The following is a 55,378-nucleotide window of genomic DNA, read 5'->3' as shown; positions in this document are numbered from 1 at the left end:
GGTTCTCTGGCAGGGCGGCGCAGTTAAGCGCCAGGAAAGGCGCAGTGCGGCGCACGCTGACGGTGTGGCAGGCGCGTGCCACCAGCTCCTTGCCGGTACCGGTTTCGCCGTGGATCAGCAGCGGCGCATCGAGCGACGCCACGCGCAGCGCGCGAGCCTTGAGGGCACGAATCGGTGCCGACTCGCCCAGCAGAGAATCGAAGCCCTCGGCATGATCATGATGCAGTGCAGCCAGGCGCTGACCCATGCGGCTCGGGGCATAGAGGGTGAGCAGGCCGCCGGTCAGGCGACCGTCTTCGGTGATCGGCTGGGCATCGAGCAGCAGCGGCTGACCGGCGAAATGCACCTCGCGCAGCGGCTGATGAAAACCTGCGGCGAGTAGCGATTGCTGCAACGCGTCATCGGCGAACAGCGCGGCGATGCTCAGGCCTTCGGGCGGGCGGTTGCACATGTCCACCAGTGCCGGGTTGGCCAGCAGCACGGTGGCGCGGTCATCCACCGCCAGTACCGGGTCGGGCATGGCCGCGAGCAGCGCATCGAGCTGCAGGCGGCGGCGCTGGCCGGGCAGAATGTCCACCACCTCGACACTCTGCACACCGCGCACCTGCAGCAGCGCGCCGCGCAGCTCCTCGAGCACGGCAGCGCTCAGGGTCGGTGCGTCGATATAGACGTTTGGCGGTACCATCTCCACCGCATCGAGGTTCAGATTACGCCCGCCAAGCAGCGCCAGGACTTCCTGGGTGATGCCGACGCGGTCGATGAAACTGACGTGGATGCGCATTGATGACGGTCGAAATGGGCGAACAGGCGGCGATTATGCCTGCTCTGCTCGATATGAGGAAAAGGGCTGCACCGTGAGCACAGAAAAACCGAGCCGCGCCGACTACCACCGCGAGCACCAGGCCCGCGCCGAAGCCGAGGCCCAGCGCCTGTTGGCGCGCAAGGCCGAACTGCAGGGGCGCTGGCTGCCCTGGGTGGCTCAGGAGCTGTACCAGCTCAGCCCTCCGGAATTCGCCAACATGGTGCGTCGCGAGTTGCAGCGCTTTTCGTAGGCCGGATGCAATCCGGGGACTGTTTGAAATATGCCAAAGCTGTCGCGGCTAAAGCCCCTCCCACAAGTCTCCCGCACCTGTGGGAGGGGCTTTAGCCGCGACCCGTAGGGTGCGCTGCGCGCACCAGCCTTACTGCCGTTGGTGCGCACGGCCTAGGCGGCCCCGCGACACCCTACGTGAAGCCGTCCTACGCCCGCTTGCGCGCACAGCGGCTCATATCCACCTTGCCCACATAGGGGTTGCCCCAGCCCATCACGCACGCCACCTGCTGGTTGCGCTGCTGCTCCCAGACCTTCGGCGGGTAGGCCTTGCTCCAGGCTTCGTAGAGCTGCCGGTCCTGTTTCGACAGGCGCAGCTTGTAGCGGTCGGACATGTAGAAATAGGTGCGCGCGATCATCCCGCGAATGGCCGGGCGCGGCATCACCTTGCGCGCCTTGAAGTCCACTACTGTCTCGCAACGGCCGTATTGATGCGGTTTCTGTGGCAGCCAGGCGAAGCTGTAGTTGCTGCGATCACCATTCACCTCGCCGATGCTCGGCACCAGGTTGTGCAGGTCGGCCTCGGCCCTGCGGAACTGCATATCGTTGGCCGCGCAGTTCTTGCGCCCGCCTTTCTGCCAGCACTGGCGCTGATGGCCGATCACCCAGGCCGGGACGATATGTTCCCACTCGATGCGCTGGGCGCGATTGGCGTTCTTGCGTGGCGTGTAACCACAGGAGCGCAGATCGACCCGATTGCCGCTGTACTTGCAGCCGCAATAGAACTCGGTGGATTGCTGCTCATACAGCGGCCAGGCCAGGCGCTTGGCCTCGGCGAAAGTGGCGGGTGCGGCGTGCAGGGAAAGGGCTGTGAAACAGCAGAGCAGGGGCAGTAGACGTCGAATCATGGGGCGGCAGGTTAGCCGTCACTGCCACGCTTGTGAAGAAGGAAAATTCAGGTTTTTCAAAGGCTTATATGGTGGCAAAGCGCCCTTCTCGAAAGAGAAGGGCGCCTTTGCTCAGGCGTTGGCCGAGGCGGTGATGGCTTGCACGCTTTCGCCGCGGTGACGGCTGAACTGCGGCAGCAGCGAGCCGATCAGCATGCCCGCCAGGCTGATCAACAGACCGGCCAGCTGCGGTGGCCAGAAGTCGCTTTCCTGGTAGGTCAGCTCCAGGGCAACCCAACTCGACAGGCCAAGGATGATGGCCAGCAGCGCACCTTGGGTGGTCGCACGTTTCCAGAACAGGCCGGCGAACAGCGGCACCACGGCGGCTACCAGGGTCACCTTGTAGGCGTTGCCGACCATCTCGTAGATGCTCGCCGTCGAGTTCAGGGCGAAGATCGACGTGGCGATTGTCATCGCCACCACGCTCACGCGCATGGCCAGGAGGAACTGGCGGTCACTCATCACGGGCACGAAGTTCTTCAGGATGTTCTCGGTGAAGGTCACCGACGGTGCCAGCAGGGTGCCAGAGGCAGTGGACATGATCGCCGACAGCAGCGCACCGAAGAACATCACCTGGGCGAACAGCGGAGTGCGCTCCATGATCAGGTGCGGCAGGATCATCTGCGCGTCCTCGGCCAGCCACTTCTGCACCATCGCCGGGTCGATCAGCGAGGCCGCGTAGGTGAGGAAGATCGGCAGCATGCAAAACGACAGGTAGAACACCGCGCCTGCCATCGAGGCGCGCGCGGCGATGTTCTCGGTCTTGGCCGACATCACGCGGGCGTACACGTCCTGCTGCGGAATGGAACCGAGCATCAGTGTCACCGCCGCCGCGATGAAGGCGACGATATCCCGTGGCTCGAAGGCATGCATGAAGGTGAACTTGCCCTCGGCCGCTGCGTGGCTGATCACCACGTCGGCGCCGCCGGCCATGTCACCAATCAACCAGGTCAGATAGCACAGGCCGGCGACGATGATGATCATCTGCATGAAGTCGGTCAGCGCCACCGACCACATGCCACCGAACAGGGTATACAGCAGCACGATGGCAGTGCCGATTAGCATGCCCTGGGTGGTGGTGATCGAGCCATCCGAGAGCACGTTGAACACCACGCCCAGTGCGGTCAGCTGCGCGGCAACCCAGCCCAGGTAGGACCCGATGATTACCAGGCTGGTGAGTATCTCCACCTGCGGGCCGTAGCGCTTGCGGAAGAAGTCGCCGATGGTCAGCAGGTTCATGCGGTACAGCGGGCGGGCGAAGATCAGGCCCACCAACATCAGACAACCGAAGGAGCCGAACGGGTCCTCGATGATGCCGGCGAAGCCTTCCTCAATGAAGGTGGCCGGGATACCCAGCACCGCTTCTGAGCCGAACCAGGTCGCGAACACCATGGCTGCGACCAGGGGGAAGGACATGCTCCTGCCGCCGGCGGCGAAATCCTTGGAGTTTTTGACGCGAGTGGATGCATAGACGCCGACACCGACAGTGAACAGCAGGTAGATCGCAACAAACCAGATCAGCATTGGATGAATACCAGTGGCTCGCCCGTCGTCCGGCGTGGGCAGTGCCCGCTAGGCCGCCCGGACAGACAGCATTATTGTTTTCATGGCGCGTCCCAGCTGGCGCGCGATCCCACTCAGGCGCTCGCCATGCCGGGTTCGCGGCCACCTGCCGCAACGGGCGAGCAGTCTGCCAAAGCCGTAAAATATGTCAAACAGATAAAGGCTTGTTCAGCGGAAAAAATGATAAACGATAGGCCTGTAAAGTGTTTAAGGCACTGAGATCAGGCGCTCCGAGGTTTTATGCTTATCGCTGTTGTGGATATTTTACGAATATGCTTCATCGCCAGCTCTAATATTCGCTGTAATGACGTCAGGCGCTAACGGCGTTGTGTAAGAGGCGGGAGAGGCTCTTTTGTTCGCCTCGCCCCCTTGGCGTAACGACGGTTGTGCTAGCTGAAGCGTGGCAGGCGGCCATCGCTGGTGCTTTCGTTAGCCTCGGCCGGTTGCGGCAGGCCATCGACCTTGAGTACCGGCATCCTCTCGCCCACCAGGCGCAGATCGCGGCGGGGCAGGGCGAAGCGCACGTCCAGCTCGCGCAGGGCATCGAGCAGTTGCAGGTTGATCTCCTGCTGAATGTCCATGTACTGGTTGTAGTCCGAGGTCAGCACGATATACACCACCTCGAAGGTCAGCTGACTTTCATCGAAGCCGAGAAAATGTGCGCGGTCGAAGCGGGCCTGGGGCGTGGCGCGGATGATATCGCCTACCTTTTCCGACACCTGGCGCACCTTGGCGCTGGGCGTGTCGTAATTGATGCCGAACTTGAAGACGATGCGGCGGGTGTTCATGCGCTTGTAGTTATGCACGATCTGGCGCAGCAGATCGGCGTTGGCGCACACCACCTGCTCACCGCTGAGGCTACGAATACGCGTGGTCTTCAGACCGATATGCTCGATGGAGCCGGCGACTTCGCCGAACACCACGAAATCACCGATCTCGAACGGCTTGTCGACGCCAATCGATAGTGACGCGAACACATCGCTGAGCACCGTCTGCACCGCCAGCGCCACGGCGATACCACCGACACCCAGGCTGGCCACCAGCGCGGTGATATCCACCCCCAGATTGGCCAGGATCGACAGCAGCATCACCGACCACACCACGATCAGAATCATGATGCTGATGATGGTGGTCATCACCGGGTTGTAGCTGCCGCCGCTCTTGCCTACCACCAGGCTGCGCGACCACAGGCGCACACCAGTATCGACCCACAACGCTACCTGCAGGGCTAGGGCGACGAACCAGGTATGGCTCAGCGCGCTTTGCCAGGCGAGCGGCAAGTCCGCCAGACGCAACGCCAACAGCAGGGAAAACGCCAACAACAGCACGCGGCTGGTGCGGCCGATGACCATGGCGATGAAGTGTGACCAACTGCTCTCCTGGTCAGCAGACCCGGCCTTCAGACGCTTGTGCAGGGTATTCACCAGGGTACGCAGCACGCTGTAGATCAGCGCCGTGGCGACCAGAACAATCGCCACGTTGAGCCAGACATCGCGTTCAAGCCAGATATTCCACTGTTCCATCGCCAGGGGCCTCCAGAAAAAAAGACATATACGGTTCTGGTGGCGTTGGGAGGCAGAAGTTCCGGGGAAATGGGTGAGTGGTCAGGATGACTTTAACCCGGAGGAGGAGAGGCCGTGGCAGTAAGTAAAAACTGGAGTAGTAAAACGAAAAAGCCCCGTCAATGATGACGGGGCTTTTTCTTTGCTGTCTGGAGCGGGTGATGGGAATCGAACCCTTTTCAGAGTCTGGCTGTGATCTGCAAAACCCGGCTTTACTGGCCTTGCAGCCTGCCCAAGACGGCATTTTTCCGCTATCTCTTGCAGTGTCTTCGACACTTTTTCGACACGGGCGCTAGACATGTTTAGCTGCTATGGCTAGCTTCTGGCCACCAGTCCTTGGTGTGTCGTTTTTTCGACATCGCTAGGCTGCCAGGTTCGAATATCAATATGAGAGGCGCCTCATGAAGTTCGGAACAATCGAGCCGGCTACCATTCTTAGTTATGGCGTAATTGGGCTGGGTTTCTTGCTGGCGTTACTTGCCTACTTTCTGCTGCTGCAGGAGCAGCATACGAAAGAGCCACGAGAATCTATTCTTGCAGCAATCAATAGGTTTATGATTTTTTCGCTTGTTCTGGCCGGGCTTGGTTTAACAAGTGAGGTGGTAAGGTCTTTCTTCAATCAAAAGCCTACTCCAGATCCCGGCGCTGTGGTGAACTTTGATGACTATTTGGCCGATTTGCGCAATTCCTATGCTCATGCTTCAAGGCCAGAGAGTTTCAAACGAGGAACACTTACCGTGCTAGGTCAAGGAATTCTGAGGTTCAATTTGCCGAGTGGTACTTGTAAGCGCTATTTGGCCGTGGCGCAGCCCCCGAGCGAAATAGACCTTTCGTGGATGAGTAGTGGGCCAGGGGCAAGTGCTGTTCGAGTTGAGTTGTCTGGGTCGGAAAACTTCAAAACCGGTACCATCTGCACTGACGAAAAGCCTGGCAGTGAAGCGGAAATGGGGTTGGTTATAAAAATTCTCAAGGGTTCCGGAGAATATGCCATTGAAACATACTTCCTCAGTCAGCGTATCTATGATGATTCGCTATCTCAGTAGTACATGATAAAGAGTGGATTTATTTCTTCCGGTAAAGGATTCTCTCCTCATATTATACTTATCTCCAGTGGGGTCTCATGAGTAAACCTATAAGTCATCATTACCTGCCTAGAGGTATTCTTAAATCATTTTGTTACGGGAAAAAAGAAAAGCTTTTCTTTTATAGTAAAGATAACGGTATGGGTGAGCATCCGTCAGGCTTAAGAGGGTTGGCTTGTATAAATAAATTTTACGATTATAAGGGGCAGAATAAATCTCTTGAGGTGGATTTGTTTAATAAGATTGATAGCGATGCTGCAATTATAGTTAGAAAGATTCTGCTGAGCGAGCGTTTGCCCATTCTCGATGCGGTTGAGATGGAAGGGATTGCAATTTATGTAGCCTCGCAGATATGTCGAGTTCCATATGTGTTGGATGCTTTGAAAAGACTTGCAGAGGGGTTTGTTGATGATGTGTCGAGCGATTTCAAGATATTCGATGGTGACGTGAAAAGTTTCTTTTTGGAACATGTCAAGCCTAGCTCGGAGCTTTATAAAGAAATTTTATTAAAGAAAAGAATGACAGTTTTTAGGTCGGACGATGATAGGTTTATTATTGGCGATAATCCTGTAGTTTTTTTTGACCATGGTAATGTAGTGGTTCGTGATAAGTATTCGTCTGCAATAAGTGCAAAGGTGTTTATGCTGCCTATTTCACCATCTAGTGTACTGGTTTTTTATGATGAAGATGCCTATGGTAACTTGCAAGTCTATTTGAGTCAGTGTAATAGGTGGCAATTTATTAATGCGGTGGATAAGGTTTTTAGTGGTTCTGAGGCACTGTTGTTGGCGGGGGAGAAGCAATATTATAAGGATGCTTACGAGTATGTTGTGGGTATTGATCCAGGGTATGTAAAGCATTATGGCATAGTTAAAGGGGATAGAATTCGTGTGGCTCTGCCTCGCATTGCTTTTAAGGGGGAAGCACGGAACGTTTTGCGTGATATGATTAGGTAGCTTCTTATGGTGGCTTTTTTTAGTGTGGTTACTTGAATGTGCCAATTTTTGAATGGGCGTGTACGGTTTCTTTCTTTCTCATCCAGAGAGTGACAAGTACCCAGTAATCACTAGCTCTTAGGTTGACTATTTCCATTCCCGCTTCGAGGTTTTTGATTATTAGCTTCTCCCCTGAGCGAATATTTCTATTGATGGGGCGAAAGCTGTTAACTGATTTGAAGTTCCAGCCACCATTGTCGGTGGCGTATACGTAGGCGACTTCAACACTTTCTATGTGTCTGGTTTTTGAGTGTTTTGGATTGTTTACGATCTGCAGCTCGTCGAGCCTTGTGTAGATAAGGCTCTTTCCCGCTAGCGCTCGACCTTTCCCTGTTACTTTGAAAGCCCATTCGTCATGGGCTTGTCCGACATAGAAGGCTACTTCTTCGGCTGCCTTGGCCTGCGTGACTGCGATCAGGCACAGGATGGTGCATATCAGTTTCTTCATGGTGTACCGAGCTCCTTTCGGGCATACCAGCGCCTAGCTGCTTCCTGGGTGATCGCTATCCCGCGTTGGGTTGGCTCAAGTTTCTGTTGGCTTCGTCATAGGCCGGGCTCGAAAAGGGGACAGATTTATTTTCAGGCTGATTGCGCTGCGCCATAAATAAATCTGTCCCCTTTTTTGACCTTTTTGGATCTGCATGGATATTGTGTGGGGATTCCTCAGAATCTGTCCCATTTTTTTGATTTTTTTGCAATCGCCCTGATCTGCTTAGGTGAAATTATGATTGAGGTCGAATTTTATTGTGATGAGGCTGGTCGTCTTGGATATGTCGATAGCCCGGAAAAATACCGTGGTGAATTTACTCTTGTTGCTGGACTTATTGTTTCTGGGTACGTCATGCATGAGGTTGTTAGATTCTGTGATTATCTAAGTGATCGTTACAGGCTTTTGGAGGAGGGAGGTAAGTTTCATGTGGCTGATATGGGCGTGGGTCGGGAATTAATTCGTGAGGATGTTTTAAGCTTTATTAAAATGCATGATATTCCATTGGTATATGGCGCTAACTATTTTCAGCCGCTTTACCTGAGATACCTTGAGCTTAAGGAGAGTATTGAGTCCGCTGTTGTTAATATGAAGAGGCAAGGTGTCGGACTCTCCTCAAATATATCTAGGTTTACGATGAATGCTCAGGTTGAAGCTTTCTTTAATTTTTACAGCAAGGCTATGGGTTTTTCTTTGCACGTCCTTAATCAGCCTTTGTTAGGCTTGGTAAAGACAGATAGAGTTGATGATATGCTTTTTGATCAATATTCAAGATCAATAGAAAGGTATCATAATATAAATTCTAGGGGTATTTTGAAGGGGCGTCATTATCATTTTGAGACGCGTGAGGTAAGGAATTTTGGTGTGGAGGTAAATGTTAATGTTGATGCTGGTGATTTCAGGTTTAAATTATTGCAGGATAGCTCGGGTCGCGTTGAGATAGTTGATTCAAGTTTGTCGATTTTGGCTGACGTTGTCACCAATAGTTTAAATCATCACCTGAAACGGTATGTTTTAGAATCGGACTGCGGCCCATTGAATGGGCATGACGCCATTAAAGGTTATTTTTTGGCAAGCCAAGTTTGTGTTGCGGGGGAGAAAAGTATGGATTTAATTTATCCCTACCCAAAAAATTAATCAGTTAAAATGATCACATAGCCTAGCTGTGCGACTTTTGATCCATTATTAATTTCCCCTTGATGCTCTTTTTGACATGCTGCGTGCGATTAATAATATTCTAATGACTTAGCACTCATTACCTTCTCGATGCCATGGTTGAAGATTGCTAATTTCAATGCGGCATATAGAAGCGAGAGGCTTGGTACTTCAAGTAGTGGTTTTCTTTTTATGACTTGAGTTCTGTAGGTTGCCACAATGTCTTTTTTCTTGACGTTGAAAGGGAACATGTATTGGCGATTGAAATTGTGCTTTATTAAGAGTTTGCTTCGCTTTTGTACGGCTCGGTGGATTGCTGATACTAGCCAGCCGTCAAGTGCCTTTAGTTGCTCGGTGTTGTTTATCAAAGGGTAGTAGCTCATCAAGCCTTTGAAGCTAATTCTTTTTGTCTTGCCATTAAGGTAGTCTTGGATTTGTGCGATTGTAAGATTTCCGTATAGATATCTTCTTACTTCGCATATGGCTGCTAGTAAGGATTCATCTTTGCTGTTTGATGGTATTTTTACACTTTTCAAGTTTGAAGTGTTTAGTGGTTGTATAAGGTGTTTGAATAGAATGTATGAGATGTTTGATTTGATTTTGCTTACCGCTGACTCTTTGATTGAGACATAGTCCGTCGATAGCGAGTATCCCAGAAAGTCGAAATGACTTTTGGATGCTAACTCAGTTGGCATGCCCTTTGGTGCAAGAAGACTGATGCCCGCAGATTTCGAAGCGTTTATACGGATTCCGGTCTCCCTAGAAAATTCTTCTATGAGCGTGAAGCTTTCGCAAGCTTTCGAGTAATCAGGTGTCCATATGACTGTATCGTCCGCATAGCGAGCGAATTTTACACCGAGTCTTTCTAGCTTTTTGTCTAACTCCCAGCAAACCATATTAGCGAGGAAGAGAGATATAGATGTTCCCTGTGGGATGCCTTTTTTTCCATAAGATGTCAGAAAGGCATCTATGACCTTCTGATCAGTTTCACTTACCAGAAAGCCATTTCTGCTGAACTGGTTTCTAAGATAATCATGGCTGATAGATCCGAAAAAATCTGAGAAGTCAAATTCAGCGATAAAGAGTCTAGTGTATTGTTTGATATCAACATCAATATCTTGAATTGCGAAATGAACATTTCGGTCGTTACGGTACGCGTAAGAGAAGGAGCTAAAGCGATGTCTGTTCTTACCGAGGAGGCCTTTATAAAATAGGCGGGATATAGCGGTATCTGGAATTTCGTATTCAGAAATTACTCTGAATCCACCGCCTTTCTTAGGAACTTTCCGTTGATAAGCTGGGTTGGGCTGATACGTTCCAGATATGATTTTTTTTGTAATTGATCTGGCTATGTTGCCTGCGCGCCTGCGTACATAAAAAGGATCGAAAAGCCGATTGCTATTCCAAGACTCCGGGGTTTTGATGGTTTTGCGGAGTTTTAATCCTAGCCTTTCCCCTTTTCGGGTTAAATCTAGGTGTAGGAAATTGTGATATTCGTGAAATTCTCTGATTTTTTCTTCGGCTTGCTCGATTATTACTTGCTGTACTTTTTCTTGGAAGTCCATTTTGTACTCTCCTTATAACAAAAGGCCCAAGCAGTGCTCGGGCCTTCCACGGTGCCAACCTTGATAAAAGTAATTATCCGCACTCTTCTGTAAGGTTTGGGATTCGCCTTACAGCCATTTATGAGCATTAACCCATTTTAGGGGCACCGTTCTGTCCCTAAGACAGTGGCTCAAAGATATCATCGGCACCATTGCTGTACAACAATCCCGTAAACAGTACGTCTCCTGCTGCCGCTTCAAAACCGGCTAGTCGTTTACCACCTGACTGTAGCGCGCCATCTTTCCCGGCTCAAACCCTTGCGGTCAAGCCCTTCAAACGCTAGAAACGAAAAAGCCCCGTCAGTGATGACGGGGCTTTTTATAGGCTGTCTGGAGCGGGTGATGGGAATCGAACCCACGGCTCTAGCTTGGGAAGCTAGGGTATTACCATTATACGACACCCGCAGCGGGTGCCTTTATACCGGAACTCGATCTGAGAATAAAGCGCGGAGCAGGGCGATAGACGCATCCGCTCCGCGCTCGGTGCCCGTCATACCGCCATGGCCTGGAGGTCGCGCAGGTCGCCTTTGACTGGCAGTTGCAGGCGTTTGCTGGGGGCGTTGAAGAAGTCCAGCAGTACGCGTTGGCTCTGCAGCCAGGCGGCCTTGTGTTCCATGTCGAGGAAGTGGCCGGCATCGTCGATCACGGCGAACTGGGCGTGGTCGATGTGCTGGGCGAATAGGCAGGCGTCTTCCACCGAGGTGTATTCGTCACGGTCGCCGTTGACGAATATCAGCGGGATGTCGATGGCCTGCAGGCATTCCATGCTGCAGTGCGCCTCCATGCTCAGCACCTGTTTGATGTGCGCGTACATCTGCCGGTATTCGTGTTCATCCAGGGTGCTGACGTGCTTGTGGTTGAAGCGCTTGAACAGCGACGGCAGGTGCTTGCCGATGGTGCTGTTGACCAGCAGGGCGACGTTGTCGCGATCCACTGCGTTCAAGAAGCGCAGGCCCTTGTGCAGGTAGTCGAGCATCGGCACGTTGAGGATAGGCGAGAAGGAGCAGATGGCGGCCTTCTCCAGCGTCGCCGGGCGTTGGGCCAGGGCGAGCATGGAGGCGACACCGCCCCAGGAGAAGGACATCAGGTAGTTGGCACCGTAGAGGTCGATCAGGTGCAGCAGGATCGCCGCTTCGTCTTCCTTGCTGATGGGCGTGAAGTCGCTGTTGTAGGGCTTCGACTGGCCGGCATAGGGCAGGTCGAAAGCCACCACGTTGAACTGCGGCTGCAGGTATTTGATCGTTTGCGCGAACGAGGCGGTGGTCGCCAGAGAGCCGTTGACCAGGATGATGGTCTTGCTTGCTGCCGGATTGCCGTAGAACTCCGTGTGTACGTTGTGCTTCCTGTTGATCTCGACGACTGCGGTTTCTGGCCTCATGTCGTTTCCTCCTGGCGCAAGTGAGCAAGGCGAGCGGGCGACCGTTCGCGCTGGAATGAGCAGTTAGAAAAGCGCCTGAGCGTGACAGCATGATGTCAGGCTGGAGATTTTTATAAGTATAGGAATTTCAATCAGTTAGGATCGAAACAGGCGAGCGCTCCAGGCTTTTTCAGGGCCTTGGAGAGGGCGGTGTTACCAGGCAGGAATCCAGTCGGCGCAGAGCACCATCAACCGAAAAAACACTTTACTGTCTTTCTGTGACCGACTGGTCACCTGAAGACTTATGGTTCGATTCAAGCAGTTACCTTGCAGCCACGCAAGGGTGAGTCACATCTTTGTAGCCGATTGGCGATGCCGTTGGTCGGGTAGTCAGATTCAGACGCAGGGCGACGATCAAACGCTGGCGATTTCCGCATCCGTCAGTGCGCGGTATTGGCCGGGGGCGAGCTGTGGGTCGAGGACGATTTCGCCCATGCTTTCGCGGTGCAGGGTGACAACGCGATTGCGGAAGTGGCCGAACATACGCTTGACCTGATGGTAACGGCCTTCGAACAGGGTCAGCCGGGCTTGGTGGCTGCTCAATACATCGAGCTGGGCGGGCAGGGTGGTGAGGTCTTCGAAGGCGAAGTACAGGCCTTGGGCGAAGACCTCGGCGTATTCGGCGGTGATCGGCTGTTCGGTGGTGACGTGGTAGACCTTGGGCTTGCGCTGCTGCGGCTGGGTGATGCGCCGCGACCAGCGCCCGTCGTTGGTGATCAGCAGCAGGCCGCTGGTGTTCAGATCGAGGCGCCCGGCCAGGTGCAGGTCGTGTTTGTCCGGCTCGTTCAGCAGGTCGAGGACGGTGCGGTGTTCGTCGTGCTCGGTGGCGCTGACCACGCCGACCGGTTTGTGCAGCATCCAGTAGCGCGCGCTGCGCCCGGCTTGCAGCAGTTCGTCATCCAGCTCGACACGCTGAAAGTCGCGCACCTCATGGCGCGGGTCGTGTACCACGGCGCCGTCCACACGCAGGCGGCCGGCGCTGATCAGCAGGCGGCTGTCCTGGCGGCTGAAGCGGGGGAAGTTGCTGAGGAAGCGATCCAGGCGCATGGCTCAATCGCGCTCGCGAGGCTCAGTGGCCTTCAGCGCACCAGCACAGGCCGGGCACAGGCAGGCCTGGTTGCGTTGCTCGGGCGTCAGGCGCTGCAGTGCGGCAGGGTCGATTTGCGCGTCGAAGCACCAGCAGGGTTCATCACGCCCGGCGGCGACGCTGCACTGGTTGCTGTTGCCGCATAGCGGGCAGTGTTGCGTGTCCATCAGCTGTCGACGCAAACGCGGTCGCGCCCCGCCTGCTTGGCGCGGTACAGCGCGCGGTCGGTGCGGCCGAGCAGGGTGTGCAGGCTCTCGCCAGCGTGCCATTGGCTGAGGCCAAGGCTGACGGTGACCTGCAGGCTCTGGCCTTCGACGTCATAGCGCTGTTCGGCGCATTGCTGGCGCAGCTTCTCGGCCAGATCGTAGGCGGCCTGGCGGTCGGTGTTCTTCAGCAGCAGGATGAATTCCTCGCCACCCCAGCGGCAGAGAATGTCGGCCTGGCGCAGCGTGCCGCGTAGTTGCTGGGCGAAGTCATGCAGCACCTGGTCGCCGGCGAGGTGGCCGTGCTGGTCGTTGATCAGTTTGAAGTTGTCGAGGTCCAGCAGCACGGCGCACAGCGGGCTGCTGTCGCGCTGCGCTTCCTGCAGGGCCTGTTCGGCGAGGATGTCGAAGCCACGGCGGTTGGGCAGTTCGGTGAGGCTGTCAGTCGTGGCCAGGGCGGCGATGCGCTGCTGGTAGCGACGAATCGCCAGGCTCACCAGGGTCAGCACGATGGCGGTGACCAGCAGGCACAGCAGCAGGTTGATGTAGAGCCCCTGGCGGATGCCGGCCAGGGCCTTGTCCTGCTTGTCGACGAACAGGTACCACTCCAGTTCGGGGATGTAGCGCACGTTGAGGAAGTGCTCGCGGCCCTGTTCCTGGTATTCGAACTGGCCGCTTTGTGGCGTGGGCAATTTTGCCATCAGGCCGTCGAGGCCGGGCACATCGGCCAGCGAATCGCCGACCCGGGCACCCATTGGCCCGCCCTGGGCGCCGGTGAGGGTGATGCGCCCGGTGGTGTCGACGAAGTAGACGCTGCGTTCGTAGCGCGCCTGGTACTCGTCGATCAACTTGACCACGGCATCGACCGCCAGGCCGACGCCGGTGGCGCCGATGAAGCTGCCGTCGTAGTCGAACACCTTGTAGTTGATGAAGATGGTCAGGCGGTCGGCGTTGGCCATGTCGACGTCGACATTGATCTCGTAGGGCTCGGGCAGCATGCGCACGCGGTAGTACCAGACATCGCGCGGTTCTTCCGGCTTGACCTGCTTGAGCACGCCCTTGGCCTGGTAGTAGGTGCTGGTCTTGTCGGAGACGAAGAAGCTGGTGAAGGCGCCATAGTGCTCCTGCACTTCACGCAGGTAGCGGGTCATCTGCCCGGTGTCCTGTTCACCGGCCAGCACCCAGTCACGCAGGAAGGTGTCGCGGGCCATCATCGAGGAGATGAGGATGGGACGCACCAGGTCCTTCTGGATTTCCGAATAGACGGTGTCGGAGGTCAGCGGCAGTTCGGTGTTGATGATGCTGTTGCGAATGGAGTCGCGCGAGGCGTAGTAGCTCAGCAGCGAAGTGGTGAGAAAGCCGCTACCGAGCAGGAACAGGAGCAGTAACACCAACGAGGTTTGCGTGTGCCGTTTGGGGCGCAGGGACATGGGTGAATCCGGGAGCGGGTTGATGGCGTGATGCTAGCTTGCCGGGAGGGGATAGCGCCAGTTGTGATCACAATTGGCGCAGTTATGTGGCCGGGATTTCATCCGGGCCACGGACTGTAGGAGCGGATTTATCCGCGATTGGTTTTTTTGGGTATTGCGGTGGAGCATAAAGCTGTCGCGGCTGAAGCCCCTCCCACAGGGAGTCGGTGTTGGTGTGGATCGCGGCTGAAGCGGAATGCCGCCCAGCCGCTCCTACAGGATGTTCGCGGACCCTGTAGGAGGCGCTTCAGCTGCGAGCGTTTCAGGCTTCTTCCAGTACCACCACACGCTGTCCGGCACGTACCGGCGAGCCCGGTTGCACACGCACTTCGCGTACGGTACCGGCTATTGGCGCGGTCAGCGGAATCTCCATCTTCATCGACTCGAGGATCACCAGCACGTCACCAGCCTGCACTTGCGCGCCGGGCTCTACCTGCACCTGCCAGAGGTTACCGGCGATATGGCTTTCGATGGCGTGCTGGCCGGCGTCGAGCGGGGCATCCTCACCCTGCTCGGGGGCTGCTTCCTCGACTTCGAAGTGCGCCTGGCCGCTGTCGATCCAGCGTTGGCGTTCGGCGTCGAAGGCGGCGCGCTGCTGCTGGCGGAAGGCGGCGATGCCCTCGGCTTCGTCATCGAGAAACTGTTGGTAGTCAGCCATGGCCAGTTCGCTCTGTTCGATGCGCAGCGGGTAGCGGCCCAGCGGGAAGTCGCGGCGGATGCGTAGCAGTTCGTCAGCTGATACCGGGTAGAAGCGGATCTGGTCGAAGAAGCGCAGCAGCCAGGGCTTGCCGTCGAAGGCTTCGACCGCGCGGTAGCGGTTCCACATCTGCAGGGTGCGGCCGACGAACTGGTAGCCGCCGGGGCCTTCCATGCCGTACACGCACATGTAGGCGCCGCCGATGCCGACGGAGTTTTCCGCCGTCCAGGTGCGCGCCGGGTTGTACTTGGTGGTGACCAGGCGGTGGCGCGGGTCGAGCGGTGTGGCCACTGGCGCGCCGAGGTAGACATCGCCCAGGCCCATGACCAGGTAGCTGGCGTCGAACACGGTGCGATACACCTCATCGAGGTTCGGCAGGTCATTGATGCGGCGAATGAACTCCAGGTTGCTCGGGCACCAGGGGGCGTCCTTGCGCACGGTGGTCATGTATTTTTCTATTGCCAGCTGGCAGGCCGGGTCGTCCCAGGACAGCGGCAGGTGGACGATGCGCGAGGGTACTTTTAGGTCGCGCGCGGCGCAGACGGCGTCCCACTCGCCCGCGACGATGTCGAGCAGCGTCTGCAGGGTCAGGGTTTCCGGCTGGTAGTGCACTTGCAGCGAGCGGATGCCGGGGGTGAGGTCGATCACGCCGTCCAGTTGCTTGGCCTCCAGTGCCTGCATCAGCGCATGGCCACGGAAGCGCAGCACCAGGTCGAGTTCTGGCGCACCGATTTCCAGCAGTAGGTGGGTGTCGCCGGACAGGCGTGCGACCAGACGGGTATCGGCATGGCCGATGTCGAGGACGATGGGGGAAGCCAACACCGAACGGCTCCCTCTCCCATTTATGGGAGAGGGTTGGGGAGAGGGGCTTTGGGCGTTTTCAAGAACCCTCTCCCCCGGCCCCTCTCCCGCAAGCGGGAGAGGGGAGACAAGCGTGAGTTCTGCGTATTCACGTGCATTGCTTTGCGCCAACTCCCGCGCCGTGGCGATATCCACCGGCACGAAGCGCACCTTGTCGCCGGCCTTGAGTTGGCCGAGCTGCCACAGGTCGGCTTCGATGATGGTTACCAGGCAGACGAAGCCACCGAGGCTGGGGCCATCCGGGCCGAGGATCACCGGCATGTCGCCGGTAAAATCCACCGCGCCGATGGCGTAGGGGTTGTCGTGGATGTTGGAGGGGTGCAGGCCGGCTTCGCCGCCGCTGTCGCGCACCCATTCCGGTTTCGGCCCGATCAGGCGTACGCCGGTGCGGCTGGAGTTGAAGTGCACTTCCCAGTCGGTGGCGAGGAAGATGTCGACATAGCCGGGCGTGAAGTATTCCGGCGCGCCGTGCGGGCCGTAGATCACCCGTAGTTCACGCACGGCCGGCAAAGCGGGGCAGAGTTCTGCGGGCAGTTGCGCGCCGCTGCTGGTGTCGCTCAGCGGCAGCAGGTGCAGCACGTCGCCGGCACGCAGCGCGCGGCCGCCGTGGCCGCCGAACTGGCCGAGGGTGAAGGTGCTCTTGCTGCCCAGGTAATCCGGTACCTGGATGCCGCCGCGAATGCTCAGGTAGCTGCGCGCACCACTGCCTGCGATGGTGCCAAGGGTTAGGGTGCTGCCGGCTGCGATCAGCAGCGCGGTGTTCATTGGCTGTTCCACGCCATCGATGCTCAGTGGAATCTCGGCGCCAGTCACCGCGATCACGGCATCGGTGTTGAAGCGCAGCAGCGGGCCGCTCATGGTGATTTCCAGCGCGGCGGCGCCCTCGTCATTGCCGAGCAGGCGATTGCCCAGGCGCAGGGCGCGGTCGTCCATCGGCCCGGACGGCGGCACGCCGACGGCCCAGTAGCCGAGGCGGCCGGGGAAGTCCTGCACGCTGGTCTGGGTGCCGGCGCTGAGCACTTCGAAGGTGGTCGCCTGGTAGGCGAGATTCTCCAGGCAGCGCGTCCATGGCGAACCGCTGGCGAAAGGCGCGTCGCTGAGGATCTGGCGCAGGTAGTCGCGGTTGCATTCCACGCCGTACAGCACGGAGTCGGCCAGGGCCTGGTCCAGCGCTTTGGAGGCCTCTTCGCGGCTTGGTGCCCAGGTGATTAGCTTGGCGATCATCGGGTCGAAGTAGGGCGGAATTTCGCAGCCGGCTTCGACCCAGGTGTCGATGCGCAGGGCCTTGCCGTCGGCTGCAGGAAACTGCACGGCGGTGAGCAGGCCGGGGCTGGGCTGGAAATCGCGGCCCGGGTCTTCGGCGTACAGCCGCGCCTGAATGGCATGGCCGGATGGTTTGAGTGCTTTGGCCAGCTCGCTCAGCGGCGGCAGATCGCCAGCCGCCAGTTCGATCATCCAGCGCACCAGGTCGACGCCCCATACCTGTTCGGTAACGCCGTGTTCGACCTGCAGGCGGGTGTTCACTTCCAGAAAATAGAAGCGCTCGGCCTCGCTGTCGTAAACGAATTCGACGGTGCCGGCGCTACGGTAATTGACCGCCCTGGCCAGCTTGATCGCCGCCGAGCACAGCGCCTCATTCATGCCGGCCGGCAGGTTCGGTGCCGGGGTTTCTTCCAGCACCTTCTGGTTGCGCCGCTGCACCGAGCAGTCGCGCACGCCGAGGGCGAGCACCTCGCCCTGGCCATCGCCGAACACCTGCACTTCCAGATGGCGGGCACGCTGGATGTACTTCTCGATGAAGACGCCGCTGTCGCTGAAGTTGTTCTGGCCCAGGCGTTTGACTGCCTCGAAGGCGTCGCTCAGTTCCTCTGCCGAGCGGCAGACGCGCATGCCGATACCGCCACCACCGGCGGTACTTTTCAGCATCACCGGGTAGCCGACCTGCTCGCCAGCGACCAGCGCGGCGTCGAGGTTTTCCAGCAGTTCGGTGCCTTCAAGCATCGGCACGCCGTGTTGTTTGGCCAGGGCGCGGGCGGTGTGCTTGAGGCCAAATACGCGCAGTTGCTCTGGCGTCGGGCCGACGAAGGCGATACCGGCGGCTTCACAGGCTTCGGCGAAGGCGGCGTTTTCGGAGAGAAAACCGTATCCTGGGTGGATGGCTTTAGCGCCAGTCTGTTTGGCGACGGCGAGAATCTTGTCGACCACCAGATAGGTCTGTGCGGCCGGGCCGTCGCCGAGCGAGAAGGCTTCAGCGGCCTGCTGGATATGCAGGCTGGCGGCGTCGGCTTCGGAGTAGACGGCGACGCCGCCGACGTTCAGCTCACGCAGGGTGCGCAGGATGCGGCAGGCGATGGCGCCACGGTTGGCGATCAGGAGTTTGTCGAACATCAGGGTGACCCTCGAAGGTCATGGCGGGCCGTCCCGCCGTCATTCGTCATGTGCCACGGTCGTCCGTGGTGAAAAGTCCGGTGATGCGTGTTGTGCGTGCTGGGGACAAATTTTGTAGGGCGGGTGAAACCCGCCGGGCCTTGGCGGGTTTCACCCGCCCTACGTCAGTTCCACACCAGCACTTCGGCCGGCGTCGGGTTCCAGCCGTTGCAGGGGTTGTTCAACTGCGGGCAATTGGAGATCAGCACGATCACATCGGTCTCGGCTTTCAGCTCCACGTACTTGCCGGGTGCGGAGATGCCGTCCTCAAAGGTCAGGCCGCCCTCCGGCGTTACGGGAACGTTCATGAAGAAGTTGATGTTGGCGCCGATGTCGCGCTTGCTCAGGCGGCCGTCGTGCAGGCTGGCGCGCAGGAAGTTGTCGCGGCAGCTGTGCATGTAGCGTTTGTCCAGGGCGTAGCGCACGGTGTTGCTCTCCTGCGCGCAGGCGCCGCCGAGGGTGTCGTGGCGACCGCAGGTGTCGGCGACGATGGTCAGCAGCGGTTTGCCCAGGTTGGAGTAGAGCACCGTGCCGGTGGTCAGGTAGACGTTGTTCTGCTTGCGCAGGGTGCGCTGTGGGTCGAAGCGCTCGCGCGGGTTTTTCGCGGCGAAGAACAGGGTGTCGATCGCCTGGTTGCCTTCCAGGTCGTGCAGGCGCAGGGTCTGCCCGGCCTTGACCTCGAACAGGTAGGGTTCGCCCGCCGGGATGGTGTGGCGGAACGTGGCGGTTTCGGGATGCAGGTTGCTTGCGGTCAGGCTCATGTCGGCACCCTCAAATGTACTGGCGTTCGGTGTTGTGGAAGCCGCGGCTGTTCTCCGGGCGCGAGGTGCGGCAGAGCACGGTGATGCCGTCGCTGTCGACCTTGCTCCAGGTCAGTTGCACCGGTTTGGGTGCGTACTGCGGGTTCGGGTCCATCGGGTGTTGCAGGGCGGTGAGCACTACCAGGGTGTCCATCGGCGCGTACAGCTCGATGTAGTCGCCGGCCTTGCTGTTATTGGGTTGGAAGTGGAAGGCGCCGTTTGCGTCGACATCCACGCGGCTGAACAGATTGAGGTTCATCAGCAGGTCGAGCAGGTTCAGGTCCCACTTGCCCATCTCCACCAGCAGGTTGTCCATGCCGTTGCGGAAGAAGCCGTTGCGCAGTTCCTGGTAGCGGCCCTGGCCGTATTTCTCCAGCACTTCGTCGGCGTTCAACACGCCGCCGAAGCTGTCGTGCCAACCGCAGGTGTCAGCGGTGATGGCCGCCAGCACCTTGCCCATGTCCGAATACAGGCAGTGGCCGGCGGTGAGCTTGGCGGTGTGCTGGCCCTTGAGGGTGTCGGGTAGGTTCAGGCGCTCGCTTTTCTCGGCGGCATTGAACAGCAGCAGGCTGACGTTGGCGCCACCCTCGATATCGGTAATGCGCAGCAGCTGTCCGCGCTTGAGGATGAATGAGGTGTGGCCGCCGCCGGGGACGGTTTCCTCATAGAGAGCGGGGCGCAGGGTGAGGGCAGTAGTCATGGGTACCTCGAGATCAAAGCCTGGTCGTCAGGCGCCGGCAGGGGCGCCTGATCATCGTTGCGATACGTTTGGTTTAGGGCGGCTCTAAAAACGTTGGCGAGGCAGTCAGCACAAGGCAAAAACAGGCGAAAAAGCGGAGTTTACGAGTAGTAAATGAGCATTTTGAGCCTGTTTTTAACGCAGTGATGGCAACGCAGGTAGTTTTTAGAGTTGCCCGTCAGAGCTTGCCGTCGACGGCCATTTGTACGTAGCTCGGGTCGAAACGCAGCTTGATGTTGGCGCTGTCGCCGGTTGTCACGTCGCCCGCGAAGGTCATGCCGATGGCGTCTGCGCTGCGCGCACCTTCACCGAGGATGCCGTGTTCGAAGCTGAAGTTGGCGACCTTGGTCATGGTCTCCGGCAGGGCCGGGCTGGTGACGAAGTCCAGGGTTTCCTTCGGCGTGTAGAACAGTTTGGTGGTCGCCAGTTGCGACTGGTAGCCGGCCAGGTCGGTGCCGGAGGCCTTGGCCATTTCGGTCAGGGCGTCGGTGGCTTCCGGGGTGCCGGCCTGCATCAGTTCGAGAATCTCGAACCAGGCGCCGACCAGGGCTTTGCCGAAGTCCGGGTTGTCCTTCAGGGTCTGGGTGTTGACCACCATCATGTCGAGGATTTCACCGGGGATCTTCGACGAGTCGAACACCTCAGTGCTGCCTGGCTGAGCCTTGATCTCGGCGAGCATCGGGTTCCAGGTCGCAGCGGCCTGCACGCTGGGGGTGGTGTAGGCGGCGATGATGTCGGCGTCGGAGGTGTTCACCACCGTCACGTCGCGCTCGCTCATGCCTGCGGTTTCCAGGGCGCGGGCGAGGAAGTAGTGGGAGACCGAGAGTTCCACCAGGTTGACGCGCATGCCTTTGAGATCGGCCAGGGTCTTGCCCTCGCCCTTGATCAGCAGGCCGTCGTTGCCGTTGGAGTAATCACCGACGATCAGCGCGGTGCTGTCCACGCCACCGGCGGCAGGGATGGTCAGGGCGTCCATGTTGGTCATGGTGCAGCCGTCGAACTGGCCGACGCTGTACTGGTTGATGGACTCGACATAGTCATTGAGCTGCACGACATCGATGTTGATGCCGTATTTCTTCGCCCATTTGTCGATGATGCCGGAGGTGCTGGCGTGGCCCCAGGGCATCCAGCCGGCGTAAAGCGTCCAGCAGACGCTGAAGTTGTCTTTCTTCTCGGCGTGAGCGCTGAAGCTGAGTACCGCGGCCAGACCGGCAGCGGCGAAGGAGAACAGACGGTACTTGCGCATTTGGAACCTCCAGTCTTGTTGAGTACGGGCAGGAGTCGCGGCACGTTTCGAATCGTTCGAAAGGCGCGTTCTCCCGGGCTTTTATCCCGCCGTGTAACCTCACTGGAGGTCGATGACTCTCGGACCAGCACTTGCCAGGCAAGTCGGAACCCTAGTCATCCATTTCGCAAATTGTGGTGCCGCGATTCCGGGAAATCCCGGTTAGAACCTGCACACCCAAGCTGTAGCGAATAGCGTGCCAGCTCGCCGAGGCCCGTGATTGGGCGCTGCGGCGGCACGTGCTGGCGCTTGCGCGCTGCCTGATGGTGCTTGCGAGGGATTGGTTGCACTGCTCTGGGGCGAGTTTGCGCGTGGGATAACCGCTTGGCGGCGTTATGGCGGTGGCATGGAAATCGCTATCGACCCTGTTGCAGAGGCGACCTCGCTGCCGCCCTCGGGACGACCCGACCCGCTGCTCGTCTGGACGACCAGGTAACTCACTTGTTCAAGGGAGATTGCCATGGCGCATACCCACTTCACGTCCATTCCTCTGATCAATGTTGCCGGGCTGTATGCCGACGACCTTGCCCAGCGTCAGCGCGTTGCCGACGAGCTGGGCCGCGCCGCTCGCGAGGTCGGCTTCCTGCAGATCACCGGGCACGGCATTTCGCGCGAGCTGCGCGAAGGACTGATCCAGCAGGCGCGCAGTTTCTTCGCCCGCCCGCTGGAGCAGAAGATGCGTTTCTACATCGGCCAGTCGAGCAACCACAGCGGCTACGTGCCGGAAGGCGAGGAGCAGTTTGCCGGCGGCAGCAAGGACCTCAAGGAAGCCTACGACGTCAATTACGACTATACCGCGGCGCCACAGGTCTATCCGCTGCTGGGGCCAACGCAGTGGCCGGACTCGGCTGACTTCAAGCGCGAGGTCGGCGCCTACTATCGGGCGGCGCTGGCACTGGGCGACACGCTGTTTCGTGGCTTCGCCCTGGCGCTGGGGTTGGCCGAGGACACCTTCGCCGGTATCACCCGGCAGCCCACCAGCCAGTTGCGCATGATCCATTACCCGCTCGATCCCGATCCGGTGGCCGACCGTCCCGGTATCGGCGCACACACCGACTACGAGTGTTTCACCATTCTGTTGCCTACCGCCGAAGGCTTGCAGGTGCTTAACGGCGATGGCCAGTGGATCGACGTGCCGCTGGTGGAGGACGCCTTCGTGATCAATATCGGCGACATGCTCGAGGTGCTCAGCAACGGCAACTTTGTCGCCACCTCGCACCGCGTACGCAAGGTCAGCGAGGAGCGTTTCGCCTTCCCGCTGTTCTGCGCCTGTGACTACCCGACGCGCATCGCGCCGATTGCCGGCTTGCCAGCGCGCGGTGAGCGTGTGTACGAGCCTGTGAATTGTGGCGATCATCTGTTCGCCCAGACCGCGCAGACCTTCCGCTATCTGCGCGAGCGGCTGGAGGATGGTTCGCTGCAACTGCCCGATGGTGCCGCGGGTTTGTCCAGCTTCGGCCAAGGTCGTCGGGAGGTGACGGTATGAACCTGCTGGAACTGGCTGCACGTTACCCGCAGCGCGCCGAAGGCGGCGTGCCGGACTGGATGCTCGGGCACTTTCGCCGCCGCACCATCAGCTTTGCCGATGGCCGCAGTGACGAGCGTACCCAGGTGCACTGGCTGCAAAGCCGCACCTTCACCATCGACTTGCGCTTGCCGGATGCGCCCGCGCTGCCGGTACGGGCCTGGCAGGACTACGGCGCCGCCGAGCTGCGCCAGCTTGCCAACCATGAAGGCTGGGTGGCCGATAGCGTTTGGGAGAACGGCTACCTGAGCTGGCATGGTGGCGTGTCCCTGCAACTGCACAACCGCTGGCCGGAGCCGGCGCAGTTACAGCGCATCGGCAATTGCATGATCGAGTTCGGTACCACGGGCGCCTATGTCGAGGACTGGCGTTTGCAAGCTAGCAGCGGGCCGCTGATCGGTCTGCGTTTGCTGGAGGAATGCGACGCTGAAACCGGCGAGGTGCTGCAACGCGGCGGTGGCCTGATTCTCTGTGGCGAGCAGCTTGGCTGGGTGCATGGCCGGGGAGCAGAGCCTGGCGAGTCAGCGTTGCAACTGCGTGAGCGCGCCGAACTGGCGCAAGGTGATGGTGAGGCTTTGGCCGCGTTGTTCGACTGCGAGACTTCGTTGGCTTACGCCGATCAGCAGGGGCGTTACCAAGTGGCGTTGTCGACCATGCCGGCACGGGTGGGGCAGATGATTTCGCTGGAGGGCTTCGAGCTACCTGGAGCAGGGCGCGTCTGTCAGCACCTGCAACGCCCGGACGGCCGTGCGGTGGTGCGGACGTTCATCATCGATACGTTGGAGCCGGATTGGTGTGCGGAACTCGCCACGCCGACTACCGGCGAGGCGCAGCGCTGGTTTGCCGCGGAGAGCGAAACGCTGTCTCGGTATCTTGAGGTGTTGAACTAGCTATCGGTGCTTGCGTGATGCTCCGCTGAAAAGCTCGCCGCTGAAGCGCCTCCCACGGTTTGTCTCTGATCGATTTGTGGGAGGGGCTTTCGGCTCGGGCATCCTGCTTCGCTCTACCTCCTGCATCCATGCAGTCGTAGCCGCGACGCTTTGGTTGGATCGAAACGATGGCTCCGTAGCCCGGATGCAATCCGGGAAAACGGTCCCGATGATCCCCGGATTTCAGCCAAGCTACAGCTGCGCCTCTGTGACCGGAGGCGCAGTCGGTGCGCCGTGCGCACCGTAATTGCCGCTCAATCAGCGGGTGGCAATACGCTCGGCCAATTCGCTGGGCAATTGCACCTGCGCCCGGCGCGTCTCGTTCAGGGGGATGTCGTAGGTGATGCGCGCGCCATAGGCGTTGGGCGCCTGCGGGTCGTGACGCACCTTGTCGAATACCAGCAGGCGGGTGCCGAGGCTGAAGCCTTCGGAGAGGTCGTGGGTGACCATGAACACGGTCAGGCGGGTCTCCTGCCACAGCTCCAGCAGCAGCGCGTGCATGTCCTTGCGGATGCCGGGATCGAGGGCGCCGAAGGGTTCGTCGAGCAGCAGCATGCGCGGTTGCATCACCAGTGCCTGGGCGATGGCCAGGCGTTGCTGCATGCCACCAGAGAGCGCGCTGGGGTACTTGTTCAGGGCATGGCCGAGGCCGACCTTGGTGAGGATTTCGGCAGCGCGTTCGCGAGCTTCGCGTTTGGCTGCGCCGAACAGTCTGCCCAGCAGCTTCGACTTCGGCAGCTCAAGGCCCAGGGCGACGTTGTCCAGTACGCTCAGGTGCGGGAATACCGAGTAGCGCTGGAACACCACGCCCCGGCTCGGGTCGGGCTCGTTGGGTAGCGCCTGGCCGCCGAGCAGCAGCTCGCCACGGCTCGGTCGTTCCTGGCCGAGCAGCATGCGCAGGAAGGTAGATTTGCCGCAGCCGGAGGCGCCGACCAGGGTGCAGAACTCACCCTCGTTGACTTTGATGTTGAGGCGTTCGAGCACGACCAGGTCGCCGTATTCCTGCCACAGGTTGCGCGCTTCGATAAAGGCGGGTTTCCCTGTGCTTGCAGGAGGCGTACTGGAGTCGTGCATGACGGGTTCACTCAGTGGGACGATGTGTTGGCTGTACAGGGTCATGCCTTGCCTCCTTCATGCCAGGGGAAGCACAGGCGCAGCACCTGGCGCAGGCCCAGATCCATGAGCCAGGCCAGCAGGGTGATCCACACGACGTAGGGCAGGATCACGTCCATGGCCATGTAGCGACGGACCAGGAAGATGCGGTAACCGAGGCCGTCGGTCGAGGCGATGGCCTCGGCGGCAATCAGAAACAGCCACGCCGAACCGAGCATCAGGCGCAGCGAGATCAGCAGGCGCGGCATCAGTTGCGGCAGTACCAGGCGCAGGATCAGCGTCCAGGAGTTGGCACCGAGCGTCTGCGCCTTGATCAGTAGCTCGCCGGGAATCTCGCGGGCACGTTGTTCGATATCGCGGGCGATGCAGGGGGTGATGCCGATGACGATCAGCATCACCTTGGACAGCTCGCCCAGGCCGAAGACGATGAACAGAATCGGCAGGATCGCCAGTGGCGGAATCATCGACAGCACGGTGAGCAGCGGCGACAGCGGTGCGCCGAACAGCGGCACGCTGCCGGCGGCAATGCCTAGTACCAGGCCCAGCAGAGCGGCGATACCGAGGCCGATACCAAGGCGCTGCAGGCTGGAAGCCGTGTCCTGCCAGAACAGGTACTGGCCGCTGCGTTTGTCTTCGGTGAAGGCCAGGCGGTCGATGGCATCGACCATCTGGCTGGCGCTGGGCAGCAGCTTGTCGTTGGGGTTCTCGGCCAGGCGACTGGTCGAGGCGCTGAAGTAGACGAACAGCAGCAGGGCGAAGGGCAGCAGGATCAGCAGCAGGCGGCCGCTGCGATCCGGGTGGCGGTTGATCAGGCGCATGGATAGTCCTCGTCAGGCCTGGAACGAAATGCGTGCGCAGCTAGCAAGCGCAATAGCGCGCTGGTTTCGGGCCTTTGGGGGTGACGGCTGGCTGCCGCTGATGCGAGTGGGGGATACCCATGATGAACCTCCAGTTTGACAGGGGCGGACAGGAGTTCGCGGCGGTTCCCACGGATGGGGCGCGTTCTCCCGGGCTTTTGTCCCGCCGTGTAACCTCGCTGGAGGTCGCTAGCTCTCGGACCAGTCGCTCGCCTGTGGCGAGCCGGAACCCTAGCCGGCTATTGGCAAATTGTGGTGCCGCGATCCCGGCGAACCGGGTTGTTCCTGCACGACCTGTTCTTAGCGAACATCGTGCCATCCCCGCGAGCCGCGCCAGACGGCGGCCTGAATCCATGTATCGAACATCCAGTGCGCCGCAGTGGTGCGTGCTGGTTGTGGCGTGCTGCCTGCTGGGGCGTCGGGGCGTTGTCAGAGCTTTCCGTCAGCGGCCAGCTGCATGTAGTCGTGGTTGAAACGCAGCAGGATGCGCTGGGCGTTGCCCAGCGGCTTCTCGCCACTGAATTCGATACCCAGGTTGGTCAGGCCCATGCCGCTTTTGCCCAGCAGGCCGTGAGCATCGGCAAAGCGTGCGACCCGTTGCATGAGGTCCGGCAGCTTGCCGGTACGCGCGAAGTTCAGCGCGGTGCGCGGTGAGTAGAACGAGCGCAGGGTGCCCAGCTGGGCGTCGAAGTCTTCCGGCGTGGTTTCGGCGGCGGCTGCCATTCTGGCCCTGGCCTCACGACCGGCCGGGGTGGGCAGGCCTAGCAGACGCTGAGTCTCGAACCAGGCGCCGGTCAGCGCGCGACCGAATTCCGGATGCTGAGCCAGGGTCTGGGTGCTGACCACGGTGAGGTCGAGGATTTCTCCGGGAATCAGGTTGGAGCTGAATACCTGGCTGACCTCGGTCTTGTGCCGAATCTCGGAGAGGATCGGGTTCCAGGTGATGACCGCGTCGCCCTTGTCGGCGAGAAAGGCATCAGCGATTTCAGTGTCGGAGACGTTGATGATGGTCACGTCGTTTTCATCGAGCAGGGCCCACTCCAGTGCGCGGGTGAGCAGGTAATGCGAAACCGAGTTTTCCACCAGCAGCACGCTCTTGCCCTTGAGGTCCTGAATACGCTTGCCACTGCCGCGCAGCAGCAGGGCGTCGGCGCCGTTGGAGAAGTCGCCGATGATCAGCGCGGTGCTGTCCTTGCCGGCAGCAGCCGGAATGGTCAGGGCATCCATGTTGGTCATGCTGCAGGCGTCGAACTGGCCGGCGGTGTAGCGCTCGATGGAGGCGACATAATCCGGCACTTCCTGCACCTGAATGTCGATGCCGTACTTGTCCGCCCACTTCTTCACGATGCCCTGTTCGGCGGCGTAGCCCCAGGGCATCCAGCCGGCGAAGATCGACCAGCACAATTTGAAGGTTTTTGGCGCGGCCTGGGTGGTCGGGGCGCCGAACAGGCAGGCGCAGAGCACAATGGTGAGCAGGGAGCGAATGGACATGGACACCTCGGGTTAGGGACGAAAGCGGGAAAGCCGGCAGCCTTGCTGCGCGTTCTCCCGGGCTTTTGTCCCGCCGTGTAACCCCGCGGCTTCCCGCCGCTGCATGAGGTCGCCCACTCTCGGACCAGTCACTCGCCGTTTGACGAGCCGGAACCCTAGTCGGCCATTGCGATTCGCTACCACTGACGATCCTGTGCATGGATCGGCTTTCCGCGGTGCTGAGCAAGCGAATGCCATGCCAGCTGCTTGGCAACTGCTCTGCGCTCTTGTGGTTTTGCGCCGTCGATCACAGCCGACGAAGGGAATCGCACCTGTTGCGGGCAGCGCTGTCTGATGCCTCAGGGATAACCATCCCGGAGGCCGACATCGGTCGGCGTCGTCCCAGCGGTCACAGGAGGCCGCCATGCCCTACAAGATGCTGTTTTCCGCCGTGCTCTTGCTGCTTTCCGGTTGCGCCGTTTATGGCGATGGCCACGACCGTGGTTACCACAACGGCCATGGCTACCGGTATTACGACGGCTATCGGCGTGATTACTACCCGCCGCCACGCTACTACTACGAGGAGCGTCGGCATAATTACTACCCGGCTCCTCCGCGCTACGTGCCAGCGCCGCCGCCGCGTCATCAATACGGCCACGATCGCCGGTATCACGACGGCTACAAGCACCAGCAGCCGCGACATGACTATCGCCGCGACCAGCGTCGTCAGGAACACCGCGGCGGGCAGATTCAGCGCGGCTGGGAGGCAGGCCGCAACACGCAGCATCGTTTCTCCAACGGGCGCAGCAACAACGAACAACGTCGTAGCGGCGAGCGTCGCTGGTAGCCTCCCTTCAATCCGCCGCGTGCCCTGCACGCGGCGTTTCCTCATCTACCCGACGAATCGCTTCGACCATGGCCTGCGCTGCTGGCGACAGGCTGTGGCCGGCACGGCTGACCAGGCCATAGGCTGAATGCTGGTGCAAGCCCTGGGGCAACAGCGGCAGCAGGGTGAGCTGACCGCTTTCGACTTCGTCGGCGATCACGTCCCAAGGCGCCATGCTCAGCACATCGCTGTCGGCCACCAGGCGCTTGAGCACCAGGAAGTTGTCGCACTGCACGCTCAACAGCTGCGCTCGCCCGCTGGCCAGGCCCAGGCTGCGTTCGACCACCTGTGGCAGCTGTGTGCCGGCGAGCGGGAAGTCGAGCAGGTCGCGCAGTTGCAGGTTTTGCCGCTGTAGTAGCGGATGAGCCGGGCGGCAGAACAGTACGCCCTGATGCACGCGCAGCGGTTCGATGCGCAATTGAGCGTCGTCCTGCAATTCGCGGATATCGGCGACGAACAGCTCGATGGTCGAGTCCAGCAGGCTGTCGCGCAGTTCCAGCCAGTTGGCGATGTCCAGTTTCACCTGCACCCGCGGGTAGCGTTGCAGCAACTGCCCCAGCGCCTGCGGAATCAGCCGTGCGGCCGGATAAGGGCCGGCGCCGAGGCGCAATTCGCCAGCCTCCAGATTGCCCAGCTGATTGACCGCATTGCTCAGCGCTAGGCTGCCGGCCATCAGGCGACGCGCATGTTCCAGTACCAGTCGGCCATGGGCGGTGAGGCTGACGCCACGGCTGTGGCGATCCACCAGGGTGCAGCCGAGTTGGCTCTCCAGCGCCTGGATGCTGCGGCTCAGCGCCGGTTGGCTGAGGTGAACGGCCGCGGCGGCGCGGGCGAAGTGTTCATGTTCGGCGAGGGCGACGAAATGACGGAGCTGGCGTAGATCGTTCATGCGCCTCCTGCATTAACTGGTCTATTCGAATGCATTGGAATTATCGGTCGGCCTTTGCCAACCTGCCAGCATTCCAACAACAAGACAGTCAATGCCATGAGTTCCTTCTCACGCTTCAGCGGCCTGCTGCTGGCCGCCACCCTGCCATTGAGCGCCGTTGCCGAACTGCCGGCCGAGCGTATCGAACCCAGCATCAACGCCGAACTGGCGGCTCACACCAAGGTTTTTGCCCAGCAGGTCTATCGCGTCGCCAACAACGTCTATTCGGCGGTCGGCTGGCAACTGGGCAACGTGGTGATGATCGAGGCGCCGCAGGGGCTGATCATCGTCGACACCGGTGAATCGGTCAGCGAGTCGCGCAAGATCATGGCCGAGTTCCGCAAGCTCAGCGACAAGCCGGTCAAGGCCGTGGTCTACACCCACTTCCACCCGGATCACATCAACGGTGTGCAGGCCTTCGTCACCCGCGAGCAGGTGGAGCGCGGCGACGTGCAGATCTACGCCCACGAGACCCTGTTGCAGAACGTGGTGGCGCAGGGGGCGCTGGTCGGGCCGATTCTTGGTGTGCGCTCGGCGTACAGCTTTGGCTCGTTCCTGCCAGCCAGCGACCAGGAGGGCATGAACGGTGGCATCGGTCCGTTGGCCAAGCCCGAGCCGTCGTCTTTCATCGCGCCGACCGTGACTTTCGGCGAGCGCCTGGACACCAACATCGCCGGCCTCGACGTGCAGTTTTTACATGTGCCCAGCGAGGCGCCGGACGAGATCACCCTGTACCTGCCGGCCAACCGCGTGCTGATCAGCGCCGAGGTCGACCAGGGCCCGACGCTGCCGAACATCCACACACTGCGCGGCACCAAGTTCCGCGACCCGGTGCAGTGGGTCGAGAGCCTGGACAAGCTGCGTGCCTACCAGGCCGAGTACATGGTGCCGCTGCATGGGCGCCCGGTCAGCGGCCAGGACAAGGTCGAGGAAGTGCTGCGAATGACCCGCGACGGCATTGCCTACGTTCACGACCAGACCGTGCGCTGGATGAACAAGGGCCTGACGCCAGACGAGTTGGTGGAGAAGGTCAAATTGCCGCCGCACCTGGCCGGCTACACGCCTTATCTGCGCGAGTACTACGGCACGGTGAAACACAGCGTGCGACAGATCTACAACGGTTACCTGGGCTGGTTCCAGGGCGACCCGGTGGCACTCGACCCGACTCCACCCAAGCAGCAGGCCGAACGCCTGATTGCCCTGGCTGGTGGACGCGAAAAACTGCTGCTGGAAGCCGGCAATGCCTACCTCAAGGGCGACTACCAGTGGGCGGCGGAACTGGCCGGATATGCGATCCGAGTCGACCACGAAGACATGCTGGCGCGCGAGATCAAGGCACGCAGCTTCCGCAAGCTGGGCTACGCGAGCATGAACATCAACTGGCGCAACTGGTACCTGATGAGTGCGATGGAGCTGGAGGGCAAGCTCGGCGGCGATGTCATCCGCCAACGCTCGGTGGAGATGCGCAAGGTTTTCCTATCGCCCGACATGGTGCGCAGCTTCACTCCGCAGAGCTTCCTGCAGAATTGGGTCACGCGTATCGATCCGCAGAAGGCCGGCGATGTCGAGCTGACCCTGGGCTTCAGCTTCCCCGACGTGGGCGAGCAATGGGCGCTGGAGGTCCGCCGTGGTGTCGCGCAGTTGCACAAGGGCATTCCTGAGGGCACGGCTCTGCGCCTGAGCATGGACAAGCGCTTCATGGAGACGCTGCTGACCGGCGAAGGTGGCCTGGTCAAAGGCGCACTGCTCGGTGATGTGCAGGTCGATGGCAACCTGCTGGAGATTCGTCGCTTCCTCGCCTGCTTCGATTTCGGTGATGAAGCCTTCGGCCTGACTCTGCGTTAGCGGTGAGATAGGCATCAGGCAGGGGGAACCATGCGCACCAGCCACGAGAACGGCGCTGGTGTGCACAGCGCACTCTTACGGGCTTGGCGCCGGGTCGACTGTGCATGTATGCGCACTGGCTGTAGGCGCTATTCCACGAACAGCTGTTGCACTACGGAGAAATCCTGCTTGCCTTTGCCCTGTTTGAGCAGCAGGCGGTACAGCTGCAGTGCCAGGGCGCCCATCGGCGCGCTGTTGCCGTTGTGGCTGGCGGTTTCCTGGGCCAGACCGAGGTCCTTGGCCATCAGTTCGGCCATGAAGCCGCCGCTATAGCCCTTCGATGCTGGCGCGTTTTCCATCACCCCAGGCCAGGGGTTGTACTTCTCCAGCGTCCAGTTGCCGCCCGAGCTCTGTCGCATGATCTCGGCCAGCACCGCCGGCTCCAGGCCGTTGGCGACGCCCATGGCCATGGCCTCGGCGGTGGCGATCATCTGCACCGCGAGTACCTGGTTGTTGCACACCTTGGCCACCTGGCCGGCGCCGTCGGGGCCGGCGTGGAAGATGTTCTTGCCCATGGCGGCGAGCATCGGTCTGGCCTTTTCCAGCGTTTGGGCTTCACCACCGACCATGAAGGTCAGGGTGCCGGCTGCTGCGCCGCCAGTGCCGCCGGAGACCGGCGCATCGAGCAAGGCGATACCGCGCTCGCGGGCTGCAGCGTGCACCTTGCGCGCGGACTCCGGGGCGATGGTCGAACACTCGATCACCAGCGTGCCGGCGGGTAGCCGCGCAAGCAGGCCGTCATCGCCCAGGTACAGGCCTTCCACATGACGACTGGCCGGCAGCATGCTGATCACTACCTGTGCCTGATCGATGGCATCGGTGGCGCTATCGGCCGCCACTGCACCTTCGCCAGCCAGGGTGTCGACGGCGCTGCGCTGCAGGTCGAAGACTTTCAGCGGGTAGCCCGCCTTGAGCAGGTTGCGGGCCATGGGCAGGCCCATGTTACCGAGGCCGATAAAGGCGATCTGGGTCATGACGGCTCTCCTTCCTGTTGGCGCGTGGTGCGCGCCGATTGTCATTGTTCGAGGATTGCTGTTGAGCTCTCCCGGAGCGCATCCGGGCTACATGTAGGGTGCGCCGTGCGCACCGATCCGTAAGCTAAAGATCTGCCAACGGGTGTTCGCCTTCCCAGACCGACGCGAAGTGCGCCTCGACCACGGCGGCTGGGATCGCGGCCACATCCGGCCAATGCCATTTCGGCGTCTGGTCCTTGTCGATCAGGCGGGCGCGCACGCCCTCGGGGAATTCCGGGCGGCGGCAGCAGTTCAGACTCATGGCGTATTCCATGCGAAATACCTCAGCCAGCGACAAATGGCGGGCGCGGCGGATCTGCTCCCAGACCAGGTGCGCGGTCAGTGGACAGCCATGGGCCAGGGTCTTGGCGGCGCGGGCGAGCAGGGCGTCGTCATCCGTTTGCAGTGCGCTGAGCGCGTGCACGGCAGCCGGCAGGTCGGCAACGTCGAGCAACTCATCGATACGTTCGCGACGTGGCAGCCACTGTGTAGCCGGTAGTTCAACGTGGGCTTCGTTCTCCAGCGCACGCAGCAGGCTGTGCAGTTGCAGGTCGGCTTGTTCGCGCCAGTTCAGTTGTACCAGGCCTTCGAGCAAAGCCTCTTGCTGGTCATCGCGCAGGAAACGGTCGGCCAGATTCAGGTCCAGCGCATCGCGGGCATTGATGCTGGCGGCAGTGAGACCTAGAAACAGACCCAGGCGCCCCGGCAGGCGGGCGAGGAACCAGCTGCCGCCGACATCCGGGTACAGGCCGATGTTGATTTCCGGCATGCCCAGTCGGCTGCTTGGCGTGACGATACGGATACCCGCGCCCTGCATAAGGCCCATGCCGCCCCCCAGCACATGGCCGTGGGCCCAGCAGATGAAGGGTTTGGGGAAGGTGTGGATGCGATGGTCGAGGCGGTATTCGTCGGCGAAGAAACGTCGCGCCAGGGCCGGCACTTCACCTGGCTGTTCACGACACTGATTGACCAGTTGCACCACGTCGCCGCCGGCGCAGAAGGCCTTGGGGCCATTGCCGCGCAGCATGACGCAGGCGATGGTTGGATCCTCGGCCCAGGCCTTGAGGCGTTCGTCGAGTGCTTCGATCATCGGCAGGGAGAGGGCGTTGAGGCTCTTCTCGGCGTCGAGGCTGGCGATGCCGATGCGGTAGCCATGGAGGCTGGGGCGTTCTTCGAAGGTTACGTTCATCATCTGACTCTCGGTGCGCACGGCGCACCCTACGGGCGGAGCGAAACCGCGAGTTATTTGTTGCGCCACTGCGGATTGCGTTTTTCCAGAAAGGCGTTGACCCCTTCGCGGGTGTCATCGGCGTCGAACAGGTCGACGAAGCGCTCGCGTTCCTCCGGCAGCCAGGTGTTGGAGCCACGCTCGCGTGCACCCTGGATCAGCGGTTTGATGGTGCGCACTGCCACCGGGCTTTGTCGCGCCACCTTGGATGCCAGCAGCAGGGCAGTGCCGCGTGATTCGCCGGTGTCCACCACCTGCTCGACCAGGCCGATGCGCAGGGCGGTCTCGGCGTCGATGCGCTCGCCGCAAAGGATCATGCGTTTGGCCCAGCCTTCGCCGACCAGCCAGGGCAGCGCCTGGGTGCCACCGGCGCAGGGCAGCAGGCCGACCGCCGCTTCCGGCAGGGCCATCTGCGCCTGGCGTTCGGCGATGCGGATATCGCAGGCCAGCGCGCACTCCAGGCCGCCGCCCATGGCGTAGCCGTTGATCGCGGCAATGGACACGCCGCGAAAATCGCGCAGGGTTTCGAAGGCTTCGCCAAAGCGTCGGGCCATCTCGCGGGCACGGGCCTTGTCGCCATCGGCGAACATGTTCAGGTCGGCGCCAGCGGAGAAGAATTTCGGCCCCTGGCCGGTCACCACCAGTGCATACACCTCGTCGTCGCGGTTGAGGTGTTCGATCACCTGCTTGAGGCCGATCAGCGAGTCGCGGTCCCAGGTGTTGGCCGGTGGATGGTTGATGGTGATCAGCGCGGTATGCCCGTGTTTTTCCACGGTGAGCTTGTGGGTCAGGTCGAAGATGCCGGGTTTGTAGGTTTCCAGTGCAGTGCTCATCACGATTCCTCGTCGATTATCTCCCCTCTGCCATTCATGGGAGAGGGCGGGCCCGGCCCGCGTAGGGAGAGGGAAAACGGTTTACAGCAGACGATCGAGCATGCCGCCCTGCAGCAGCAGGCGACGGGCGACGATCACCCGCATGATTTCGTTGGTGCCTTCGAGTATCTGGTGCACGCGGGCGTCGCGTACCCAGCGTTCCAGCGGATAGTCATTCAGATAGCCGTAACCGCCGTGCAGTTGCAGTGCTTCGTTGCACACATCGAAGCACTGGTCGGTGGCGAAGCGCTTGGCCATGGCGCAGTACAGACTGGCCTCGCCGTGGCCATGGTCGAGCTTGTGCGCGGCCAGGCGCACCATCTGCCGGCTGGCGGTGAGGGCGGTGAGCATGTCGGCCAGCTTGAATTGCAGGGCCTGGAATTCGCTGAGCGCTTTGCCGAACTGCTTGCGTTCCTCGACGTAACGCAGGCTCTGCTGCAGCGCTGCCTGGGCCGCACCGAGCGAGCAGCTGGCGATATTCAGGCGGCCACCATCGAGGCCCTTCATGGCATAGACGAAGCCTTCTCCCTCTGGGCCGATGCGGTGGCTGGCGGGAATGCGTACGCCTTCGAAGGTGATGGTGCGGGTCGGCTGCGCCTTCCAGCCCATCTTGTCCTCGTTGCGTCCGTAACGTACGCCGGGCGCATCGGCAGGCACCAGGAAGCAGGAAATACCCTTGGCACCATCCTCACCGGTGCGCGCCATGACGACCAGCACCTGTGTGCTTCCCGCCCCGGAGATAAAGCACTTGCTGCCGTCGATCACGTAGTCGTCGCCATCGCGCCGTGCGCGGGTGCGCAGATGGGCGGCGTCGGAGCCGGCGTCCGGCTCGGTCAGGCAGTAGGAGGCCAGCGACTGGCCATTGATCAGCCCCGGCAGCCAGGCATCTTTCAGGCTCTGGTCGGCGAAGCTGGCGAGCATCCAGGTGGCCATGTTGTGGATGGTCAGGTAGGCGGTGGTGGCGACACAGCCGGCCGCCAGTTGTTCGAAAATCAGTGAGCTGGACAGCCTGGACAGGCCCAGGCCGCCATCCTCTTCGCGCAGATACAGGGCCAGGTAGCCCTGTTCGGCAGCGCGGCGAATCACCTCGACGGGGAAGTGCTGCTCGCGATCCCACTCGGCAGCGTGGGGCGTCAGCTCCCGCGCGGCGAAGGCGCGGGCGCTGTCGGTCAGCAGGCGTTGTTCATCACTGAGTTCGAAGTCCATGGCATCTCATTGCAAGGTCAGGGGTTGGCCGCCAGCGCGGCGCTCGGCCTGCCACTCGGCGAGGCTGGGCAGCGCGCTGCTGGCATCGAGGCGGTCGACGATTTCGAAGTAGTCCTGCTTGAGTGGGTCCTTGAGGACCTCGTCGCGCGGCTTGACCTTCACGGCGTAGACCGTCTGCAGGTTCTGGTGGTCGAAGGCACGCCATTGCTGTTCGTCTTTGAGCAAGGTGTAGCGGTGGCCTTCCAGTGCCTTGATCAGCGTTTCGCTGTCGAGGCTCTTGGCTCGTGTGGCGGCGTCGGCCCACTGCTGGACGATGCTGTAGGCCGAGGCGGCGGAGCTGGATGGGTACATCTCGTAGCGGGTCTTGAAAGCTTCGACGAAGGCTTCGCCACGCGCAGATTTTTCCAACGCCGGTACGCGCCAGGTCCAGGGCTCGGTGCCGATCACGCCTGCCATCAGATTGGGGCCGGCCTGTTCGACCATGCTCTGGGTCAGGTTCGGCGCGACGATCTGCATGCGCTCGGTCAGGCCAAGGTCCTTGGCGACGCGCATGGCACGCACCAGGTCTTCACCGAACAGCACCAGGGCAAGGATTTCAGCGTTGCTGGCGGCGGCCTGGGTCAGCGCGTCCTGATAGTCGGCCAGGCGCGCGCCCGGGAAGGGGATGCGTACGCTGGCGTGCTGGGCGGCATTGTCGCTGGCGGTGGCCTGGCGCAGCGATGCCTCGCTGGTGTGGCCCCAGGTGTAGTCAGCGGTGACATAGAAGTAGCGCTTGTTCGGCAGGGTCTTGCTCAGGTATTGGCCGAGCACCTTGGCACTCATCCAGGCGTTGTTGCACTCGCGAAACATGTAGCGATGGCCATCCTTGCCAGTGGTGTCGTTGGAGTAGGTAAGGGTGCCGAAGTACAGCAGGCCGTGCTGCTTGGCGCGCTTGCCTGCGGCGATGGCGACCGCGCTGGAAGAGCCACCGAAGAGCATTGCCGCACCTTCGGCGGCCAGCTTGTCGACGTTCTTCTCGGCCTTGGCCGGCCGCGAGGCGGTGTCCTTGCTGGACAGGCGCAACGGTCGGCCCAGTACACCGCCTGCAGCGTTGATTTCATCGATGGCCAGCAGGGCTCCACGCATCTGCGCCAATCCCTCTTCCTTATATGGTCCGGTGCGCGGGTAATTGAGGCCGAGGGTGATCGGCTCGGCAGCCTGCGCACAGGCGGTAAGTGCGGCCCACAGGGCCAGCGTGGCGGACAGTTGGCGCATTGCAGTTCTCCTTGTTTTTGTTCTGCAGAGAACCGTTTTACGCCGCTCGTCCAGTTCGAGTGATCGTCTATTAGTCTAAGAAACGCTCACCCAGTTCTCACTTCAGTGAAATGGTCATGTTCGGGCCATCACCGAGCGGTGTGTCGTCGAACCAGCGGCTGGTCACGGTCTTGGTCTCGGTGTAGAAACGCACCGCCTGCTTGCCGTAGGCGTGCAGGTCGCCGTAGAACGAGCCCTTCCAGCCAGTGAAGGAGAAGAACGGCAGCGGTACCGGAATCGGTACGTTGATGCCCACCTGGCCGACTTCAACCGCGTGCTGGAAATGCCGCGCAGCGCCGCCGGAGCGGGTGAACAGGCTGGTGCCGTTGCCATAGGGGCTGGCGTTGACCAGTTCGATGGCTTCTTCCAGGGTCGCAACCTCCATGCACACCAGTACCGGGCCGAAGATTTCCTCGCGGTACAGGCCCATCTCCGTGGTCACGCCACGGAACAGCGTTGGCCCGACCCAGTTGCCGTTCGGGTAACCGTCTACCTTGCATTGCGAGCCGTCGAGCAGACACTCGGCGCCTTCGGCCTTGCCTTGTTCGATCAGGTGCAACACGCGCTGGCGTGCCTGCGGGCTGATCAGCGGGCCGTAGGCGGCGCCGCTGTCCTGCCAATGACCAGGGCGCAGCGCGGCCATCTGCGTTGCCAGCTCATCGATCCATTGTTTCGATTCACCGACGAACACCGCCACGCTGATGGCCATGCAGCGCTGCCCGGCGGCGCCACAACTGGCGCCGAGCAGGTTGCTGATCACCTGATCCTTGGGTGCATCCGGCATGATCACCATATGGTTCTTCGCCCCGGCAAAGGCCTGCACGCGCTTCAGGTGCTGGGTGCCGGTGCGATAGACATGTTGGCCCACCGCGACTGAGCCGACGAAGGACACCGCGCGTACCAGCGGATGCACCAGCAGCGCATCGACCTGCTCACGCCCGCCATGCAGCACCTGCAATACCCCGGCCGGCGCGCCGGCTTCGAGGAACAGCTCGGCGAGACGATTGGGCGTCATCGGGTCCTGTTCCGAGGGTTTGAGAATGAAGCTATTGCCGCAGGCGATGGCCAGCGGAAACATCCACAGAGGGATCATCGCCGGGAAGTTGAACGGGGTGATGCCGACGCACACGCCCAGCGGCTGGATCCAACTAGCGGTGTCGATCTCGCGGGCGACGTTCTCCACCGTCTCGCCCATCATCAGGCTGGCGATATTGGCTGCATGTTCGGCCACTTCGATACCGCGCCAGACGTCGCCCTTGGCGTCGGCGAAGGTCTTGCCGGTTTCCGCCGCGAGGATCTGCGCTAACTCGTCGTGGTGTTCCTTGAGCAAGTGCTGGTAGCGCAGCATCAGACGGGCGCGCTCCGATACCGGTACTTCGCGCCAGGCGAGGAAGGCTTTCTGCGCGCCGGCCACCGCGGCCTCGATTTCCTCGGCAGTGGCCTTGGGGGCGAGGGCGATCACGTCCTGGGTGGTCGGGTCGGTGACTTCGATCAGCTCACGGGCCTGGCTGGTTTGCCACTGGCCGTCGATCAGTTGCGGTAGCGTGCGGGGCATGGTCGCCTCCTGTTGTTCTTGTATGGGACCTTTTATAGCCATTGGATGCCCGTTTGTGGATTGACGATCTTGGGCTTGGGATGGACGATCTTGTCACTCGATCAGGCTGGCAAGGAGCGATATGGTGGGAATGCGGGTGGAAACCTCCAATTGGCCGTTGCCTGTCGGTGGGCAACGCTTCATCACGCCACCGCGCCTGCGCCGCCTGCTGGCGCGCCATGCCTTGAGCGCTGGGTGCTATCCATTGGCCATAGGCTTCTACCCCGATGCAACCGGTCACCAGATGCGCCGCGCGCAACCGGATGACCATCTGCTGATCTACTGCCGCTCGGGCAAGGGGTGGTTGGAAACATCGGATGGACGATTTGAGGTCGCTGCTGGCGATTTGCTGCTGCTGCCCAAGGACGCTGCGCATGCCTATGGCGCTGACCTGCATAACCCCTGGACGATCTACTGGGTACATTTCGACGGCAGCCACGGCGAAGACTTCCTGCGCCTGCTGGGCACGCAAACGCTGCGGCGCATCGGCGTGCAGCCTCGGCTGATCGGCGATTTCGAGGCGTTGCTGGGCTTGCAGCGCCAGGGCCTCAACATCTTGCCCTTCATCCACGCTGTGCACCGTTTGCAGGCGATGCTCAGCTCGCTGGCCGTGCTGCCGGCGCGGGTCAACCTCAAGTCCGGCCGCGTGCTGGATATCGAGGCGGTGCAGGCAGTGATGCGCGAGCACCTGCACGGCAGCCTCAACCTTGATGAGCTGGCTGCACAGTTCAAGCTGTCGCGCTTTCATTTCGCCAAGACCTACCGCGCGCTGACCGGCCATGCGCCGATCCAGGACTTCATCCAGTTGAAGATGGCCCTGGCCTGCCGTCTGCTCGATCGAGGCGACGCCGAAGTGCGCCAGGTCGCCGAGCAGCTTGGCTACGACGATCCCTATTACTTCTCACGGCTGTTTCGCAAGGTGGTGGGCATGGCGCCCAGTCATTACCGGGCACTCCACCAGGGGTAGGTGAGGGCCCGGCATATCTTGCTCGGGGCAGGTTGCGCCCTGAGTACCGCCTGGGTATTCAAGGCAACGTGATCTATCGGCCAGAGGCGCTCAGGCCAGCATGCGCAGCCACAGCTGTTGCTCGGCCAGTAGCTCTTCGCGCAGGCTGGCCAGTGGTTGTTCAAACCCCAGCCGGCGCTGCGCGGGCAGGGGCTCGGACAGGTTCGCCGGTTGTATCTGCAACGCGCTGGCCAGCAGCACCAGGTCGGTCAGGTCGGCTTCGCCGTCGTGATCGTGCAGCCATTTGTTACGTTGCCTGGCGCACTCGATCAGGGTGGTCGGCACCTGCCAGCGTGTCAGCACCAGCGCACCGATGTCGCCGGAGAGGTAATCGCAGAGCCCATCCAGGTGCTCGGCATCACGGGGGAAATCCGGCCAGTGCTCCAGCTCCGCGAGAAGGGGTAGGCTGCCGATATCCTGCAGCAGGCCGGCGAGCATGGCCTCATCGAGTGGCTGGTTGCAGCGCTGCGCCAGGGCGGCGCAGAACGCGGCACGTTCGCGCGCCTTGCGCCAGCGCTGGCGAAAGGCTTGCTGCAGGGCTTTTTCCTTGCTGGCGAATAGATTGCGCGCGGTGAACCCCAGTACCAGGGTGCCGAGTTGGCGAGTGCCGATTCGGGCGAGCAGGTCGCGCATCGACACGCACGGCCGCGCGCCACGAATCAGCGGGCTTTCGGCGAACTGCATGAGATAGGCGGCCAGCGGGGGATCACTGTTGATCACCCGCGCCAGCTGTTCCAGCGAGGTGCGTGGGTCGTCCAGCAGTTGGCGAATGCGCATGGCCGCTTCCGGCATTTGCGGCACTTTGGCCTGACCTTTGAGAAAGCGTGTAAGCAGGGCGAAGCGGATGGCTTCGGGGGACAGCGACATGATGGCGGGGATTTCCGTGGAACCGCAGCGGCGTATTGAGATGCTAGCAGAGCCTTGGCCTAAAGCCGATGCACAGCTGTTGCCTTGACTTGCCCGGCCCCCTTCACTAGCGTGCCTGCACTTGTTTTGACCCTGCAGGAAAACCGCATGACCGACGATCGCATCAAGCTCGAAGCCAGCTGGAAACACGCGCTGCGTGAGGAGTTCGACAAGCCTTACATGAGCGAGCTGCGTGCGTTCCTGCAGGCGGAAAAGGCGGCCGGCAAGGAAATCTATCCGCCGGGCCCACTGATCTTCAATGCGCTCAATTCCACGCCGCTGGATCAGGTCAAGGTGGTGATTATCGGCCAGGACCCTTACCACGGTCCCGGTCAGGCCCATGGCCTGTGCTTCTCCGTGCAGCCGGGCGTGCAGACGCCGCCGTCGCTGGTGAATATCTACAAGGAGCTCAAGCGCGACCTGAATATCGACATCCCGGCCCATGGTTACCTGCAGAGCTGGGCCGATCAGGGCGTGCTGCTGCTCAACACCTCGCTGACGGTGGAACGCGCCAACGCTGGCTCGCATGCGGGCAAGGGCTGGCAGTTCTTTACCGACCGGGTGATCGAAGTGGTCAGTGAGCATCAGGACAAGCTGGTGTTCCTGCTCTGGGGCAGCCACGCCCAGGGCAAGCAGCGCCTGATCGACCCGACCAAGCACCTGGTGCTGCGCTCGCCGCACCCGTCACCGTTGTCGGCGCATCGCGGCTTCATTGGTAACGGTCACTTCAGCCGTTGCAATCAGTTCCTCAGCCAGAATGGCATGACGCCCATCGACTGGCGCTTGCCGGCGCTCTGAGCCCGCTGCCGACGAGTCCTGCTTAGCGCCGCGCAACTGCCTGATCAGCCGTGCATTGCTGCGCAGCCAGATCGGCGTGAAGGCTTTTCAGGCGCTTGTCGGCTCGCGCCATCTGTTTTGGGTCAGCCTGGGCGACCAGGTCGACGATCATCTCGGCCATCGCCTGACGATTCTTATCAAAGCTGGCCTGGTAGGCGCTGGTGTAGAAACGCTCGCGCTGTTGCAGCAGGGCGGTCATGCGCGCAGCGAAGTCGTCGCCACGGCGCACTTCCAGCGCCTCACGCAGCGCCTGCTGCCAGGCAATGCGGTTTTCCAGCCAGACCTGATTCTGTTCACCCAAGCCCTGTGCCCAGCTCTGCACCCGCTCGCGCTGCTCGGGGTTCAGGGTGCCGAACCAGGGTTGCAGACGCTCTTCCATACGCTCCGCGCGACGGCTGATCTGCTCCTGCACGGGCGGCTCGAGAAACTCCTCACGCAGCTTGGCGTTTTGCTCGTCCATGGTCGCCAACAGCTGATCGATCTGATGCGGGCTGAGGCCGCGCAGCAGCTCGATGGTGCTGGGGGTTATCTCCACGGCGATGCGCTGCATGGCCTGTTCGAAGTCGGCCAACTGGCTGGCCATCAGCTCGCTGTCACGGCTGCTCAGTGCCTGCTGGCTGCGTTGCAGCCAGTCGAGATAGCGCGGCAGCTCGACGCTGCAATGCCAGGCCAGGTGTTCTTGCAGCTGGGGTTTGAGCCAGGCGCTCTGCTCGCTGTTCAGCGCCACATAGTCGCTGAGCTTCCATGGGATCAGCCAATCTAGGTTGCGATAGGCCAGGCCGACACGGCTGCACGCGCTCAGCAGCAGGGTGATGGCCAATAGCAGGAGCAGAGGCTTGCGCATGATCTGGGCTCGCGAGGGCAGAGTTGTTGAGACTAATACTCGGTACATTTGACGCAAGGGGGTGGAAATATTCGCTTAAGAGTTCGCCAGAAGACCATCATCGCCGGCAAGCCTGCTCCTACAGGAGGCGCGGTACTGATTTTTGTAGAAGCCCGCTTGCGGGCGATCCAATCAATACCGGCCGTAGTACTCCCGCGGATAAAAAGAAACCGCCCCGAAGGGCGGTTCCGATGTCGCAGGGAGCGCTTAGCCGCCGAGGTAGGCGTCGCGTACCTTGGGGTCGTTGAGCAGTTCTTCACCGCTGCCGCGCATGACGATATGGCCGTTCTCCAGCACGTAACCGCGATCTGCCAGTTTTAGCGCCTGGTTGGCGTTCTGCTCGACCAGGAACACGGTCACGCCGTCTTTGCGCAGTTGCTCGATGATGTCGAAGATCTGCTGGATGATGATCGGCGCCAGACCCAGCGACGGCTCGTCGAGCAGCAGCAGGTTGGGCTTGCTCATCAGCGCACGACCGATGGCGAGCATTTGCTGCTCGCCGCCGCTCATGGTGCCGGCGCGCTGGGCGAAGCGTTCCTTCAGACGCGGGAACAGGTGCAGGACCTTGTCCAGCTGCTCCTGATTGTCCGCCTTGTCACCGAAGAAACCGCCCATGGCCAGGTTTTCCTCGACGGTCAGGCGGGCGAACACGCGACGGCCTTCCGGCACGATGGCGATGCTCTTGCGCATGATCTCCGGGGTATCCATGCCCACCAGCTCTTCACCCAGGTAGCGGATGCTGCCACTGGTGGCGCGCGGGTTGCCGCACAGGGTCATCAGCAGGGTCGACTTGCCGGCGCCGTTGGCGCCGATCAAGGTGACGATCTCGCCTTTCTGCACTTCGATGCTGACGTCGTGCAGGGCCTGGATCTTGCCGTAGAAGGTTGAGACGTTGTTGAAACTCAGCATGGATTACGCCTCCCCCAGATAGGCTTTGATCACGTCCGGGTTGTTGCGGATGTCGTCCGGCGTGCCGTCGGCCAGGGGAGTGCCCTGGTTGATCACGTAGATGTGGTCGGAAATGCTCATCACCAGCTTCATGTCGTGCTCGATCAGCAGTACGGTGACGTTGTGTTCGTCGCGTAGCACGCCGATCAACTCTTTCAGGTCTTCCGTTTCGCGCGGGTTCAGACCTGCGGCTGGCTCGTCGAGCATGAGGATGCTCGGACGGGTCATCATGCAGCGGGCGATTTCCAGGCGACGTTGTTGACCGTAGGCGAGTGTGCCGGCTTCGCGATTGGCAAAGTCCACCAGGTTGACCTTCTCCAGCCAGTAGCCGGCAAAGTCCATGGCTTCACGTTCGCTGCGGCGAAAGCTTGGCGTCTTGAACAGGCCCGCCAGGTAGCTGGTGTTGAGGTGGCGGTGTTGGGCGATCAGCAGGTTTTCCACCGCGGTCATGTCCTTGAACAGACGCACGTTTTGGAAGGTCCGCACTACGCCCTTGCGCGCGATCTTGTGCCCCGGCAGGCCTTCGATTGCTTCGCCGTTGAGACGGATGCTGCCCGAGCTCGGCTGGTAGAAACCGGTCAGGCAGTTGAATACGGTGGTCTTGCCGGCGCCGTTCGGGCCGATCATCGAGACCACCTGCTTTTCCTTGACGTTCAGGCCCACCCCGTTGACGGCCAGCAGGCCGCCGAAACGCATGGACAGGCCGCTTACTTCGAGAATCGTGCGGCTCATCGCTTCAGCTCCAGGTGGGGACGTTGCATCGGCAGCAACCCTTGCGGGCGCCAGATCATCATGAAGATCATGACCAGGCCGAAGATCAGCATGCGGTACTCGCTCAGCTCACGCATCTCCTGCAGCATCACCATGACGATGGCAGCGAGGATCACGCCCAGCTGCGAGCCCATGCCGCCGAGCACGACGATGGCGAGGATCATCGCTGACTCGATGAAGGTGAACGACTCCGGCGTCACCAGACCCTGGCGCGCAGCGAAGAAGCTGCCGGCGAAACCGGCCAGGCTGGCGCCGATGGTAAAGGCCGAGAGCTTGATCACGGTGGGGTTCAGGCCCAGCGCGCGGCAGGCGATTTCGTCTTCACGCAGTGCTTCCCAGGCGCGGCCGATCGGCATACGCAGCAGGCGGTTGACCAAAAACAGGGTCAGCAACACCAGTAGCAGGGCGATCAGGTAGAGGAAGATCACCTTGTACTGCGAGTTGTAGGCGATTTCGAAGTAGCCGTGGAAGGTCGGCATGTCGGCGGGTACACGGCGCTCGAAGGACAGACCGAACAGCGTCGGCTTGTTCTCGTTGGCGATGCTCAGGCCATTGGGGCCACCGGTCAATTCGGTGAGGTTACGCAGCAGAATGCGGATGATCTCGCCGAAGCCCAGGGTCACGATAGCCAGATAGTCACCGCGCAGGCGCAGCACCGGGAAGCCCAGGAGGAAGCCGAACAACGCGGCCATCATGCCGGCCAGCGGCAGACAGAGCCAGAAGCCCAGACCGAAGTAGTGAGCCAGAATCGCGTAGCTGTAGGCGCCGACGGCGTAGAAGCCGACGTAGCCCAGATCGAGCAGGCCGGCGAGGCCGACCACGATGTTCAGACCGAGGCCGAGCATCACGTAGATCAGGATCAGCGTGGCGATATCCACCGAACCGCGGCTGGCGAAGAACGGCCAAACCAGTGCCACCATGACCATCGCCAGAATGATCCAGCGCTGGGTGGAAGGCAGGGTGAGGAAGTTACCGATCTCACCGGAACCGCTGGGCAGTTTGGGCAGCTTGGCCCAGGCCGGGGTCAGCCGGTCGCGCAGCAATTGCCAGAGGAAAATCAGCGTAGCAGCGCCGCCGATACACCAGAGTTCGAAGGCGGTGGCGCCTTCCACGCGCAGGCTGATGCCGACGGTGGAGAGTTTCAGGCCCAGAACCGGGTAGGAGATGATCAGCACCAGCAGGGCGCTGAAAATCGCGGATTTGAGATTCTTGGTAATAGCGGTGCTCATACTTTTTCCACCTCAGGACGGCCGAGGATGCCGGTCGGGCGGAACAGCAGCACCAGCACCAGCAGGCTGAATGCCACGACGTCCTTGTATTGATCACCGAAGATATCGGCGCCGAAGGCTTCGGCCACGCCCAGCAGCAGGCCGCCGAGCACTGCGCCAGGAATGCTGCCGATACCACCGAGTACCGCAGCGGTGAAGGCCTTGATACCGGCGAGGAAGCCCAGGTGCGGGTTGATCACGCCGTAGTTCATGCCCAGCAGTACCGAGGCGATGGCAGCCAGTGCCGCACCGATGACGAAGGTCAGGGCAATGATGTTGTTGGTATTGATACCGAGCAGGTTGGCCATCTTCAGGTCTTCGGCGCAGGCGCGGCAGGCGCGGCCCAGGCGAGAACGGGAGATGAACAGGGTCAGACCGATCATGGTGACGAAGGTGACGATGAAGATCAGCACCTGCATGTAGGACACCACCACGCCGTTGGCCGCGCTTTCACCGAGGATGAAATTGCCGGGCAGCAGGTTGGGAATGGCTTTGTCCTTGGAGTCTTGCGAAAGCAATATCGCGTTCTGCAAGAAGATCGACATACCGATCGCGGAGATCAGCGGGATCAGACGGTTGCCGCCGCGCAGGGGGCGATAGGCCACCCGTTCGATGCTGTAGCCGTAGGCGCTGGTGACGATCATGGTGGCGGCGAAGGCCGCGATCATCACGAAGGGCACTGCTTCCAGGCCGAACATGGCGAGGCCGGCGATAACGGTGAAGGCTACGTACGAGCCAATCATGTAAACCTCGCCGTGGGCGAAGTTGATCATGCCGATGATGCCGTAGACCATGGTGTAGCCGATGGCGATCAGGGCATAGGTACTGCCAATGGTCAGGCCATTGATCAGCTGTTGTAGGTAGTGATAAAGATCAGGCATTGCCTAACTCCTGGGCAGCGCGTAAAGCGGCGCTTGTGGCGCAGCGCGAGGCCGGAATTCTTCTAATAAACAAAGCCCACTGCTCGCGCAGTGGGCTTTGGCTCAGACAGGAAGCTTACTTGGCTTCGGACTTGGTGCCGTCCTGGTGCCACTCGTACACCACGAAGCTGAAGTCCTTCAGGTCGCCCTTCTCATCGAAGCCCAGGGAACCGGTGGGGGTGTCGAAGCTGTTGGCGCGCAGCGCAGCCGCTACCTTGGCGGTATCGGTGTCGCCGGCTTTCTCGATGCCTTCGGCGATGACTTGAACGGCAGCGTAGGCCGGGAACACGAACGGACCGCTCGGGTCTTCGTTCTTGGCCTTGAAGGCCTCGACCAGCGCCTGGTTCTTCGGATCCTGGTCGAAGGACTTCGGCAGGGTGACCAGCAGGCCTTCGGAAGCCGGGCCAGCGATGGCCGAGATTTCCTTGTTACCCACGCCTTCCGGACCCATGAACTTGACGTTCAGGCCACGCTCTTTGGTCTGGCGCAGCAGCAGGCCCAGCTCTGGGTGGTAGCCGCCGTAGTAGACGAAGTCGACGCCAGCCTGGTTGAGCTTGGCGATCAGCGCGGAGAAGTCCTTGTCGCCGGCGTTGATGCCTTCGAACAGGGAAACCTTCACGCCTTTGCTTTCCAGGGTCTGCTTGACCGCGGTGGCGATACCTTCGCCGTACTGCTGCTTGTCGTGGATGACAGCAACATTCTTCGGCTTGATGTGGTCGGCGATGAAGTTACCGGCGGTCGGGCCTTGCAGGCTGTCCAGACCGATGGTGCGGAAGACCAGCTCGTAGCCACGAGCGGTGATGTCCGGGCTGGTGGAAGCCGCGGTGATCATCAGGATGCCTTCGTCTTCGTAGATGTCCGAAGCCGGCTGAGTGGAGCTGGAGCACAGGTGGCCAACCACGAACTTGACGCCGTCGTTGACGATTTTGTTGGCAACGGCAACGGCCTGCTTCGGATCGCAAGCGTCGTCGTAGACCACGCCTTCGAGCTGGGCACCGTTCACGCCGCCGGCCTTGTTGATCTGCTCGATGGCCATCTTGGCGCCGATGAATTGCATCTCACCGTATTGAGCAACAGCACCGGTTACCGGACCGGCCAGGCCGATCTTGATGTTGTCGGCCGCCATCGAATAGCTGGCCGCCCCCGCCAGTGCCATTGCAGCGAACAGCTTGGAAATCTGCTTAGTAGCCTTGTTCATGAGTGCTCCACTCTTGTGTTTTTCGTTGTTGTAGTTCTTGCGGCCGAAGCTGCAGAACCGGGTCAGTGACCCCGGTAATGCCTCCGGCAACTGTACCGGAACAGTGTAGAGCGCGGATTTGCGCCTTGAAAAGCCGGCAGCTGGAGGCGAAACGTGGGGTTGTCGCTAAATTGCAAGGAATGTATAGAAAAACGGCGTGGCCTGGGTCGGCTGGCGAGCGTCGCGCGTTTGCCAGGGCAATTGCCGACGCTATCATTGCGCGCCTGCATTCAAAGCCATCGACACGGGACACACCATGACGGATCAATCTAGCACCCTCTATGCCAAGCTGCTCGGTGAGACAGCGCCGATTCGTTGGCAGGAACTGCAGCCGTTCTTCGCTCGCGGTGCGCTACTCTGGGTCGAGGGTGGCGAGGATCTGGTGGCGGTCGCGCAGGCCGTGGCCGAGAACGATCAGACTCGCGTTGCGCAATGGATGAACCAAGGCCTGTTGTGCAAGCTCGAAGACTCACGCGCCGAAGATCTGCTTTCGCGTGACCCGCAGTTGTGGGCAGTCGTGGTCGCCCCCTGGGTGTTGGTACAGGAACGAGCAGGGGATTCGACTCTGCACTGAAATAGCGCGCTGCTGGGCTGTGAGCAGCGAGCTAGACTCTTCGCATGCTCCCGGGAGGGAGCCCTTGTAGCGCTATGGCAAAGGAGTGAGCCCCATGTTCGAACCTGGTCATCTGCATCGCAGCAACCCGCTCGGTCTGGGCGGGCAACCTGGTTACAGCATCGATTTCTACTATGAGGTGCGCAAGGACTCGCAAGAAGGGCCTATGTTGCATGGGCGCCTGGTGGGCGAGATAGAGGGCAAGGCCTTCGAAGAGGTCTTCGAGATGCATCGCGATACCGCGTTCAACTTCGCCAGTGTGATCTCCCGCCTGGTGGCCAAGCATGGCTTGCCGCCCAATCACAGCCCGATCATGCGGGCGCATGCCGAATACGATGCGATCTTCGAGGACATTCGCGCCAAACTGCACGCCAAGCCGGGTGAAGCGGTGGACCTCGACCACCTGGAGCGCGACGGCCTGGCGTAACCCTATGGCTGTTCGAGGACAAAAAAACCGGATGCTGAGATCCGGTTTTTTCATTTTCGGTGGCGTGTTTCAGGCTGCGACGAAACCAGCAGGGTAGGCCAGCGAGGCTTGGCTGCTTTGCACTTCGGCGATGGTTTCGCGTACGACCTGCTTGGCCAGGCAAGCGCACTTGCCACACTGGCTGGCGATGCCGAGCGTGCCGCGTACTTCACGATAGCTGCAGCAGCCCTCGTAGACCGCATCGCGGATTTGAGTATCGGTGACACCTTCACAGAGGCAGACGTACATAAGCAAGGCTCGTCTTGGTGGTTCTGTTCGATGGGTCGGATACTAATGTTAATGAGAATGCTTGTCAAAGATCTATTGCGAATGCTCGCAGTGTCTGACGAACGGTTTTCGGCCGTTGGCCAGACATTAAAAAACCGGCCTGGGCCGGTTTTTTAATGTACGCGAGAGATTGCGTGTTACTGATCGAACTCGTCCCAGCCGCCCATTTCCTTCCAGCGGTTGACGATGCCGCAGAACAGCTCAGCGGTCTTCTCGGTGTCGTAGCGCGCCGAGTGCGCTTCCTTGCCATCGAACTCGATACCGGCGGTCTGGCAGGCTTTGGCCAGCACGGTCTGGCCATAAGCGAGACCGGCGAGGGTCGCGGTGTCGAAGCTGGAGAACGGATGGAAGGGATTGCGCTTGATACCGCAGCGCGCCACCGCGGCATTGAGGAAACCCAGGTCGAAGCTGCTGTTATGGCCGACCAGGATGGCGCGCTTGCAGCCGGCCGATTTGATCGACTTGCGCAGGCCCTTGAAGATTTCGCCTAGCGCGTGCTCCTCGCTGACGGCCATGCGCAGCGGATGGTCGAGCTTGATACCGGTGAATTCCAGCGCGGCTTGTTCGATATTGGCGCCTTCGAACGGTTCGATGCGGAAGAAGTGGGTGTGATCCGGATACAGAAAGCCGCTCTCGTCCATGGCGATGGTGGTCGCGGCGATTTCCAGCAGGGCATCGGTGGCGCAGTTGAAACCGCCGGTCTCCACATCCACCACAACCGGCAGATAACCGCGGAAGCGCGCTGCCATGGGCGTGCGCGGGCCGGACGGCAGGCTCGGCTCGAGTTCGTCGTCGTAGTTGTCTTCGCTCACGCCTGAGCCTCCAGCAATTTCCAGCGCAGGGTTTCACCAGCGCGCAGCGGCACGACGCTGTTGTCGCCCAGCGGCAGGGTGGCCGGTACGGTCCACTCTTCGCGCACCAGGGTGATGCTGTCGCTGTTGCGCGGCATGCCGTAGAAGTCCGGGCCATGGAAGCTGGCGAAGGCTTCCAGCTTGTCCAGCGCGTTACGCTGTTCGAAGGCTTCGGCATACAGCTCGATGGCCGCATAGGCGGTGTAGCAGCCGGCGCAGCCGCAGGCGGCTTCCTTGGCGTGCTTGACGTGCGGCGCCGAGTCGGTGCCGAGGAAGAATTTGGCGTTGCCGCGGGTGGCGGCGTCGAGCAGGGCTTCCTGGTGCACGTTGCGCTTGAGGATTGGCAGGCAATAGAAGTGCGGACGAATGCCGCCGACCAGCATGTGGTTGCGGTTGTACAGCAGGTGATGCGCGGTGATGGTGGCGCCGACGTTGGCCGAGGTGGCCTCGACGAATTGCACCGCGTCACGGGTGGTGATGTGCTCGAACACCACTTTCAGTGTGGGGAAGCGCTCGACCACGCGGGTCAGGTGCTCGTCGATGAAGGCTTTCTCGCGGTCGAACACGTCGATCTCGGCGCGGGTCACTTCGCCATGCACCAGCAGCAGCATGCCGACTTCGGCCATGGCTTCCAGTGCCGGGAAAATCTTGTCGATGCTGGTCACGCCCGAGTCGGAGTTGGTGGTAGCGCCGGCCGGGTAGAGCTTGGCGGCATGCACGAAGCCACTGGCCTTGGCTGCACGCACGTCCTCGGGGCTGGTGTTGTCGGTGAGGTAGAGCACCATCAGCGGCTCGAAACGGCTGCCAGCCGGGCGTGCAGCGAGAATACGCTGACGATAGGCATCGGCCTCGGCGGCATTGCGTACCGGCGGTACCAGGTTGGGCATGATGATGGCGCGGCCGAAAGTGCGCGCGGCATCGCCGACGGTGTGTGGCAGCACCGCGCCATCGCGCAGGTGAATGTGCCAGTCATCGGGACGCAGGAGAGTCAGGCGGTCGGACATGGAGGCTTCCAGGCGGGTAAAACGTGGCCGCATGGTAACTGAAAAGCGCCTGTTCGCGCTCGCGCCGACGCGACAATCGCACGCAGGGTGTCAAGTTTCCGCGCGGCTGACCGATACCCCGTGAGAATGCCGTGAACCGCCGTGGAGTCGACCGTGCGTGCGCCCAATTTCCTTCTGATCAGCCTGCTGGCTGGCATGCCCTTGTGCCTGCCAGCGCATGCCATCAGCTTCCAGACGCGGCTGGAAAAGGTGGAGTGGACGGTCGAGGGCGATCAGTTCGAATGTCGCCTGAGCCAGCCGATCAGCAATTTCGGCAGTGGCGAGTTCGTGCGCCGTGCCGGCGAGCAGGTCACCTTCCGCCTCAAGGCGCGTGAGCGCTGGATGGGCGCGGGGTCGGCGACCTTGCTTGCTGCAGCGGCACCCTGGCAGCCAGGACGCGGCGATATCAATCTGGGGGTGGTCAGCGTCGGTAATGGCGAGGTGCCGTTCAACAGCTCGCAGGAGCAGGGCTCGCGCCTGCTAACCGGCTTGCTCGAAGGGCGCAGCCCGGTGGTGCGTCATCGCACGCTCAATGGTGGCGATAACCTGGAAGTGCGGCTGCTGCCGGTCAAATTTCACAAGGCCTATGATGATTACCAGGCCTGTACCGCGAAGCTGCTGCCGGTCAATTTCGATCAGATTCGCCAGGCGCAGATTGGCTTTCCCGGTGGCGGCATCGATCTCGATCCGATGGCCAAGGCCAAGCTCGATATCATCCTCGACTTCGTCAAGGCCGACCCCACCATCAACAGCTTCCAGATCGACGGCCATGCCGACAACAGCGGCAATCGCCTGACCAATCGTGACCTGTCACGCCGCCGCGCGCTGGCCGTGCAGGAGTATCTGGTGGCCGGCGGCATACCGGTGGAGCAGATCACCATGCGCTTTCACGGCGAGCGCTACCCGCTGGTGCCTAACAACAATGAAGCTAATCGCGCCAAGAATCGCCGTGCGACCCTGCGCCTGGATCGTATGCCCGCGTCGGACGCCCCGGTACAGAGCGCACCGCAGACCGCTCCACCGAGCCCCCCGGCTGACCCGGCCGGAAGTACGCCTTCCTAGCAAAAAAGCCGATTCTTCCCGTCGCTTCGTCATCACAAGCTGTCGCGCCCCTGTAAATTGAGGCGCGAGGCCAGTAGAATCACGGGTTTTACCGTACAACCCGTGGAGTGATGGCATGGCGGACGTCAAAAAGGTAGTTCTGGCCTATTCCGGTGGCCTGGACACCTCGGTGATCCTCAAGTGGCTGCAAGATACCTACAACTGTGAAGTGGTGACCTTCACCGCCGATCTCGGCCAAGGTGAAGAGGTCGAGCCGGCCCGCGCCAAGGCTCAGGCAATGGGCGTCAAGGAAATCTACATCGACGACCTGCGCGAAGAGTTCGTTCGCGATTTCGTCTACCCGATGTTCCGCGCCAACACCGTCTACGAAGGCGAGTACCTGCTGGGTACCTCCATCGCCCGCCCGCTGATCGCCAAGCGCCTGATCGAAATCGCCAACGAGACCGGCGCCGACGCCATCTCCCACGGTGCTACCGGCAAGGGCAACGACCAGGTGCGTTTCGAACTGGGCGCCTATGCGCTGAAGCCGGGTGTGAAAGTCATCGCCCCGTGGCGCGAGTGGGACCTGCTGTCGCGCGAGAAGCTGATGGACTACGCCGAGAAGCACGCCATCCCGATCGAGCGTCACGGCAAGAAAAAATCGCCGTACTCCATGGATGCCAACCTGCTGCACATCTCCTATGAAGGTGGCGTGCTGGAAGACACCTGGACCGAGCACGAAGAAGACATGTGGAAATGGACTGTCTCCCCTGAGGCAGCACCGGACGCACCGACTTATATCGAGCTGACCTACCGCGCCGGTGACATCGTCGCCATCGACGGCAAGGAGCTGAGCCCCGCGACCGTACTGGCTGAACTGAACCGTATCGGCGGCGAGAACGGCATCGGCCGTCTGGACATCGTCGAGAACCGCTTCGTCGGCATGAAGTCCCGTGGCTGCTACGAGACCCCCGGCGGCACCATCATGCTCAAGGCCCACCGCGCCATCGAGTCGATCACCCTCGACCGCGAAGTGGCTCACCTGAAAGACGAGCTGATGCCGAAATACGCCAGCCTGATCTACAACGGTTTCTGGTGGAGCCCGGAGCGTCTGATGCTGCAACAGATGATCGACGCCTCCCAGGCTAACGTGAACGGCGTGGTCCGCCTGAAGCTGTACAAGGGCAACGTCATCGTCACCGGCCGCAAGTCCGACGATTCGCTGTTCGATGCCAACATCGCGACCTTCGAGGAAGATGGCGGCGCCTACAATCAGCAGGACGCGGCAGGCTTCATCAAGCTCAACGCCCTGCGTATGCGTATTGCTGCAGGCAAGGGCCGCAAGCTGGTCTAAGCTCAGCCACCTGCGCCACAACAAGAACCCCGGCCATGTGCCGGGGTTCTGCTTTTTACGGGAGTGAATCTGATGAGACTGCTGCACACCATGCTGCGCGTCGGCGATCTGGAAAAGTCCATTGCCTTCTACACCGAAGTACTGGGCATGACTTTGCTGCGCCGTGAGGACTACCCGGATGGGCAGTTCACTCTGGCCTTCGTCGGCTACGGCGACGAGGCGCACAACAGCGTGATCGAGCTGACTCACAACTGGGGCGTCGAGCACTACGAGCTCGGCACCGGCTACGGCCATATCGCTCTGGAAGTCGAGGATGTCTACAAGGCCTGCGAGGATATTCGCGGCCGTGGCGGCAAGATCACCCGTGAGCCGGGCCCGATGAAGCACGGCACGAGCATCCTGGCCTCCGTCGAGGACCCGGACGGTTACAAGATCGAACTGCTTTCACCGTCTCGCCGCGTCTGATCGCGACATACGAAAAGCCCCGCAATCAGCGGGGCTTCTTCTGTGCAGCTCGATACTCAGATATCGAAATCGTATTCGGCCAGCTGTTTGTGCAGGCGACGCTCTTCGAGGAAGTTGTCGATGATGCGACGCTTGGTCAGATTGGTCTTGGCGACTTCCACCGCAGGCTCGGCATCGTCCGATTCTTCCGCGACAAAGTCTTCGTCCAGTTCGAGGTCTTCTTTGTCAGTGCTCATCTATTCCACTCCAGGCCAGTGACTGGGGCCATTTGCGCACCTTATAGCGACAAAAATTGAGCGGGTAAAAAAGATTTTTTCAATCAGGAGATCGTCAGATTCTATGGTCGATCAATCGTCGGAGGTTTTCGCCTTGTACTCGCACAGGTCTTCGATGCGGCAGGCGCCACAACGCGGTTTGCGCGCGGTGCAGACGTAGCGCCCGTGCAGGATCAACCAATGGTGGGCGTCGAGCAGGTAATCCTTGGGCACGAACTTGAGCAGCTTCTTTTCCACCTCGACCACGTTCTTGCCTGGCGCGATGCCAGTGCGGTTGCTGACGCGGAAAATATGCGTGTCCACAGCCATGGCCAACTGGCGAAACGCCGTATTGAGCACCACGTTGGCGGTCTTGCGACCGACGCCGGGCAGGGCTTCGAGGTCTTCGCGGTTGTCCGGCACCACGCTGCCGTGCTTCTCGATAAGGAGGCGGCAGGCCTCGATGACGTTCTTCGCCTTGCTGTTGTACAGGCCGATGGTCTTGATGTACTCGGAAAGACCCTCGACGCCCAGGGCGTAGATCGCCTCCGGCGTGTTGGCCACGGGAAACAGCTTGGCCGTTGCCTTGTTGACGCTGACGTCGGTGGCCTGAGCCGAGAGCGTCACGGCCACCAGCAGCTCGAAGGGGGTGCTGTAGGCCAGCTCGGTTTTCGGCTCGGGGTTGTCTTCGTGCAGGCGGCGGAAGATTTCCTGGCGCTTGGCAGCATTCATTCGATGACTCCGGTAACGCGAACGCGGCGGCTTTGGGCGGGTAGCTCGGGCGCGGCGGCCTTGGCTCGCTCGGCGGCGATCTGATCGATGCGGTTCTTGCCGGCGATCAGCAGGCCCAGAACGATGAACGCGCCCGGTGGCAGGATGGCCAGCAGGAAGCCGCGGTAATCGTGCACCAGGGTGAGCTTCCAGTCGGCGGCAATCGGGCCGAACAGCAGGTGCATGTTGGCGAACAACGCGCCAGTGCCAAGCAGCTCACGGATGGCGCCGATCAGCACCAGCACGGTGCCGAAGCCCAGGCCCATCATCAGACCGTCGTAGGCGGCGCGGGCTGGGTCGTGCTTGGCGGCGAAGCCGTCGGCGCGACCGAGGATCACGCAGTTGGTGGTGATCAGCGGGATGAAGATGCCGAGGATCTGGTACAGCTCGTAGGTGTAGGCCTGCATCAGTAGTTCGATGCAGGTGGTCAGCGCGGCGATGATCATGACGAAGGCCGGCAGACGCACAGCGGTGTTGACCACGCCGCGTACCAGCGACACGGCGGTGTTCGAACACACCAGTACCACGGCACTGGCCAGGGCCAGGCCCAAGGCGTTGACCGTGGAGTTGCTCACCCCAAGCAGCGGGCAGAGGCCGAGCAACTGCACCAGCGCTGGGTTGTTCTTCCACAGGCCATTGAGGGTGATTTCGCGGTAGCTGGTCATCGTTCGTCCTCCACCTGGCCCAGCAACTGGGCGCGGTGCGTGTCGAAGTAGCGTAGGACGCCGTGCACGGCCTTGACCACGGCGCGCGGGGTGATGGTGGCGCCGGCGAACTGGTCGAAGTCGCCACGATCCTTTTTCACCGCCCAGCGCTCTTCGCCAGGGTCGTTCAGGGATTTGCCCTCGAAGCTGCGTACCCAGTCGCTCTTGGCCAGTTCGATCTTGTCCCCCAGTCCAGGCGTTTCCTTATGGCTGAGCACGCGCACGCCAGCCAGGCGGCCATCGGCGAAGATGCCGACCAACAGGTGGATGGCGCCGCTGTAGCCGTCTGGAGCGGTCACCGGCAGGATCAGCGCGCTGGGCTCACCGCTCTTGAGTGCCAGATAGGCTGACTGTGGGCTGCGGTGGCCCAGCTCGGGGGCGTTGAGTTCGATGCGGTTATCCAGCAAGTGATTGTCGTAGCTGCCGGCCGGCAGAATCTCGGCCAGGGCGCGTACCTGCGCTTCACGCTCGGCATTGGCGATACGCTCGGCTGTGCCCTGTTGCAACAGGGCGACGGTGCCGACGGTACCGATGGCGAACAGAC

General features: G+C 61.0%; 53 protein-coding genes, 1 tRNA gene and 3 riboswitches (2 of these 57 cut by a window edge). Of the genes, 15 read left to right on the top strand and 39 right to left on the bottom strand.

The genetic code is table 11. The features are described from left to right. Positions 1-781 carry the 5' portion of a sigma-54-dependent transcriptional regulator gene (locus tag CDO35_RS00830; RefSeq protein ID WP_099522142.1) on the bottom strand. Its footprint begins 740 nt before the window's first position, so only the first 781 of its 1,521 coding nucleotides appear in the window; the start codon lies at positions 779-781; its stop codon lies beyond the left edge, outside the window. A gap of 73 nt (positions 782-854) precedes the next feature. Between CDO35_RS00830 and CDO35_RS00825 the strand changes: the two genes are divergently transcribed. After that, positions 855-1,052 (top strand): hypothetical protein, encoded by a 198-nt coding sequence (locus CDO35_RS00825; RefSeq protein ID WP_021488394.1) that lies wholly within the window; start codon positions 855-857, stop codon positions 1,050-1,052. Between the two features lie 187 nt (positions 1,053-1,239). On the opposite strand, the gene CDO35_RS00820 is transcribed toward CDO35_RS00825, so the two are convergent. From CDO35_RS00820 to CDO35_RS00810, 3 genes are all read right to left on the bottom strand, one after another. Then, positions 1,240-1,938 carry an endonuclease gene (locus CDO35_RS00820; RefSeq protein WP_099522141.1) on the bottom strand — a complete coding sequence of 233 codons (699 nt, stop codon included), beginning with the start codon at positions 1,936-1,938 and terminating at the stop codon, positions 1,240-1,242. A 111-nt stretch (positions 1,939-2,049) separates the two neighbouring features. Further along, complete coding sequence (locus CDO35_RS00815; RefSeq protein ID WP_092374237.1) at positions 2,050-3,501, bottom strand: high affinity choline transporter 1; 1,452 nt, start codon at positions 3,499-3,501, stop codon at positions 2,050-2,052. A 428-nt stretch (positions 3,502-3,929) separates the two neighbouring features. Then, entirely contained in the window at positions 3,930-5,063 is a 1,134-nt protein-coding gene (locus CDO35_RS00810; protein WP_099522140.1) for a mechanosensitive ion channel family protein, read from the bottom strand. Positions 5,064-5,503: 440 nt separating this feature from the next. On the opposite strand from CDO35_RS00810, the gene CDO35_RS00805 reads away from it, so the two are divergent. Next, on the top strand, positions 5,504-6,145 hold the full coding sequence (locus CDO35_RS00805; protein WP_099522139.1) for a hypothetical protein: 642 nt from the start codon (positions 5,504-5,506) through the stop codon (positions 6,143-6,145). Between the two features lie 77 nt (positions 6,146-6,222). Continuing rightward, on the top strand, positions 6,223-7,140 hold the full coding sequence (locus CDO35_RS00800; RefSeq protein ID WP_099522138.1) for a DUF4238 domain-containing protein: 918 nt from the start codon (positions 6,223-6,225) through the stop codon (positions 7,138-7,140). Between the two features lie 28 nt (positions 7,141-7,168). Here CDO35_RS00800 and CDO35_RS00795 read toward each other — a convergent pair whose 3' ends face one another. Next, positions 7,169-7,627, bottom strand: a complete 459-nt coding sequence (locus tag CDO35_RS00795) for a hypothetical protein (protein WP_099522137.1) — start codon at positions 7,625-7,627, stop codon at positions 7,169-7,171. Between the two features lie 204 nt (positions 7,628-7,831). Between CDO35_RS00795 and CDO35_RS00790 the strand changes: the two genes are divergently transcribed. Beyond that, positions 7,832-8,803, top strand: coding sequence for a hypothetical protein (locus CDO35_RS00790; RefSeq protein WP_099522136.1), 972 nt, complete (start codon positions 7,832-7,834; stop codon positions 8,801-8,803). 89 nt (positions 8,804-8,892) lie between these two features. Here the strand turns inward: CDO35_RS00790 and CDO35_RS00785 are convergent, their stop codons facing one another. The 10 genes from CDO35_RS00785 to CDO35_RS00735 form a co-directional block, all read right to left on the bottom strand. Then, complete coding sequence (locus tag CDO35_RS00785) at positions 8,893-10,386, bottom strand: reverse transcriptase domain-containing protein (RefSeq protein ID WP_099522135.1); 1,494 nt, start codon at positions 10,384-10,386, stop codon at positions 8,893-8,895. Between the two features lie 370 nt (positions 10,387-10,756). Then, positions 10,757-10,830: transfer RNA gene (locus CDO35_RS00780), tRNA-Gly, on the bottom strand. An 85-nt stretch (positions 10,831-10,915) separates the two neighbouring features. Next, a complete protein-coding gene (locus CDO35_RS00775; RefSeq protein ID WP_099522134.1) occupies positions 10,916-11,803 on the bottom strand; it encodes an alpha/beta fold hydrolase in 888 nt (295 codons plus the stop codon). Positions 11,804-12,196: 393 nt separating this feature from the next. Next, positions 12,197-12,889, bottom strand: a complete 693-nt coding sequence (locus CDO35_RS00770) for a pseudouridine synthase (protein ID WP_099522133.1) — start codon at positions 12,887-12,889, stop codon at positions 12,197-12,199. Positions 12,890-12,892: 3 nt separating this feature from the next. Continuing rightward, a complete protein-coding gene (locus CDO35_RS00765) occupies positions 12,893-13,096 on the bottom strand; it encodes a cysteine-rich CWC family protein (protein ID WP_099522132.1) in 204 nt (67 codons plus the stop codon). Continuing rightward, positions 13,096-14,562 carry a sensor domain-containing diguanylate cyclase gene (locus tag CDO35_RS00760; RefSeq protein WP_099522131.1) on the bottom strand — a complete coding sequence of 489 codons (1,467 nt, stop codon included), beginning with the start codon at positions 14,560-14,562 and terminating at the stop codon, positions 13,096-13,098. The genes CDO35_RS00765 and CDO35_RS00760 overlap by 1 nt, the downstream gene beginning before the upstream one ends. 301 nt (positions 14,563-14,863) lie before the next feature. Continuing rightward, entirely contained in the window at positions 14,864-18,547 is a 3,684-nt protein-coding gene (uca, locus tag CDO35_RS00755) for an urea carboxylase (RefSeq protein WP_099522130.1), read from the bottom strand. A gap of 164 nt (positions 18,548-18,711) precedes the next feature. Beyond that, positions 18,712-19,347 (bottom strand): urea amidolyase associated protein UAAP2, encoded by a 636-nt coding sequence (locus CDO35_RS00750; protein ID WP_099522129.1) that lies wholly within the window; start codon positions 19,345-19,347, stop codon positions 18,712-18,714. Positions 19,348-19,357: 10 nt separating this feature from the next. Then, the gene (locus tag CDO35_RS00745) at positions 19,358-20,086 is read right to left on the bottom strand and encodes an urea amidolyase associated protein UAAP1 (protein WP_099522128.1); all 729 of its coding nucleotides are present in this window, start codon (positions 20,084-20,086) and stop codon (positions 19,358-19,360) included. A 217-nt stretch (positions 20,087-20,303) separates the two neighbouring features. Beyond that, positions 20,304-21,371: a putative urea ABC transporter substrate-binding protein gene (locus tag CDO35_RS00735; RefSeq protein WP_099522127.1), complete on the bottom strand. Its 1,068-nt coding sequence runs from the start codon at positions 21,369-21,371 to the stop codon at positions 20,304-20,306. 68 nt (positions 21,372-21,439) lie between these two features. Beyond that, positions 21,440-21,537, bottom strand: a riboswitch (guanidine-I (ykkC/yxkD leader). A gap of 333 nt (positions 21,538-21,870) precedes the next feature. Here CDO35_RS00735 and CDO35_RS00730 point away from each other — a divergent pair. Both CDO35_RS00730 and CDO35_RS00725 read left to right on the top strand, forming a co-directional pair. Next, entirely contained in the window at positions 21,871-22,896 is a 1,026-nt protein-coding gene (locus CDO35_RS00730) for an isopenicillin N synthase family dioxygenase (protein WP_099522126.1), read from the top strand. Next, entirely contained in the window at positions 22,893-23,825 is a 933-nt protein-coding gene (locus CDO35_RS00725; RefSeq protein ID WP_099522125.1) for a hypothetical protein, read from the top strand. Before CDO35_RS00730 ends, CDO35_RS00725 begins: the two co-directional genes overlap by 4 nt. Positions 23,826-24,122: 297 nt before the next feature. Here the strand turns inward: CDO35_RS00725 and CDO35_RS00720 are convergent, their stop codons facing one another. The 3 genes from CDO35_RS00720 to CDO35_RS00710 form a co-directional block, all read right to left on the bottom strand. Then, entirely contained in the window at positions 24,123-24,938 is an 816-nt protein-coding gene (locus CDO35_RS00720; protein ID WP_099522950.1) for an ABC transporter ATP-binding protein, read from the bottom strand. Positions 24,939-24,979: 41 nt separating this feature from the next. Next, a complete protein-coding gene (locus CDO35_RS00715; protein ID WP_059391937.1) occupies positions 24,980-25,795 on the bottom strand; it encodes an ABC transporter permease in 816 nt (271 codons plus the stop codon). A 184-nt stretch (positions 25,796-25,979) separates the two neighbouring features. Then, positions 25,980-26,080, bottom strand: a riboswitch (guanidine-I (ykkC/yxkD leader). A 183-nt stretch (positions 26,081-26,263) separates the two neighbouring features. Continuing rightward, a complete protein-coding gene (locus CDO35_RS00710) occupies positions 26,264-27,325 on the bottom strand; it encodes a putative urea ABC transporter substrate-binding protein (protein WP_099522124.1) in 1,062 nt (353 codons plus the stop codon). Between the two features lie 52 nt (positions 27,326-27,377). Next, a riboswitch (guanidine-I (ykkC/yxkD leader) is annotated at positions 27,378-27,495 on the bottom strand. A 233-nt stretch (positions 27,496-27,728) separates the two neighbouring features. Between CDO35_RS00710 and CDO35_RS00705 the strand changes: the two genes are divergently transcribed. Next, positions 27,729-28,151 (top strand): hypothetical protein, encoded by a 423-nt coding sequence (locus CDO35_RS00705; protein ID WP_099522123.1) that lies wholly within the window; start codon positions 27,729-27,731, stop codon positions 28,149-28,151. Positions 28,152-28,158: 7 nt separating this feature from the next. Here the strand turns inward: CDO35_RS00705 and CDO35_RS00700 are convergent, their stop codons facing one another. After that, complete coding sequence (locus CDO35_RS00700) at positions 28,159-29,079, bottom strand: LysR family transcriptional regulator (RefSeq protein WP_099522122.1); 921 nt, start codon at positions 29,077-29,079, stop codon at positions 28,159-28,161. Between the two features lie 96 nt (positions 29,080-29,175). On the opposite strand from CDO35_RS00700, the gene CDO35_RS00695 reads away from it, so the two are divergent. Beyond that, positions 29,176-30,963 (top strand): alkyl/aryl-sulfatase, encoded by a 1,788-nt coding sequence (locus CDO35_RS00695; RefSeq protein ID WP_099522121.1) that lies wholly within the window; start codon positions 29,176-29,178, stop codon positions 30,961-30,963. A gap of 128 nt (positions 30,964-31,091) precedes the next feature. Here CDO35_RS00695 and mmsB read toward each other — a convergent pair whose 3' ends face one another. The 6 genes from mmsB to CDO35_RS00665 all read right to left on the bottom strand — a co-directional run bounded on the left by mmsB (position 31,092) and on the right by CDO35_RS00665 (position 38,169). Then, positions 31,092-31,976 (bottom strand): 3-hydroxyisobutyrate dehydrogenase, encoded by an 885-nt coding sequence (mmsB, locus tag CDO35_RS00690; RefSeq protein ID WP_099522120.1) that lies wholly within the window; start codon positions 31,974-31,976, stop codon positions 31,092-31,094. Positions 31,977-32,100: 124 nt separating this feature from the next. Further along, positions 32,101-33,204 carry an enoyl-CoA hydratase/isomerase family protein gene (locus CDO35_RS00685; RefSeq protein WP_099522949.1) on the bottom strand — a complete coding sequence of 368 codons (1,104 nt, stop codon included), beginning with the start codon at positions 33,202-33,204 and terminating at the stop codon, positions 32,101-32,103. Positions 33,205-33,257: 53 nt separating this feature from the next. Beyond that, a complete protein-coding gene (locus CDO35_RS00680) occupies positions 33,258-34,076 on the bottom strand; it encodes an enoyl-CoA hydratase (protein WP_099522119.1) in 819 nt (272 codons plus the stop codon). An 81-nt stretch (positions 34,077-34,157) separates the two neighbouring features. Continuing rightward, entirely contained in the window at positions 34,158-35,321 is a 1,164-nt protein-coding gene (locus CDO35_RS00675) for an acyl-CoA dehydrogenase family protein (RefSeq protein ID WP_099522118.1), read from the bottom strand. 6 nt (positions 35,322-35,327) lie between these two features. Further along, positions 35,328-36,575, bottom strand: coding sequence for an ABC transporter substrate-binding protein (locus CDO35_RS00670; RefSeq protein ID WP_099522117.1), 1,248 nt, complete (start codon positions 36,573-36,575; stop codon positions 35,328-35,330). Positions 36,576-36,672: 97 nt separating this feature from the next. Next, complete coding sequence (locus tag CDO35_RS00665; RefSeq protein WP_099522116.1) at positions 36,673-38,169, bottom strand: CoA-acylating methylmalonate-semialdehyde dehydrogenase; 1,497 nt, start codon at positions 38,167-38,169, stop codon at positions 36,673-36,675. Between the two features lie 130 nt (positions 38,170-38,299). On the opposite strand from CDO35_RS00665, the gene CDO35_RS00660 reads away from it, so the two are divergent. After that, positions 38,300-39,175, top strand: a complete 876-nt coding sequence (locus CDO35_RS00660) for an AraC family transcriptional regulator (RefSeq protein ID WP_425048519.1) — start codon at positions 38,300-38,302, stop codon at positions 39,173-39,175. A 90-nt stretch (positions 39,176-39,265) separates the two neighbouring features. Here the strand turns inward: CDO35_RS00660 and CDO35_RS00655 are convergent, their stop codons facing one another. Beyond that, a complete protein-coding gene (locus CDO35_RS00655; protein ID WP_099522115.1) occupies positions 39,266-40,081 on the bottom strand; it encodes an HDOD domain-containing protein in 816 nt (271 codons plus the stop codon). A 147-nt stretch (positions 40,082-40,228) separates the two neighbouring features. Here CDO35_RS00655 and ung point away from each other — a divergent pair, with 147 nt between their 5' ends. Then, the gene (gene ung, locus CDO35_RS00650) at positions 40,229-40,918 is read left to right on the top strand and encodes a uracil-DNA glycosylase (protein ID WP_099522114.1); all 690 of its coding nucleotides are present in this window, start codon (positions 40,229-40,231) and stop codon (positions 40,916-40,918) included. 22 nt (positions 40,919-40,940) lie between these two features. On the opposite strand, the gene CDO35_RS00645 is transcribed toward ung, so the two are convergent. From CDO35_RS00645 to CDO35_RS00620, 6 genes are all read right to left on the bottom strand, one after another. Beyond that, positions 40,941-41,801 carry a DUF6279 family lipoprotein gene (locus CDO35_RS00645; RefSeq protein ID WP_099522113.1) on the bottom strand — a complete coding sequence of 287 codons (861 nt, stop codon included), beginning with the start codon at positions 41,799-41,801 and terminating at the stop codon, positions 40,941-40,943. 246 nt (positions 41,802-42,047) lie between these two features. Further along, entirely contained in the window at positions 42,048-42,749 is a 702-nt protein-coding gene (locus CDO35_RS00640; RefSeq protein WP_072422687.1) for an ABC transporter ATP-binding protein, read from the bottom strand. Between the two features lie 3 nt (positions 42,750-42,752). Then, positions 42,753-43,520, bottom strand: coding sequence for a high-affinity branched-chain amino acid ABC transporter ATP-binding protein LivG (livG, locus tag CDO35_RS00635; RefSeq protein WP_099522112.1), 768 nt, complete (start codon positions 43,518-43,520; stop codon positions 42,753-42,755). Next, entirely contained in the window at positions 43,517-44,788 is a 1,272-nt protein-coding gene (locus CDO35_RS00630) for a high-affinity branched-chain amino acid ABC transporter permease LivM (RefSeq protein ID WP_371919658.1), read from the bottom strand. The genes livG and CDO35_RS00630 overlap by 4 nt, the downstream gene beginning before the upstream one ends. Next, positions 44,785-45,708, bottom strand: a complete 924-nt coding sequence (gene livH, locus CDO35_RS00625; protein ID WP_099522111.1) for a high-affinity branched-chain amino acid ABC transporter permease LivH — start codon at positions 45,706-45,708, stop codon at positions 44,785-44,787. Before livH ends, CDO35_RS00630 begins: the two co-directional genes overlap by 4 nt. Positions 45,709-45,823: 115 nt before the next feature. Further along, positions 45,824-46,945, bottom strand: coding sequence for a branched-chain amino acid ABC transporter substrate-binding protein (locus CDO35_RS00620; protein ID WP_064494292.1), 1,122 nt, complete (start codon positions 46,943-46,945; stop codon positions 45,824-45,826). A gap of 295 nt (positions 46,946-47,240) precedes the next feature. On the opposite strand from CDO35_RS00620, the gene CDO35_RS00615 reads away from it, so the two are divergent. Both CDO35_RS00615 and CDO35_RS00610 read left to right on the top strand, forming a co-directional pair. Then, a complete protein-coding gene (locus tag CDO35_RS00615; RefSeq protein WP_064494293.1) occupies positions 47,241-47,558 on the top strand; it encodes a DUF2288 domain-containing protein in 318 nt (105 codons plus the stop codon). A gap of 94 nt (positions 47,559-47,652) precedes the next feature. Further along, entirely contained in the window at positions 47,653-48,024 is a 372-nt protein-coding gene (locus CDO35_RS00610) for a DUF5064 family protein (RefSeq protein WP_099522110.1), read from the top strand. A 69-nt stretch (positions 48,025-48,093) separates the two neighbouring features. Here the strand turns inward: CDO35_RS00610 and CDO35_RS00605 are convergent, their stop codons facing one another. The 3 genes from CDO35_RS00605 to pyrC form a co-directional block, all read right to left on the bottom strand. Then, a complete protein-coding gene (locus tag CDO35_RS00605; protein WP_004423711.1) occupies positions 48,094-48,312 on the bottom strand; it encodes a bacterioferritin-associated ferredoxin in 219 nt (72 codons plus the stop codon). 176 nt (positions 48,313-48,488) lie between these two features. Continuing rightward, a complete protein-coding gene (gene rnt / locus CDO35_RS00600; RefSeq protein WP_099522109.1) occupies positions 48,489-49,163 on the bottom strand; it encodes a ribonuclease T in 675 nt (224 codons plus the stop codon). Further along, positions 49,160-50,206 (bottom strand): dihydroorotase, encoded by a 1,047-nt coding sequence (gene pyrC / locus CDO35_RS00595; protein WP_099522108.1) that lies wholly within the window; start codon positions 50,204-50,206, stop codon positions 49,160-49,162. The genes rnt and pyrC overlap by 4 nt, the downstream gene beginning before the upstream one ends. Before the next feature lie 153 nt (positions 50,207-50,359). Between pyrC and CDO35_RS00590 the strand changes: the two genes are divergently transcribed. The 3 genes from CDO35_RS00590 (at position 50,360) to gloA (ending at position 53,105) form a co-directional block, all read left to right on the top strand. Further along, positions 50,360-51,307, top strand: a complete 948-nt coding sequence (locus tag CDO35_RS00590) for a flagellar protein MotY (RefSeq protein ID WP_099522107.1) — start codon at positions 50,360-50,362, stop codon at positions 51,305-51,307. Between the two features lie 115 nt (positions 51,308-51,422). Beyond that, entirely contained in the window at positions 51,423-52,640 is a 1,218-nt protein-coding gene (locus tag CDO35_RS00585; RefSeq protein WP_075746225.1) for an argininosuccinate synthase, read from the top strand. Positions 52,641-52,712: 72 nt separating this feature from the next. Beyond that, positions 52,713-53,105, top strand: coding sequence for a lactoylglutathione lyase (gene gloA, locus CDO35_RS00580; RefSeq protein WP_099522106.1), 393 nt, complete (start codon positions 52,713-52,715; stop codon positions 53,103-53,105). A 56-nt stretch (positions 53,106-53,161) separates the two neighbouring features. Here gloA and CDO35_RS00575 read toward each other — a convergent pair whose 3' ends face one another. The 4 genes from CDO35_RS00575 to rsxG form a co-directional block, all read right to left on the bottom strand. Then, positions 53,162-53,341: a PA3496 family putative envelope integrity protein gene (locus CDO35_RS00575; RefSeq protein WP_017677837.1), complete on the bottom strand. Its 180-nt coding sequence runs from the start codon at positions 53,339-53,341 to the stop codon at positions 53,162-53,164. A 111-nt stretch (positions 53,342-53,452) separates the two neighbouring features. Next, positions 53,453-54,091, bottom strand: a complete 639-nt coding sequence (gene nth / locus CDO35_RS00570) for an endonuclease III (RefSeq protein ID WP_084341346.1) — start codon at positions 54,089-54,091, stop codon at positions 53,453-53,455. Further along, on the bottom strand, positions 54,088-54,795 hold the full coding sequence (locus CDO35_RS00565) for an electron transport complex subunit E (RefSeq protein WP_099522105.1): 708 nt from the start codon (positions 54,793-54,795) through the stop codon (positions 54,088-54,090). Before CDO35_RS00565 ends, nth begins: the two co-directional genes overlap by 4 nt. Beyond that, on the bottom strand, positions 54,792-55,378 hold the 3' portion of the coding sequence (gene rsxG / locus CDO35_RS00560) for an electron transport complex subunit RsxG (protein ID WP_099522104.1). It continues 49 nt past the right edge of the window; only the last 587 of its 636 coding nucleotides appear in the window; the start codon falls outside the window, past its right edge; its stop codon occupies positions 54,792-54,794. The genes CDO35_RS00565 and rsxG overlap by 4 nt, the downstream gene beginning before the upstream one ends.

The sequence above is a fragment of the Pseudomonas sediminis genome (assembly GCF_002741105.1).
In the GTDB taxonomy this organism is placed as follows: Bacteria; Pseudomonadota; Gammaproteobacteria; order Pseudomonadales; family Pseudomonadaceae; genus Aquipseudomonas; species Aquipseudomonas sediminis.
The sequence above is the reverse complement of the archived record's forward strand: the minus strand, read 5'-3'. Positions and strand labels throughout refer to the sequence as shown.

Excerpts from the sequence above, each read along its gene's own strand:
- CDO35_RS00820 (WP_099522141.1), bottom strand. The coding sequence starts at position 1,938 with ATGATTCGACGTCTACTGCCCCTGCTCTGCTGTTTCACAGCCCTTTCC.
- CDO35_RS00815 (WP_092374237.1), bottom strand. The coding sequence starts at position 3,501 with ATGCTGATCTGGTTTGTTGCGATCTACCTGCTGTTCACTGTCGGTGTC.
- CDO35_RS00810 (WP_099522140.1), bottom strand. The coding sequence starts at position 5,063 with ATGGAACAGTGGAATATCTGGCTTGAACGCGATGTCTGGCTCAACGTG.
- CDO35_RS00805 (WP_099522139.1), top strand. The coding sequence starts at position 5,504 with ATGAAGTTCGGAACAATCGAGCCGGCTACCATTCTTAGTTATGGCGTA.
- CDO35_RS00800 (WP_099522138.1), top strand. The coding sequence starts at position 6,223 with ATGAGTAAACCTATAAGTCATCATTACCTGCCTAGAGGTATTCTTAAA.
- CDO35_RS00795 (WP_099522137.1), bottom strand. The coding sequence starts at position 7,627 with ATGAAGAAACTGATATGCACCATCCTGTGCCTGATCGCAGTCACGCAG.
- CDO35_RS00785 (WP_099522135.1), bottom strand. The coding sequence starts at position 10,386 with ATGGACTTCCAAGAAAAAGTACAGCAAGTAATAATCGAGCAAGCCGAA.
- CDO35_RS00775 (WP_099522134.1), bottom strand. The coding sequence starts at position 11,803 with ATGAGGCCAGAAACCGCAGTCGTCGAGATCAACAGGAAGCACAACGTA.
- CDO35_RS00770 (WP_099522133.1), bottom strand. The coding sequence starts at position 12,889 with ATGCGCCTGGATCGCTTCCTCAGCAACTTCCCCCGCTTCAGCCGCCAG.
- CDO35_RS00765 (WP_099522132.1), bottom strand. The coding sequence starts at position 13,096 with ATGGACACGCAACACTGCCCGCTATGCGGCAACAGCAACCAGTGCAGC.
- CDO35_RS00760 (WP_099522131.1), bottom strand. The coding sequence starts at position 14,562 with ATGTCCCTGCGCCCCAAACGGCACACGCAAACCTCGTTGGTGTTACTG.
- uca (WP_099522130.1), bottom strand. The coding sequence starts at position 18,547 with ATGTTCGACAAACTCCTGATCGCCAACCGTGGCGCCATCGCCTGCCGC.
- CDO35_RS00750 (WP_099522129.1), bottom strand. The coding sequence starts at position 19,347 with ATGAGCCTGACCGCAAGCAACCTGCATCCCGAAACCGCCACGTTCCGC.
- CDO35_RS00745 (WP_099522128.1), bottom strand. The coding sequence starts at position 20,086 with ATGACTACTGCCCTCACCCTGCGCCCCGCTCTCTATGAGGAAACCGTC.
- CDO35_RS00735 (WP_099522127.1), bottom strand. The coding sequence starts at position 21,371 with ATGCGCAAGTACCGTCTGTTCTCCTTCGCCGCTGCCGGTCTGGCCGCG.
- CDO35_RS00730 (WP_099522126.1), top strand. The coding sequence starts at position 21,871 with ATGGCGCATACCCACTTCACGTCCATTCCTCTGATCAATGTTGCCGGG.
- CDO35_RS00725 (WP_099522125.1), top strand. The coding sequence starts at position 22,893 with ATGAACCTGCTGGAACTGGCTGCACGTTACCCGCAGCGCGCCGAAGGC.
- CDO35_RS00720 (WP_099522950.1), bottom strand. The coding sequence starts at position 24,938 with ATGCACGACTCCAGTACGCCTCCTGCAAGCACAGGGAAACCCGCCTTT.
- CDO35_RS00715 (WP_059391937.1), bottom strand. The coding sequence starts at position 25,795 with ATGCGCCTGATCAACCGCCACCCGGATCGCAGCGGCCGCCTGCTGCTG.
- CDO35_RS00710 (WP_099522124.1), bottom strand. The coding sequence starts at position 27,325 with ATGTCCATTCGCTCCCTGCTCACCATTGTGCTCTGCGCCTGCCTGTTC.
- CDO35_RS00705 (WP_099522123.1), top strand. The coding sequence starts at position 27,729 with ATGCCCTACAAGATGCTGTTTTCCGCCGTGCTCTTGCTGCTTTCCGGT.
- CDO35_RS00700 (WP_099522122.1), bottom strand. The coding sequence starts at position 29,079 with ATGAACGATCTACGCCAGCTCCGTCATTTCGTCGCCCTCGCCGAACAT.
- CDO35_RS00695 (WP_099522121.1), top strand. The coding sequence starts at position 29,176 with ATGAGTTCCTTCTCACGCTTCAGCGGCCTGCTGCTGGCCGCCACCCTG.
- mmsB (WP_099522120.1), bottom strand. The coding sequence starts at position 31,976 with ATGACCCAGATCGCCTTTATCGGCCTCGGTAACATGGGCCTGCCCATG.
- CDO35_RS00685 (WP_099522949.1), bottom strand. The coding sequence starts at position 33,204 with ATGAACGTAACCTTCGAAGAACGCCCCAGCCTCCATGGCTACCGCATC.
- CDO35_RS00680 (WP_099522119.1), bottom strand. The coding sequence starts at position 34,076 with ATGAGCACTGCACTGGAAACCTACAAACCCGGCATCTTCGACCTGACC.
- CDO35_RS00675 (WP_099522118.1), bottom strand. The coding sequence starts at position 35,321 with ATGGACTTCGAACTCAGTGATGAACAACGCCTGCTGACCGACAGCGCC.
- CDO35_RS00670 (WP_099522117.1), bottom strand. The coding sequence starts at position 36,575 with ATGCGCCAACTGTCCGCCACGCTGGCCCTGTGGGCCGCACTTACCGCC.
- CDO35_RS00665 (WP_099522116.1), bottom strand. The coding sequence starts at position 38,169 with ATGCCCCGCACGCTACCGCAACTGATCGACGGCCAGTGGCAAACCAGC.
- CDO35_RS00660 (WP_425048519.1), top strand. The coding sequence starts at position 38,300 with ATGCGGGTGGAAACCTCCAATTGGCCGTTGCCTGTCGGTGGGCAACGC.
- CDO35_RS00655 (WP_099522115.1), bottom strand. The coding sequence starts at position 40,081 with ATGTCGCTGTCCCCCGAAGCCATCCGCTTCGCCCTGCTTACACGCTTT.
- ung (WP_099522114.1), top strand. The coding sequence starts at position 40,229 with ATGACCGACGATCGCATCAAGCTCGAAGCCAGCTGGAAACACGCGCTG.
- CDO35_RS00645 (WP_099522113.1), bottom strand. The coding sequence starts at position 41,801 with ATGCGCAAGCCTCTGCTCCTGCTATTGGCCATCACCCTGCTGCTGAGC.
- CDO35_RS00640 (WP_072422687.1), bottom strand. The coding sequence starts at position 42,749 with ATGCTGAGTTTCAACAACGTCTCAACCTTCTACGGCAAGATCCAGGCC.
- livG (WP_099522112.1), bottom strand. The coding sequence starts at position 43,520 with ATGAGCCGCACGATTCTCGAAGTAAGCGGCCTGTCCATGCGTTTCGGC.
- CDO35_RS00630 (WP_371919658.1), bottom strand. The coding sequence starts at position 44,788 with ATGAGCACCGCTATTACCAAGAATCTCAAATCCGCGATTTTCAGCGCC.
- livH (WP_099522111.1), bottom strand. The coding sequence starts at position 45,708 with ATGCCTGATCTTTATCACTACCTACAACAGCTGATCAATGGCCTGACC.
- CDO35_RS00620 (WP_064494292.1), bottom strand. The coding sequence starts at position 46,945 with ATGAACAAGGCTACTAAGCAGATTTCCAAGCTGTTCGCTGCAATGGCA.
- CDO35_RS00615 (WP_064494293.1), top strand. The coding sequence starts at position 47,241 with ATGACGGATCAATCTAGCACCCTCTATGCCAAGCTGCTCGGTGAGACA.
- CDO35_RS00610 (WP_099522110.1), top strand. The coding sequence starts at position 47,653 with ATGTTCGAACCTGGTCATCTGCATCGCAGCAACCCGCTCGGTCTGGGC.
- CDO35_RS00605 (WP_004423711.1), bottom strand. The coding sequence starts at position 48,312 with ATGTACGTCTGCCTCTGTGAAGGTGTCACCGATACTCAAATCCGCGAT.
- pyrC (WP_099522108.1), bottom strand. The coding sequence starts at position 50,206 with ATGTCCGACCGCCTGACTCTCCTGCGTCCCGATGACTGGCACATTCAC.
- CDO35_RS00585 (WP_075746225.1), top strand. The coding sequence starts at position 51,423 with ATGGCGGACGTCAAAAAGGTAGTTCTGGCCTATTCCGGTGGCCTGGAC.
- gloA (WP_099522106.1), top strand. The coding sequence starts at position 52,713 with ATGAGACTGCTGCACACCATGCTGCGCGTCGGCGATCTGGAAAAGTCC.
- CDO35_RS00575 (WP_017677837.1), bottom strand. The coding sequence starts at position 53,341 with ATGAGCACTGACAAAGAAGACCTCGAACTGGACGAAGACTTTGTCGCG.
- nth (WP_084341346.1), bottom strand. The coding sequence starts at position 54,091 with ATGAATGCTGCCAAGCGCCAGGAAATCTTCCGCCGCCTGCACGAAGAC.
- CDO35_RS00565 (WP_099522105.1), bottom strand. The coding sequence starts at position 54,795 with ATGACCAGCTACCGCGAAATCACCCTCAATGGCCTGTGGAAGAACAAC.